Origin of the sequence: Novosphingobium sp. PP1Y, from assembly GCF_000253255.1 — a bacterium.
In the GTDB taxonomy this organism is placed as follows: Bacteria; Pseudomonadota; Alphaproteobacteria; order Sphingomonadales; family Sphingomonadaceae; genus Novosphingobium.
In genome coordinates this window covers 3,255,889-3,311,904 of sequence record NC_015580.1, presented here as the reverse complement: position 1 = coordinate 3,311,904, position 56,016 = coordinate 3,255,889, and the positions used below count along the sequence as shown (strand labels likewise).

The 56,016-nt window shown below is 61.6% G+C and carries 53 protein-coding genes and 4 pseudogenes (2 of these 57 cut by a window edge); 26 read left to right on the top strand and 31 right to left on the bottom strand.

Going from position 1 to position 56,016, the window contains the following annotated elements:
• Positions 1 to 69, bottom strand: a pseudogene (locus PP1Y_RS21635) (transposase); its annotated part reaches 123 nt to the left of the window's first position; the annotation flags it as partial.
• Between the two features lie 297 nt (positions 70 to 366).
• Entirely contained in the window at positions 367 to 1,581 is a 1,215-nt protein-coding gene (locus tag PP1Y_RS21630; protein WP_041559081.1) for an IS701 family transposase, read from the bottom strand.
• Positions 1,582 to 1,740: 159 nt separating this feature from the next.
• Here PP1Y_RS21630 and PP1Y_RS26670 point away from each other — a divergent pair.
• Positions 1,741 to 2,025: pseudogene (locus PP1Y_RS26670) on the top strand (helix-turn-helix domain-containing protein); the annotation flags it as partial.
• Between the two features lie 66 nt (positions 2,026 to 2,091).
• On the opposite strand, the gene istB reads toward PP1Y_RS26670, so the two are convergent.
• A complete protein-coding gene (istB, locus tag PP1Y_RS21620) occupies positions 2,092 to 2,961 on the bottom strand; it encodes an IS21-like element helper ATPase IstB (RefSeq protein WP_013832221.1) in 870 nt (289 codons plus the stop codon).
• A complete protein-coding gene (istA, locus tag PP1Y_RS21615; protein WP_013832220.1) occupies positions 2,958 to 4,463 on the bottom strand; it encodes an IS21 family transposase in 1,506 nt (501 codons plus the stop codon). The genes istB and istA overlap by 4 nt, the downstream gene beginning before the upstream one ends.
• Positions 4,464 to 4,632: 169 nt before the next feature.
• On the opposite strand from istA, the pseudogene PP1Y_RS21605 reads away from it, so the two are divergent.
• Positions 4,633 to 5,318 (top strand): annotated as a pseudogene (locus tag PP1Y_RS21605) (IS630 family transposase); the annotation flags it as partial.
• Here PP1Y_RS21605 and PP1Y_RS21600 read toward each other — a convergent pair.
• From PP1Y_RS21600 to PP1Y_RS21590, 3 genes are all read right to left on the bottom strand, one after another.
• The gene (locus PP1Y_RS21600) at positions 5,285 to 6,172 is read right to left on the bottom strand and encodes a MaoC/PaaZ C-terminal domain-containing protein (protein WP_013834107.1); all 888 of its coding nucleotides are present in this window, start codon (positions 6,170 to 6,172) and stop codon (positions 5,285 to 5,287) included. The pseudogene PP1Y_RS21605 and the gene PP1Y_RS21600 overlap by 34 nt on opposite strands.
• Before the next feature lie 103 nt (positions 6,173 to 6,275).
• The gene (locus tag PP1Y_RS21595) at positions 6,276 to 7,433 is read right to left on the bottom strand and encodes an acyl-CoA dehydrogenase family protein (RefSeq protein ID WP_013834106.1); all 1,158 of its coding nucleotides are present in this window, start codon (positions 7,431 to 7,433) and stop codon (positions 6,276 to 6,278) included.
• A 27-nt stretch (positions 7,434 to 7,460) separates the two neighbouring features.
• Positions 7,461 to 8,204, bottom strand: a complete 744-nt coding sequence (locus PP1Y_RS21590) for a helix-turn-helix domain-containing protein (RefSeq protein ID WP_013834105.1) — start codon at positions 8,202 to 8,204, stop codon at positions 7,461 to 7,463.
• Positions 8,205 to 8,312: 108 nt separating this feature from the next.
• Between PP1Y_RS21590 and PP1Y_RS21585 the strand changes: the two genes are divergently transcribed.
• The 6 genes from PP1Y_RS21585 to PP1Y_RS21560 are packed head-to-tail and all read left to right on the top strand — an operon-like array spanning position 8,313 to position 15,313.
• On the top strand, positions 8,313 to 9,221 hold the full coding sequence (locus PP1Y_RS21585) for an SDR family NAD(P)-dependent oxidoreductase (protein WP_013834104.1): 909 nt from the start codon (positions 8,313 to 8,315) through the stop codon (positions 9,219 to 9,221).
• Positions 9,222 to 9,250: 29 nt separating this feature from the next.
• Positions 9,251 to 10,426, top strand: a complete 1,176-nt coding sequence (locus PP1Y_RS21580) for an acyl-CoA dehydrogenase family protein (RefSeq protein ID WP_013834103.1) — start codon at positions 9,251 to 9,253, stop codon at positions 10,424 to 10,426.
• Positions 10,427 to 10,432: 6 nt separating this feature from the next.
• On the top strand, positions 10,433 to 11,632 hold the full coding sequence (locus PP1Y_RS21575) for a CoA transferase (protein WP_013834102.1): 1,200 nt from the start codon (positions 10,433 to 10,435) through the stop codon (positions 11,630 to 11,632).
• A complete protein-coding gene (locus PP1Y_RS21570) occupies positions 11,629 to 12,858 on the top strand; it encodes an acetyl-CoA C-acetyltransferase (protein ID WP_013834101.1) in 1,230 nt (409 codons plus the stop codon). Before PP1Y_RS21575 ends, PP1Y_RS21570 begins: the two co-directional genes overlap by 4 nt.
• The gene (locus tag PP1Y_RS21565) at positions 12,858 to 14,450 is read left to right on the top strand and encodes an acyl-CoA dehydrogenase family protein (RefSeq protein ID WP_013834100.1); all 1,593 of its coding nucleotides are present in this window, start codon (positions 12,858 to 12,860) and stop codon (positions 14,448 to 14,450) included. Before PP1Y_RS21570 ends, PP1Y_RS21565 begins: the two co-directional genes overlap by 1 nt.
• 11 nt (positions 14,451 to 14,461) lie before the next feature.
• Positions 14,462 to 15,313 carry a MaoC family dehydratase N-terminal domain-containing protein gene (locus PP1Y_RS21560; protein ID WP_013834099.1) on the top strand — a complete coding sequence of 284 codons (852 nt, stop codon included), beginning with the start codon at positions 14,462 to 14,464 and terminating at the stop codon, positions 15,311 to 15,313.
• Positions 15,314 to 15,352: 39 nt separating this feature from the next.
• Here PP1Y_RS21560 and PP1Y_RS21555 read toward each other — a convergent pair whose 3' ends face one another.
• From PP1Y_RS21555 to PP1Y_RS21530, 6 genes are all read right to left on the bottom strand, one after another.
• A complete protein-coding gene (locus PP1Y_RS21555; protein ID WP_013834098.1) occupies positions 15,353 to 16,396 on the bottom strand; it encodes a 2Fe-2S iron-sulfur cluster binding domain-containing protein in 1,044 nt (347 codons plus the stop codon).
• A gap of 124 nt (positions 16,397 to 16,520) precedes the next feature.
• Positions 16,521 to 17,591, bottom strand: a complete 1,071-nt coding sequence (locus PP1Y_RS21550) for an alkane 1-monooxygenase (protein WP_304412555.1) — start codon at positions 17,589 to 17,591, stop codon at positions 16,521 to 16,523.
• Positions 17,592 to 17,732: 141 nt separating this feature from the next.
• Positions 17,733 to 18,284 carry a 3-phenylpropionate/cinnamic acid dioxygenase subunit beta gene (locus tag PP1Y_RS21545; RefSeq protein WP_013834096.1) on the bottom strand — a complete coding sequence of 184 codons (552 nt, stop codon included), beginning with the start codon at positions 18,282 to 18,284 and terminating at the stop codon, positions 17,733 to 17,735.
• A 14-nt stretch (positions 18,285 to 18,298) separates the two neighbouring features.
• Positions 18,299 to 19,666 (bottom strand): aromatic ring-hydroxylating dioxygenase subunit alpha, encoded by a 1,368-nt coding sequence (locus PP1Y_RS21540; protein WP_013834095.1) that lies wholly within the window; start codon positions 19,664 to 19,666, stop codon positions 18,299 to 18,301.
• A gap of 25 nt (positions 19,667 to 19,691) precedes the next feature.
• Positions 19,692 to 20,219 carry an aromatic-ring-hydroxylating dioxygenase subunit beta gene (locus PP1Y_RS21535; RefSeq protein ID WP_013834094.1) on the bottom strand — a complete coding sequence of 176 codons (528 nt, stop codon included), beginning with the start codon at positions 20,217 to 20,219 and terminating at the stop codon, positions 19,692 to 19,694.
• Positions 20,212 to 21,558: an aromatic ring-hydroxylating dioxygenase subunit alpha gene (locus PP1Y_RS21530; RefSeq protein WP_013834093.1), complete on the bottom strand. Its 1,347-nt coding sequence runs from the start codon at positions 21,556 to 21,558 to the stop codon at positions 20,212 to 20,214. The genes PP1Y_RS21535 and PP1Y_RS21530 overlap by 8 nt, the downstream gene beginning before the upstream one ends.
• A gap of 217 nt (positions 21,559 to 21,775) precedes the next feature.
• Between PP1Y_RS21530 and PP1Y_RS21525 the strand changes: the two genes are divergently transcribed.
• From PP1Y_RS21525 to PP1Y_RS26525, 3 genes are all read left to right on the top strand, one after another.
• Positions 21,776 to 23,410 carry a sigma-54-dependent Fis family transcriptional regulator gene (locus PP1Y_RS21525; protein WP_013834092.1) on the top strand — a complete coding sequence of 545 codons (1,635 nt, stop codon included), beginning with the start codon at positions 21,776 to 21,778 and terminating at the stop codon, positions 23,408 to 23,410.
• Between the two features lie 87 nt (positions 23,411 to 23,497).
• Positions 23,498 to 24,214: an NAD(P)/FAD-dependent oxidoreductase gene (locus PP1Y_RS21520; RefSeq protein ID WP_255327355.1), complete on the top strand. Its 717-nt coding sequence runs from the start codon at positions 23,498 to 23,500 to the stop codon at positions 24,212 to 24,214.
• Positions 24,211 to 24,753: an oxidoreductase C-terminal domain-containing protein gene (locus PP1Y_RS26525; protein WP_013834090.1), complete on the top strand. Its 543-nt coding sequence runs from the start codon at positions 24,211 to 24,213 to the stop codon at positions 24,751 to 24,753. Before PP1Y_RS21520 ends, PP1Y_RS26525 begins: the two co-directional genes overlap by 4 nt.
• A 16-nt stretch (positions 24,754 to 24,769) precedes the next feature.
• Here the strand turns inward: PP1Y_RS26525 and PP1Y_RS21515 are convergent, their stop codons facing one another.
• Positions 24,770 to 25,555 carry a 1,6-dihydroxycyclohexa-2,4-diene-1-carboxylate dehydrogenase gene (locus PP1Y_RS21515; RefSeq protein ID WP_013834089.1) on the bottom strand — a complete coding sequence of 262 codons (786 nt, stop codon included), beginning with the start codon at positions 25,553 to 25,555 and terminating at the stop codon, positions 24,770 to 24,772.
• Between the two features lie 175 nt (positions 25,556 to 25,730).
• Here PP1Y_RS21515 and PP1Y_RS21510 point away from each other — a divergent pair, with 175 nt between their 5' ends.
• The 9 genes from PP1Y_RS21510 (at position 25,731) to PP1Y_RS21475 (ending at position 32,439) form a co-directional block, all read left to right on the top strand.
• Positions 25,731 to 26,732, top strand: coding sequence for a dihydrodipicolinate synthase family protein (locus tag PP1Y_RS21510; protein ID WP_013834088.1), 1,002 nt, complete (start codon positions 25,731 to 25,733; stop codon positions 26,730 to 26,732).
• Positions 26,733 to 26,742: 10 nt separating this feature from the next.
• Entirely contained in the window at positions 26,743 to 27,918 is a 1,176-nt protein-coding gene (locus PP1Y_RS21505; protein WP_013834087.1) for an aromatic ring-hydroxylating dioxygenase subunit alpha, read from the top strand.
• Positions 27,915 to 28,412 carry an aromatic-ring-hydroxylating dioxygenase subunit beta gene (locus tag PP1Y_RS21500; RefSeq protein ID WP_041559077.1) on the top strand — a complete coding sequence of 166 codons (498 nt, stop codon included), beginning with the start codon at positions 27,915 to 27,917 and terminating at the stop codon, positions 28,410 to 28,412. The genes PP1Y_RS21505 and PP1Y_RS21500 overlap by 4 nt, the downstream gene beginning before the upstream one ends.
• Before the next feature lie 66 nt (positions 28,413 to 28,478).
• Positions 28,479 to 29,117 carry an amidohydrolase family protein gene (locus PP1Y_RS26520; protein ID WP_013834085.1) on the top strand — a complete coding sequence of 213 codons (639 nt, stop codon included), beginning with the start codon at positions 28,479 to 28,481 and terminating at the stop codon, positions 29,115 to 29,117.
• On the top strand, positions 29,087 to 29,488 hold the full coding sequence (locus tag PP1Y_RS26515; protein ID WP_013834084.1) for an amidohydrolase family protein: 402 nt from the start codon (positions 29,087 to 29,089) through the stop codon (positions 29,486 to 29,488). Before PP1Y_RS26520 ends, PP1Y_RS26515 begins: the two co-directional genes overlap by 31 nt.
• A gap of 75 nt (positions 29,489 to 29,563) precedes the next feature.
• Positions 29,564 to 29,959 (top strand): RidA family protein, encoded by a 396-nt coding sequence (locus PP1Y_RS21490; protein WP_013834083.1) that lies wholly within the window; start codon positions 29,564 to 29,566, stop codon positions 29,957 to 29,959.
• A complete protein-coding gene (locus PP1Y_RS21485) occupies positions 29,952 to 30,629 on the top strand; it encodes an RraA family protein (protein WP_013834082.1) in 678 nt (225 codons plus the stop codon). Before PP1Y_RS21490 ends, PP1Y_RS21485 begins: the two co-directional genes overlap by 8 nt.
• A gap of 12 nt (positions 30,630 to 30,641) precedes the next feature.
• Positions 30,642 to 31,298 (top strand): RraA family protein, encoded by a 657-nt coding sequence (locus PP1Y_RS21480; protein WP_013834081.1) that lies wholly within the window; start codon positions 30,642 to 30,644, stop codon positions 31,296 to 31,298.
• A gap of 145 nt (positions 31,299 to 31,443) precedes the next feature.
• Positions 31,444 to 32,439 (top strand): fatty acid desaturase, encoded by a 996-nt coding sequence (locus tag PP1Y_RS21475; protein ID WP_232512493.1) that lies wholly within the window; start codon positions 31,444 to 31,446, stop codon positions 32,437 to 32,439.
• 114 nt (positions 32,440 to 32,553) lie between these two features.
• Here PP1Y_RS21475 and PP1Y_RS25505 read toward each other — a convergent pair.
• Positions 32,554 to 33,130, bottom strand: a pseudogene (locus PP1Y_RS25505) (transposase); the annotation flags it as partial.
• 109 nt (positions 33,131 to 33,239) lie between these two features.
• On the opposite strand from PP1Y_RS25505, the gene PP1Y_RS21470 reads away from it, so the two are divergent.
• A complete protein-coding gene (locus tag PP1Y_RS21470; protein WP_013834078.1) occupies positions 33,240 to 34,298 on the top strand; it encodes a cytochrome P450 in 1,059 nt (352 codons plus the stop codon).
• A gap of 29 nt (positions 34,299 to 34,327) precedes the next feature.
• Positions 34,328 to 34,654 (top strand): 2Fe-2S iron-sulfur cluster-binding protein, encoded by a 327-nt coding sequence (locus PP1Y_RS21465; protein WP_013834077.1) that lies wholly within the window; start codon positions 34,328 to 34,330, stop codon positions 34,652 to 34,654.
• 38 nt (positions 34,655 to 34,692) lie between these two features.
• Here PP1Y_RS21465 and PP1Y_RS21460 read toward each other — a convergent pair whose 3' ends face one another.
• The 10 genes from PP1Y_RS21460 to PP1Y_RS21415 form a co-directional block, all read right to left on the bottom strand.
• A complete protein-coding gene (locus PP1Y_RS21460) occupies positions 34,693 to 35,112 on the bottom strand; it encodes a BphX family protein (protein WP_013834076.1) in 420 nt (139 codons plus the stop codon).
• Between the two features lie 26 nt (positions 35,113 to 35,138).
• Positions 35,139 to 35,426 carry a DUF1330 domain-containing protein gene (locus tag PP1Y_RS21455; protein WP_013834075.1) on the bottom strand — a complete coding sequence of 96 codons (288 nt, stop codon included), beginning with the start codon at positions 35,424 to 35,426 and terminating at the stop codon, positions 35,139 to 35,141.
• 54 nt (positions 35,427 to 35,480) lie between these two features.
• Positions 35,481 to 36,803, bottom strand: a complete 1,323-nt coding sequence (locus tag PP1Y_RS21450; RefSeq protein WP_013834074.1) for an LLM class flavin-dependent oxidoreductase — start codon at positions 36,801 to 36,803, stop codon at positions 35,481 to 35,483.
• Positions 36,804 to 36,841: 38 nt separating this feature from the next.
• Entirely contained in the window at positions 36,842 to 37,909 is a 1,068-nt protein-coding gene (locus tag PP1Y_RS21445) for a tartrate dehydrogenase (protein WP_013834073.1), read from the bottom strand.
• 22 nt (positions 37,910 to 37,931) lie between these two features.
• The gene (locus PP1Y_RS21440; protein WP_013834072.1) at positions 37,932 to 38,945 is read right to left on the bottom strand and encodes a ketopantoate reductase family protein; all 1,014 of its coding nucleotides are present in this window, start codon (positions 38,943 to 38,945) and stop codon (positions 37,932 to 37,934) included.
• Between the two features lie 20 nt (positions 38,946 to 38,965).
• The gene (locus tag PP1Y_RS21435) at positions 38,966 to 39,928 is read right to left on the bottom strand and encodes a dihydrodipicolinate synthase family protein (protein WP_013834071.1); all 963 of its coding nucleotides are present in this window, start codon (positions 39,926 to 39,928) and stop codon (positions 38,966 to 38,968) included.
• A gap of 51 nt (positions 39,929 to 39,979) precedes the next feature.
• Positions 39,980 to 42,646: a pyruvate, phosphate dikinase gene (gene ppdK, locus PP1Y_RS21430; protein ID WP_013834070.1), complete on the bottom strand. Its 2,667-nt coding sequence runs from the start codon at positions 42,644 to 42,646 to the stop codon at positions 39,980 to 39,982.
• A 106-nt stretch (positions 42,647 to 42,752) separates the two neighbouring features.
• Positions 42,753 to 43,850, bottom strand: a complete 1,098-nt coding sequence (locus PP1Y_RS21425; protein ID WP_013834069.1) for an NAD(P)-dependent alcohol dehydrogenase — start codon at positions 43,848 to 43,850, stop codon at positions 42,753 to 42,755.
• Positions 43,851 to 43,886: 36 nt separating this feature from the next.
• Positions 43,887 to 44,411 carry an aromatic-ring-hydroxylating dioxygenase subunit beta gene (locus PP1Y_RS21420; protein WP_013834068.1) on the bottom strand — a complete coding sequence of 175 codons (525 nt, stop codon included), beginning with the start codon at positions 44,409 to 44,411 and terminating at the stop codon, positions 43,887 to 43,889.
• Between the two features lie 41 nt (positions 44,412 to 44,452).
• The gene (locus tag PP1Y_RS21415) at positions 44,453 to 45,817 is read right to left on the bottom strand and encodes an aromatic ring-hydroxylating dioxygenase subunit alpha (protein WP_013834067.1); all 1,365 of its coding nucleotides are present in this window, start codon (positions 45,815 to 45,817) and stop codon (positions 44,453 to 44,455) included.
• A 195-nt stretch (positions 45,818 to 46,012) separates the two neighbouring features.
• Between PP1Y_RS21415 and PP1Y_RS21410 the strand changes: the two genes are divergently transcribed.
• Positions 46,013 to 46,906 carry a DMT family transporter gene (locus PP1Y_RS21410; protein WP_232512491.1) on the top strand — a complete coding sequence of 298 codons (894 nt, stop codon included), beginning with the start codon at positions 46,013 to 46,015 and terminating at the stop codon, positions 46,904 to 46,906.
• A complete protein-coding gene (locus PP1Y_RS21405) occupies positions 46,903 to 48,816 on the top strand; it encodes an AMP-binding protein (RefSeq protein WP_013834065.1) in 1,914 nt (637 codons plus the stop codon). The genes PP1Y_RS21410 and PP1Y_RS21405 overlap by 4 nt, the downstream gene beginning before the upstream one ends.
• A gap of 549 nt (positions 48,817 to 49,365) precedes the next feature.
• On the opposite strand, the gene PP1Y_RS21395 is transcribed toward PP1Y_RS21405, so the two are convergent.
• From PP1Y_RS21395 to PP1Y_RS25880, 4 genes are all read right to left on the bottom strand, one after another.
• Entirely contained in the window at positions 49,366 to 49,629 is a 264-nt protein-coding gene (locus PP1Y_RS21395; protein ID WP_013834063.1) for a transposase, read from the bottom strand.
• Between the two features lie 626 nt (positions 49,630 to 50,255).
• Positions 50,256 to 50,756, bottom strand: a complete 501-nt coding sequence (locus PP1Y_RS25500) for a tyrosine-type recombinase/integrase (RefSeq protein WP_013834062.1) — start codon at positions 50,754 to 50,756, stop codon at positions 50,256 to 50,258.
• A gap of 348 nt (positions 50,757 to 51,104) precedes the next feature.
• The gene (locus PP1Y_RS26055; RefSeq protein WP_158511869.1) at positions 51,105 to 51,278 is read right to left on the bottom strand and encodes a hypothetical protein; all 174 of its coding nucleotides are present in this window, start codon (positions 51,276 to 51,278) and stop codon (positions 51,105 to 51,107) included.
• A gap of 733 nt (positions 51,279 to 52,011) precedes the next feature.
• Positions 52,012 to 52,224: a hypothetical protein gene (locus PP1Y_RS25880; protein WP_148275041.1), complete on the bottom strand. Its 213-nt coding sequence runs from the start codon at positions 52,222 to 52,224 to the stop codon at positions 52,012 to 52,014.
• Positions 52,225 to 52,362: 138 nt separating this feature from the next.
• Here PP1Y_RS25880 and PP1Y_RS21385 point away from each other — a divergent pair, with 138 nt between their 5' ends.
• On the top strand, positions 52,363 to 53,241 hold the full coding sequence (locus tag PP1Y_RS21385) for an OmpA family protein (RefSeq protein ID WP_013834060.1): 879 nt from the start codon (positions 52,363 to 52,365) through the stop codon (positions 53,239 to 53,241).
• Between the two features lie 203 nt (positions 53,242 to 53,444).
• Here the strand turns inward: PP1Y_RS21385 and rlmN are convergent, their stop codons facing one another.
• On the bottom strand, positions 53,445 to 54,713 hold the full coding sequence (gene rlmN / locus PP1Y_RS21380) for a 23S rRNA (adenine(2503)-C(2))-methyltransferase RlmN (protein ID WP_013834059.1): 1,269 nt from the start codon (positions 54,711 to 54,713) through the stop codon (positions 53,445 to 53,447).
• 271 nt (positions 54,714 to 54,984) lie between these two features.
• Between rlmN and PP1Y_RS21375 the strand changes: the two genes are divergently transcribed.
• On the top strand, positions 54,985 to 55,653 hold the full coding sequence (locus PP1Y_RS21375) for an outer membrane protein (RefSeq protein ID WP_007014739.1): 669 nt from the start codon (positions 54,985 to 54,987) through the stop codon (positions 55,651 to 55,653).
• A 64-nt stretch (positions 55,654 to 55,717) separates the two neighbouring features.
• On the opposite strand, the gene PP1Y_RS21370 is transcribed toward PP1Y_RS21375, so the two are convergent.
• Positions 55,718 to 56,016 carry the 3' portion of a hypothetical protein gene (locus PP1Y_RS21370; protein ID WP_041559074.1) on the bottom strand. It continues 211 nt past the right edge of the window, so the window shows 299 of its 510 coding nt (coding positions 212-510); its start codon lies off the right edge, out of view — the gene reads right to left on this strand; its stop codon occupies positions 55,718 to 55,720.

The following is a 56,016-nucleotide window of genomic DNA, read 5'->3' as shown; positions in this document are numbered from 1 at the left end:
CGGTGTACCTTCCTCACCCTGCTTGATCACGAACGCCTTCTGCGCGTCCGTAAACTTCGATGCCTTCATGCCACGCCTCCTTGCCCAGCCAAGGAAATCTGAGGCCGAAAACTCTAGCTCAAAACGATCCAGTTTTCAGGTGGCAGAGCAGTGCGGCTATGAACCGGAGTGATCGAAAAATGCTCTAGTACTACAGTTGCGGATGAAGCCGCTTTCTTCGGTGGCAGTGAGCTGCGACGAACTGGTGTATTCGCCGCCATCGGGACCATGCCCATATGAAGACGGGATGGCCTTGAGCAGCGAATATGAGCTTTGCGATGAGCCGCCGGATTTCCGGTGTTGTGAGCAAGCCCTGAAGTGGATGCGTCATGCTGCCCGTCGATCCGGACTCGTTTTGTCCCGTTTGCCTGGATTGCCGGGTTCGGGTTCGGTGTGGATCCAGGCGGCGCGGTGTTGATCGGCGGCGAGCTTGGCAAGAAATGCGGCGGCAGCCATGACCAGCGTCATGTGGCGATGCCAGCCATGCCAGGAGCGGGCCTCGCAATGATCGAGACCGAGATCATCCTTGGCGCGCAGGAAGCATTCCTCGATAGTCCAGCGCAGGCCCGCTGCTCCGGCCAGTTCCGCGAGCGAAACCCCTTCGCGCGCATGAGCGAAATAGTAGGCAATCTCGTCGGGGTTCTTGAGGCTGCGGCGAAAAAGCAGCCAGCGCTCGAAACCGTGTTGCGTTGTCCAGTTCAAGGGCAGGCGCGCCCAGTGATACAGCCGTGGCCCCTTGGCGCCTTCGCCCGCAGACAGAGCATGCCAGTCATCCGCTTCGAGTTCCCCTGCCAGATAAGCTGGATCGGTTTGGACGAGGCCCTCTTGCGTGAGGAACCGCAGATGCTGGTTGGAGCGCACCGCCAGGACATAGGGCTGGCCGCGATCCTCCAGCATGCGGCGCAACTTGTAATCCGCGCCATATAGCGCATCGGCAAGCACCCAGGCGCAGGAAATGCCGGCATCCAGTGCGGCCGCGATCATCTCCCTTGCCATGACCGGCTTGGTGGCGAAAGCAACGTCCTCGGGCACGCTCGCCTTCCGGCGGCGTTCGCTGTCCTCGGCCCAGACCTTGGGCAGATAGAGTCGGCGATCGACCAGAGCGTGGCCGTATCTACTGGCATAGCCCAGAAACACACCGACCTGGCTGTTCTCGATCCGCCCGGCTGTACCCGTATATTGCCGCGCCACCCCCACCGAATGCGCGCCCTTCTTCACAAACCCCGTCTCATCCACGACAAGCACGCCATCGTTGTCGCCAAGAGCAGCCATGACGTAATCCTGCACGCGCTCACGCAGCACATCCGCCGACCATGCGCTCCGGCCGAGCAGCGACTGGATCCGATAGGGCCGATCCAGTCCCGCCTCCTCCGCCAGCATCCATCCCGTCTTGCGCTCAGCACCCGAAAGGAGCCCATCGATGAAAGCTCCAGCTGAGGTCCGCGTCTCAGCCCGGCCCAACGCCGGGGCAAGGTGCGCCTTCAACTCGTCAAGCGCTGCCCGCCAATCAACCAGCGTCCCCGCCCACTCTGCCACCGCCATGATCCAAATCCTCCGCTGATCACGCGCAGAGAATCAGAATTTGATAACAAACGCAACTGTAGTACTAGAGCGGATTTCGAGCGTTGTGAATCGTAATGGGATTTCTCTTGGGTAGGATTTCTGATTCAGAGTGTCTGCCGGCAAAGGAGGCTGGCAGGCATGGGTCACCCGCTTTCGATGGATTTGCGCGTTCGGCTTTTAGCGGCAGTTGATGATGGCATGAGTTGCCGTGCGGCCGCCGACCGCTTTGGGGTTGCGCCCTCGACGGCGATCCGGTGGCAGGCGCAGCGCCGGGCGACCGGGAGCTTTGCGCCCAAGCCCCAGGGCGGGGACATGCGGTCTCGCCAGGTCGAGGAACGGGCGGCGGAGATTCTGGCGATCTGGGAGACCCGCAAGGACATCTCGCTTGAGGAACTGCGCGTGGCGCTGACCGAGATCGGTGTAGCGCGACAAACTGGATGAGGATTGCGCGTCAATCAGGATGAGAATGTGATTGTCGCGGCGCGTCGATCAGTGCCTGTTTTGATTGTCGCTGGCAAGGTCGTCGTTCTCATCCTGATTGTCGCGGATGGTCTCGAGGACCTTTGGCGTGGTGTAGGCGGCGGGGCGCCCGGCACCGGTGCGCCTGGCCTGTGCGGTGCGCCGCCGGTAACTTTCGACGTTCATCTCGAAGATGGTGGCATGGTGCACGAGCCTGTCCACGGCGGCGAGCGTCATCGCGGGATCGGGGAAGACCCTGTTCCATTCGCCGAAGGGCTGGTTGGCGGTGATCAGCAACGACCGTCGCTCGTAGCGTGCGCTGATCAGCTCGAAGAGCACCGACGTCTCGGCCTGATCGCGCGAGACGTAGGCGAAGTCGTCGAGAATGAGCAGGTGGTATTTGTCGAGCCTGGCCATGGCGGATTCAAGTGCGAGTTCGCGCCGCGCGACCTGCAGGCGTTGCACGAGGTCGGAAGTTCGGGTGAACAGAACCCTCCAGCCCCGTTCCACCAGTGCGAGGCCGATTGCCGCGGCAAGATGGGTTTTGCCGCCGCCGGGCGGACCGAACAGGATGAGGTTGGCGCCTTGCTCGAGCCAGCCATCGCCGGCGCACAGGGCCATGACCTGAGCCTTGGAGATCATCGGCACGGCATCGAAGGCGAAGCAGTCCAGGGTCTTGCCCGCGGGCAGATGGGCCTCTGCCAGATGACGCTCGATCCGGCGGCGATCTCGTTCGGCGAGTTCGTGTTCGGCGAGCGCGGCGAGGAACCTGCTGGCCGGCCACCCTTCCTTGTCCGCCTGGGCGGCAAAGTCCCCCCAGATGTGCTTGATGGTGGGCAGGCGCAGCTCGTTGAGCATGAGGCTGAGGCGCTGTGCATCGATCATGGGAGCTGCGTTCATGCGGCTTCTCCCTGTTCGATCAGTCCGTCGTAGATCGAGAGCGGCACCAGTTGGACCACGACTTCGGGCAGATCGGCAGGGTCCGGACTAAACCGGGCCCGCAAGGTTGTCAGGCACGGTGTTCGGCGCGCGGTCAGATCCTCGGTCAGGAGCGCGGCGAGCTCGGCCTCGCAGGCGCGTTCGTGGGCCATGGCCAGAAGTGCGACGGTAGTGCGGCATGCCTCCCGCTCGCCTTGAACTTCCAGCAAGTGGTCGAACATCAGGCGATAGGCATCTCGCGGGAACAGGCTGTCGCGATAGACCAGGCCCAGCAGCGCCATGGGTTTGCGGCGCAGGGAATGGATCACGTGGCGGTAATCGACGACGTGGCCGTGCTTCCCGTTCATGCCCGCGCGGCCGCGCGGCAGGGTCATGAGCCTCGTGCCGCCGATGAAGACGTCGAGGCGGTCATCATACAGGCGGACCCGCAAACGGTGCCCGATCAGGCGGGATGGGACCGTGTAGAACACCTTGCGCAGCGTGAAGCCGCCCGAGGACGTGACCGTCACGAGGATCTCCTCGTAGTCGGTGGTGCGCACGTCCGGCAGCGGCTGCAGGAACTTGCGTTCGGCATCGATCCCGGGGCCGTGCCGCCGGTTGCGCGCATTTACGACCTCGTCGATGAAGCGGCGATAGTCGGCAAGGTCGGCGAAGTCGCCGCTACCGCGCAGCAGCAGCGCATCCTTCACGGCAGCCTTGATATGGCCATGGGCACTCTCGATCGCGCCGTTCTCATGGGCAATGCCCCGGTTGTTCCTCGTGGGCTCCATTCCATAATGGGCACAGAGCGCGTCATAGCGCCTGGTCAGGTCGATCTTGGCATCGGCGTCCAGATTGCGGAAGGCGGCTGACAGGCTATCGGTGCGATGAAGCTTCGGCGCACCGCCTGCGGACCAGAGCGCGTTCTGCAGCCCTTCGGCCAAGGCAACGAAACTCTCGCCGCCCAGGATGACGTGTCCGTGCTCGAAGCCGCCGCAAGGCAGCCGGAAGTGATAGAGCAGGTGGTCCAGCGGCTGTCCGGCGATCGAAACTGCCAGATCGTCCATGCACGTAAAATCGGACAGGCCGAGCCGCCCCGCCTCGTGCACTTGCCGGAAAATGACTTCGCGATCTTGCCCGTTCATGGCGCGCCAGTCGCGAATGCGCCGCTCCAGGGTTCGCCGGGAGCCGAACACGGTCTCGGGATATCGGCGCCGCAGTTCCTCGAAGATCGCTATGGGCCGAAGGCCGGGAGCAGCCTCCAGCATCGGCACCACCACTTCATCGAAGATACCGGCAAGGGGATCGGGCCGGCGCCGGCTGCGCGGTGTTTGCCGCTGTGATGGCAACCGGGCGTCCTGCAAAACCCGATAGCCCGTCGCCGGGCTGAACCCGGCCTTCGCCGCCGCCAGAGCGACGGGGTTATTACGTCTGTTGGTCATGAAAAGTCTCACCTGATGATCGTTGATGTGTCGGCCGGCCACACGCCAGGTCCTCCTCCCCGGAAAACCCGATGCATAGCGGCCACCACGACCATCACAGGCACCCCGCAAAGAGCGCCTCCGGTGTGTCGGGACCGGCTACGGGCTACGCCCTCCGCCGATCCCGACACACCGGATTCTCATCTTGATTGTCGCGCTTTCTCACCCTGATCGTCGCGCGACAGAGATCGGGCTGATCGTCTCGGTTGCGGGGCTTCATCGCTTCTTCGCGCGCCGGGGCATGACGCGCAAAAAAAGACTGGCCACGCTATCGAGCAGGACCGTCCCGACATTCTGAAGCAGCGTCAGGACTGGTTCGATGGCCAGATCGACCTTGAGCCCGAACGCCTTGTGTTCATCGACGAGACATGGACCGCAACCAACATGACCCGCAGCCATGGTCGCTGCCCGAAGGGCGAGCGGTTGCGGATGGGCTTCCCCCACGGCCACCGCAAGACCACCACGCTGGTTGCGGGCCTGCGCATGTCCGGCATGGTCGCGCCGATGGTGCTGGACGGTCCGATCAATGGCGACTGGTTCGAGGCCTATGTCACCCATGTGCTGCTGCCCGAACTGCGCCCCGGGGACATCGTCATCATGGACAATCTGTCGAGCCACAAGCGCCCTTCGGTGCGCGAGCGGATCGAAGCAGCGGGAGCGAGCTTATGCTTCCTGCCGCCCTACAGTCCGGACTTCAATCCCATCGAAAAGGCCTTCGCCCGCCTCAAGGCCATGCTGCGAAAGGCTGAAGAGAGGACCGTCAGCGGCTTGTGGTCCCTGATCGGAAGGCTCGTACACATCTTCCTGCCTGACGAATGCGCAAACTACTTCAGTTCTTGCGGATATGATCCAGCATGATCGAAAATCGCTCTAATGGCGCATCGTCCGCGATCGATCACCATGACGTTCCGTTCTGCCGCGTATGCCCGGAAGGCACCGCAGTCCCAGATTTCAACTCTTATGGTTTCTCCCGGGAAGACGATATCACTGAAGCGCAAGCGGACGCTGGTCAATCTGGTTTCATCATAGTTGGCGAGCGACCGAAGCAAAGCATGGCAAACCAGTCCTGCCGTGCATAGCCCTTGCAATATTGGGCGCTTAAGCCCGGCGTCTGTCGCTGCTGCAGGATCTAGGTGAATTTGGTTGGTATCGCCGTTGAGACTGTAGAAGAACGCCTGTTCGGGGCGTGTCGCCAATTCGATCACATGATCGGGTGCACGCTCTGGCATGTCGATAGCGTCCTTGGGAGGGTTTTTCCCCCCGAACCCGCCTGCGCCGCGTATGAACGTGGTTCTTTCTAGCCGTGCAAAATTACGATTCATACCGTCATAGAGCTGGGTTTCAGTGACAAATAAGGCACCCTTACCAGGGCCCTTGTCGATCAGGTCGGTGATGCGGCTCCGGCTGATTACAATGCCTGCAGCCGGGATTGGCGCGAGCAGATCGAAACTTTGCTCGGCATGCAGGACGCTCGCGGGATCGACGCCTGTGGCTGGATCGGCGAGCCAGAAGCCAGGATGGGCCATGACCAACGCTATCGACGGCATGATCTTCAGCCTCGCCGCAGGATTGACGTAGGGGAGTTGTCGCGCATCAAGTGGATCTTGGCCCATGCCCACGGACAAGGCATAGAATGCGACGTCGCGCGCGTAGATTTCCTGCCTGCCATCAGGAATGGGGAAGGCCATCAACTTGGATACATCTAGCGGCATGGCATCCGATATCCTCGAAAAGAGGTATTCATCAAATTGAACGTCTTCAAAAGGCGGTCGGTTCTGTCAGCCCGCCAGGTGGCGACGAGGCGGTGTCGGCTCTTCAAAACGACTTTGGGAGGCCCAATGCGTGGGTCGCTACATGGCTGAGGATGAGATTGGTCGAGATTGGCGCGACTTGATAGAGGCGGGTCTCCCGAAATTTGCGTTCGATATCGTATTCCTCAGCAAAGCCGAACCCGCCGTGCGTTTGGAGGCACATGTCCGCCGCAAACCATGAAGCCTCCGAAGCGGCTAGTTTGGCCATGTTCGCTTCGGTTCCGCAGGATTGTCCCGTTTCGTACCTTGAGACGGCATGCTCGACCATAAGCGCCGCCGATGTTGCCTGCACGAAAGCGCGGGCGATGGGAAACTGTACCCCTTGGTTCTGGCCGATCGGACGGTTGAAAACGTGGCGCTGCTTGGCGTAGTCGCTGGCCCGATCAATGAAGAAACGCGCATCACCAACGCATTCCGACGCGATCAGAATTCGTTCTGCGTTCATCCCGTCGAGGATGTATCGAAAACCTTGACCCTCTACTCCGATAAGATTCTGGGCTGGGACACGCAGGTCATCAAAGAACAGTTCGGTCGTCGCATGATTGAGCATCGTGCGTATGGGGCTTACTGTAAGACCTCTTCCCAAGGCTTCGCGTAACTCCACAATCAGAACGCTCATGCCGTCAGACGAACGCGGAACCTGATCACGCGGCGTTGTACGGCACAACAGGACCATCAGATCAGAATGCTCGGCTCTGCTGATCCAGATCTTCTGGCCGTTGATCACGTAATCGTCGCCATCGCGGCGTGCTGTGGTTGTGATCCGGGTGGTGTCCGACCCGGCTCCTGCCTCGGTCACGGCAAAGGCCTGCAGACGCAGCGCGCCGCTGGCGATGCCCGGCAGGTAGCGCGCCTTCTGTTCCGTCGAACCGTGGCGCAGTAGCGTGCCCATGGTGTATAGCTGGGCATGGCACGCGCCACCATTGCAACCGGTGCGATGAATTTCCTCAAGAACAGCTGTCGCCGCGCCAAGCCCTAGCCCCGAGCCGCCGAATTCTTCAGGAATGAGGACAGACAGGAAACCCGCGTCGGTTAACGACTTGACGAAAGATGTGGGATAGCTTCGGTTCCGATCAAGTTCCATCCAATAGTGGGACGGAAAATCCGCGCAAAGTCTGCGGACTGCATTGCGGATTTCGTCAAAGCTAGGTTCTTCGTGCATAGCTGGATTCACCCTATCAAACTACTATTAGGGCATTTCGGCAGCTTTGATCGTTGCGGCGGTCCGGCGCAATCCGAGTCCGAGTTTGCGCATCTCAGCCACGTCACGCATTCCCGCGAAAACGGAGGCCGAAACGCAGTATGGTCCTAAGTCGGCGGCTAGAAAGCAGGCGACGGATGCAACACCGGCGAAGGCGAAGCCGTTATCGGTGGCAAAGCCATCCCGTCGGGACTGCTCTACCTGCGCGGCAAATTCGGTGAAGTCCAGCGGGCGCGCCCAGCGGCATTCAGCAAATCTTCGCCGCATCTCCGCCTTGTCGATATCTTGCTCTGCGGCAAGGGCTCTACCGATGGAGCCAGCACCTAAAGGCTGGCGTTGCCCCAATGCGAGAAGGATACGGGTGGGAGATTCATTTTCGCCCAGTGCAATCAATTTCACGCGTTCGGACCTGCTCACGTTCCAGAGGCCGACGGTAGCGTTGTGGTTCCTTGCAAACCAGGTCAACTGGGACTGAGCACGGGAAATGAACTGCGCTCGTCGATCTTCTACGAGGCCGCGGATGCCGCTCCAAGATTCGGCAAGCTCATAGCGTTTGCCTGTTTTCATTTCCACTGCTCCTTCCCAAAGAAGGGTCTTGAGCAAGTTCAGGCAACTCGAAGGACTGAGGCCGACGGATCGCGCGATCTGAGTCAAGGTTTGGGCCTCGCTCCGGTTCGAAAGCAGATGGAGAATTGCAATTGCATGAGATTCCGAGCGAACCGGAGCTACCAAATTCGGCTTTTATCTTTCAGATATATGCAATGCAATCTTTAATGTTGAATGAGGGGGGCATCTGATCGTAGGGTGGGTGCCTCGGGACGGAGGGGCTGCAAAATGGACATGCTTGCAGGCAAAGTGGTAGCCGTGACCGGCGCTGGTCGCGGGGTCGGTCGGGAAATCGCCCTACTTTGCGCACGTCATGGCGCATCGGTGGTGGTCAATGATCTGGGGGGGAGCGGCACTGGCGATGGCGCGGACGCGGAGCCTGCCAGGCGAACTGTCGAGGACATTCTTGCCGCGGGTGGGCGGGCCCATGCTAATCTTGCGAGCGTGGCCGATCCGCGCGGCGCAGCGTCGATCATCGAGGCTGCCGTGCAGCAGTTCGGTCGGATCGATGCCGTGATCAACAATGCCGGAATCCTGCGCGATGCAATTTGGCATCGGATGAGCCAAGAGGACTGGCGCGCGGTGATCGATGTCCACCTGCACGGCTCATTCAACGTGTCGAAGGCTGCGACGCCTTATTTCCGGGAGCAGCGGTCAGGCAGTTTCATCCACTTCACCTCGACATCGGGCCTGATCGGCAACATCGGTCAGGCGAACTACAGCGCGGCCAAGCTCGCGATAGTTGGCCTGTCGCAGTCCATCGCGCTCGACATGGCACGCGCCGGGGTGCGCTCCAATTGCATCGCGCCATTCGCATGGAGTCGGATGACGGGATCGATCCCCGTTGAAACGGAGGATCAGAAGCGGCGCGTCGAGCGACTCAAGTCGATGAGCGCGGACAAGGTCGCGCCGTTGGTGGTCTATCTCGCTTCCGACGCCTCGAAAGAAGTGACGAACCAAGTCTTCGCGGTGCGTAAGAACGAGATCTCGCTGTTTTGCAAGCCTCGTCCGCTCCGTTCGATGACGAAGCTGGAAGGATGGACGCCAGAGGCTATAGCCGCCGAGCTGATTCCCTCCTTTAGCCCCAGCTTTGCGCGCGCGGACGAAGTTTCGGCGCATGTATTCCCCTACGACCCCATCTGACGTCCGCTCTCGCGGCATTTAGGAACGCCATGAACAATCCCGGCATGGATGTCGAAGACTTCCAACAGTTCATCGAACAGTTGCAGCGTTTCGTGCGCGAACGGCTGGTCCCGGCGGAGCAGCAAGTGATCGAAGCCGATGCCCTGCCGCAAGACATCGTGCAGGACATGCGCGACATGGGCCTGTTCGGGCTGACGATCCCCGAGGAGTTCGGCGGCGCGGGGATGAACATCAGCCAGTATGCCCGCACGGTGCATGCCCTGTCCTATGCCATGCCGGCCTTCCGCTCGATCGTGTCGATGAATATCGGCATGGTCTGCTCGGCGCTGAAGAACGGAGGGACAGAAACGCAGAAGGCCGAATGGCTGCCGCGGCTCGCGGCGGGCGAGATTGCCGCATTCGGGCTGACCGAACCGGGATCGGGCTCCGATTCCGCTGGCATGCAGACCACGGCGGTGAAGACCGACCAGGGCTGGGTGCTCAATGGCACCAAGCGCTACATCACCAATTCGCCCTATGCCGGGGTGGCGGTGATCATGGCGCGCACCGCCAAGGAAGCCCTGCCCAAGAACGCGCACGTTTCCGCCTTCATCGTGCCGATGGACACGCCCGGCGTTTCGGTCGGCAAGATCGACAAGAAGATGGGGCAGGCGGGCAGTTCGATCGCCGATATCATTCTGGAAGACGTCCATCTGCCCGACGATGCCCTGCTGGGCGGCGAGACGGGCCGGGGCTTCGTCATCGCGATGAAGAGCCTCGACAACGGCCGCATATCGGTGGGCGCGGCTTCCGCGGCCTATGCCAAGCGGGCGCTCGATTCGGCGCTGCGCTATGCGACGGAGCGCAAGGCCTTTGGCGAGCCGATCGCCAATTTCCAGCTGATCCAGCAGATGCTCGCGGAAAGCGAGACGGAAATCTATGCCGCCGAATGCATGATGGCCGATGTCACCGCCCGCGCCGATTGCGGCGAGAACGTGCTGCGCAAGGCTGCCGCGTTCAAGGTCTTCGCCTCGGAAATGTGTGGCCGCGTGGTCGATCGCTGCGTGCAAGTCTATGGCGGGGCGGGCTATTTGGCGGAATACGATGCCGAACGCTTCTACCGCGATGCCCGCGTCTATCGCATCTACGAAGGCACCACGCAGATCCTTCAATTGCAGATCGCCAAACGTATGCTGCGTGAATTCCACGCCGGAACGTGGGAATGACCGAGCATGTACGATCTGCTGAACGGACTTTCGATCATCGAGGCGTCAAGCTTCGTCGCCTCGCCATCAGCCGGGCTCTATTGCGCGCAGATGGCGGCGGAGGTGATCCGGGTAGACCAGATCGGCGGCGGGCCGGATTTCCGCCGTTGGCCGGTCACGCAAGCCAACGATTCGCTCTATTGGGAAAACCTCAACCGAGCGAAGAAGTCAGTCGCGCTCGATCTCGGCAAGCCGGAAGGGCGCGAACTGCTTCAGCAACTGGTGCGTGCTACCGGCCAGTTCATCACTAATTTCCCCGCCAAAGGCTTCCTTGGGCATGACAGGCTGGCAGAAGGCTGTCCGGCCCTGATTACCGTGCGCGTCATGGGCCGGCCCGATGGTTCGCCGGCCCTCGATTACACGGTGAACAATGCCGTCGGCTATCCGATGATGACCGGGCCGGGGCCTGAGCCGGTGAACCACGTGCTTCCCGCCTGGGACTTGCTCGCCGGTGCCTATGCCGCCTTTGCGCTGATGGCGGCGATGCGCCGCCGCGATGCCAGGGGGCAGGGCTGCGAAGTGCGCATTCCCCTGTCCGATGTCGCCATCGGCACGGTCGCCAATCTCGGCGGCGTGGCCGAGATGGTCTATGAAGACGCCAACCGGCCGCGCACCGGCAATGCCGTCTATGGCCTGTTCGGGCGCGATTTCGTGACAGCCGACGGCCAGCGGACCATGATCGTGGTGGTCACGCCGCGCCAATGGTCGAACCTGATCAGCGTGCTCGGCATCGGCGAGGCCATCGCCGCCATAGAGGCGACGCGCGGCGTGTCCTTCGCCAGGGACGATGGCCTGCGCTTTGCCCACCGCGACGCCCTGTTCTCGCTGTTCGAGGCAGCGATTGCGGCGCGCGGCCATGCAGAACTGGCCGCGGCCTTCGATGCCGCGGGCGTGGTCCATTCCGCCTATCGCACCATGCTCGACGCGGTGAACGATCCGGCCATGGTGGCGGACAATCCGATCTTCGGTTCCGCTCCGAACCCCAGCCATCTGGTCTATCCCGCCGCAGGAGCCTTCGCCTCGGTTCCGCAGGTGGAGCGCACCGCCCCGCAGAGCGCCCCGCGCAATGGCCAGCACAGCGAAGAGGTGCTCAGCCAACGCCTCAACCTCTCCTCGGGCGAAATCGCCCGCCTCATCGACTCCGGAATCGTAGGAACCGCCGCATGACCCAGCTCCGCACCCAAAGTCTGCGAAGGGCCGCCATCGTCGCGCCCCTTCGCACCGCCGTCGGCAAGTTCGGCGGATCGCTGTCCTCGATGGGCGCAGGCGATCTCGGTGCCGTCATCATCAAGGCGCTGATCGAGCGAACCGGGATCGATCCCGCACGGGTCGATGATGTCGTTTTTGCCCAAGGCTATGGCAATGGCGAGGCCCCGGCGATCGGGCGCTGGTCGTGGCTGGCGGCGGGCTATCCGATCGAGGTTCCCGGCTACCAGCTTGACCGGCGCTGCGGCTCAGGGCTCCAGGCGGTGATCGACGCGGCGATGATGGTCCAGACCGGCGCCAGCGACGTGGTGCTGGCGGGCGGTGTCGAGTCCATGTCCAACGTCGAACATTACACGACCCAGATCCGCAAGGGCGTGAAGTCGGGCGGGTTGGAACTGCACGATCGGCTGACGCGCGGGCGGGTGATGAGCCAGCCGATTTCGCGCTTTGGCGTCATCACCGGCATGATCGAAACGGCAGAAAATTGCGCCAAGGATTATGGTATCACGCGCGAGGCTTGCGATGCCTATGCCGTTCGCAGCCACCAGCGCGCCACGGCAGCCTGGGCGAACGGCCTGTTCGCCGATGAACTGGTTCCCGTGCCCGTCCCGCAGCGCAAGGGCGATCCCGTGCTGTTCGCTCACGACGAGGGCTACCGTGCCGATGCCACGATGGAATCGCTCGGTGCGCTGCGTCCGCTCGAAGGCGGGGTGGTGACGGCGGGCAATGCCAGCCAGCAGAACGATGCCGGTGCCGCCTGCCTCGTCGTCGCCGAGGACAAGCTGGAGGAACTGGGACTCGAACCTATCGCCTGGTTCCATTCATGGGCCGCGGCAGGCTGCGAACCGAGCCGCATGGGCATCGGCCCGGTGCCGGCGGTCGAGCGGCTCTTCCGCCGCTCGGGCCTTGGCTGGAATGATCTCGGCGTGATCGAACTCAACGAGGCCTTCGCCCCGCAAGTGCTCGCCGTGCTCAAAGGCTGGGGCTGGTCGGACGACGACAGCCGGCACGAGATTCTCAACGTCAACGGTTCGGGCATCTCGCTCGGGCACCCGATTGGCGCGACGGGCGGGCGCATCCTCGCCAATCTGACGCGCGAGATGCAGCGGCGCGGAAGCCGCTATGGCCTCGAAACGATGTGCATCGGCGGCGGCCAGGGCCTCGCCGCGATTTTCGAGAGGGCGTGATGCCAAGCGCTTCACAATTTACCAAGGCTCTGGATGGCGCCCGCACCTTTCGTGCCACCGCGCTCGACAAGCTGCGCGCGCGGCTGGAAGCCAGCCCCATCGACGCCGAACAGCGCGCCGCGCACGGCTTTGCCTGGGTGGCGACCTCGGTCGCTGCGCTCGAGGCGGTGGCAGACTGGCTGGCGGCGGGTGGCGGGGCCAATCCGCTTGACGAGAAGATCGCCCGGCTGGCCTTTGCCGAAACCATCTCGCAGCTCATCGGCGGGCTTCCCATGGGTCAGAACGAGATCTTCCGCCCCGGTGACCTCGATCTGGGCGAAGCGGCCTTCGGCCTGCGCGAAGCCTCGCTAGAGGTAATCTATGGCGATCATGCCAAGGTCCGTGCCGAAGTGGCTCAGGCGCTGGCCGAAGGGCAGTGGCCCTCCGAGACTTTCCACGATGCGGATCTCGACGCGATCCGCGACCAGTATCGCAAGTTCACCGATGCCGAGATCATTCCCCATGCCCACAAGTGGCATCTGACGAACGAATTGGTCCCGGACGAGACCGTGCGGCACATGGCCGATCTCGGCACCTTCGGCGTATGCATTCCGGAAGAATTCGGCGGACTGGGGCTGGGCAAGCTGGTGATGTGCCTCGTCACCGAGGAGCTTTCTCGCGGGTGGATCGGCACGGGATCGCTCGGCACGCGATCGGAAATCGCGGGCGAACTGATCGTGCTTGGTGGTACCGATGCGCAAAAGGCGCACTGGCTGCCTCTGATCGCCAGCGGCGAGGTTCTGCCCACCGCCGTCTTCACCGAGCCCGATGTCGGCTCGGACCTTGGCTCGTTGCAGACCAGCGCCCGGCAGGATGCGAATGGCGAATGGGTCATCGATGGCGCCAAGACCTGGATCACCCATGCCAGCCGGTCAGATCTGATGACCATGCTCACCCGCACCCTGCCAGATGCCAGGGGCTATGCCGGCCTATCGATGCTGCTGGTGCCCAAGCCGCGCGGGACGGAAGGCGATCCGTTCCCGGCCGATGGCATGGCCGGCAGCGAGATCGAGGTGCTGGGCTATCGCGGCATGCGCGAATATGCGCTGTCGTTTGATGGCATGCGCGCGCCAGCCGATGCGCTGCTCGGCGGTGAGGAAGGGCAGGGCTTCAAGCAGTTGATGCGCACCTTCGAAGGCGCCCGCATTCAGACCGCCGCGCGCGCCGTGGGGGTGGCGCGCCGTGCCCTTGAGCTCGGGCTGGACTACGCGCTCACCCGCAAGCAGTTCGGCAAGGCGATCGTGAACTTCCCGCGCGTGGCGGACAAGCTGGCGATGAGCCTTGTCGATGTCCTCACGGCGCGCGAGCTGACCTATGCGGCGGCCCGCGCCAAAGACTCAGGCAAACGCTGCGATATCGAGGCAGGCATGGCCAAGCTGCTCGGCGCGCGCGCGGCCTGGTCGAACGCCGATGCCGCGCTGCAGATCCATGGCGGCAATGGCTATGCGCTCGAATTCGAGATCAGCCGGGTGCTGTGCGACGCGCGCATCCTCAACATCTTCGAAGGCGCGGCGGAAATCCAGGCGCAGGTCATCGCCAAGGGCATGGCATGAGGGCGCAACTGATGAGCGATTTCAGCTCATGGATCGGCCGCGAGGAACAGCGCAGCGACAGCATTGACGGCGGCCACCTGACCCGCTGGCTTGCCACGCTCGATCGCGCGGCCCCCGCCGATGGCAGCGTGCCGCAGGCTTTCCACTGGTGCCTGTGCCTGCCCGATGCGCCAACTGCGGCGCTGGGCCCCGATGGCCATCCCCGCCGCGATGACAGCCCGGAAAGCTTCCTGCCGCCGGTCGAACTGACGCGCCGCATGTGGGCGTCGAGTGCCGTGGAATTCCACGCGCCGCTCAAGGTGCGGGCCGCAGTGACCTGCACTTCGCGCATTTCCTCGATCAAGGCCAAGCAGGGCGGTTCGGGCTCGCTGGTCTTCGTCGAAGTGGCACATGAAATGCATGGGGAAAGCGGGCTGGCTGTCAGCGAGACCCAGTCGATCGTCTTCAAGGAAGCCGGCCCCGTCGGCAGCCCCCCGGTGCCCGCGCCGTCGGGCGAGGGGCGTTTCGATCCGTCCGATTGGCAGGCGCACCGGCTCATCGTGCCGTGCGAAGCGCTGCTGTTCCGCTTCTCGGCGCTGTCCTTCAACAGTCACCGCATCCACTACGATCTTGCCTACGCCACCGACCAGGAAGGCTATCGCGGCCTAGTGGTCCACGGCCCGCTGACAGCAACCCTGCTGCTCGATCTCGCCGCGCGCGAATTTGGCGACAACGCTATAAAGCGCTTCGCCTTCCGCGGCAATTCGCCCGGCATGTGCGGCGAGGATCTCCATCTTGTCCTGCGCCGCAGTGGCGACGAGGTGGAACTGGGTGCCTTCGCCGCAGACGGTCGCAACGTTTTGAGCGCGACCGGGACCCTGTAAACTGAAGCTTGGCGCAGGCATCAGCATCGAAACGTCTTTCTACTTGCAGCGTTGGCTTCGATCAAGGAACCGATCGGCCGTGATTGCATCTTTCCCGATCCCGGCATTCAAGAGGATTGCTTCCGCCGTATCGATCATCGCAGGCGGACCGCAAAGGTAGGCTTCGTGACTCTCTAGGTCCTCAATTGAGGTGAGAGCCTCCGTCACCAGTCCGCGTGCACCAGTCCATTCGCTGTTCGCCGGTTCTTCGGACAGCACCGGGGTAAATTCGAAGGGCGCGTTCCAAGCGGCACTCAGCTCTTCGATCTCAGCGAGGCAATAGAGGTTTTGCTGGCTCCTTGCCCCGTAGAGCAGCGTGACCGGGCGCGTACCGCCGAGCGCCATAGCTTGCTCCAGGATGGCCATGATAGGAGCCAGGCCACTGCCGCCGGCTAGGCATATCATCGGGGCCGAAGTCTGCTTGAGGCAGAACTGGCCATAGGGCGCCCGAAGTTGCAACTTTGTACCGATTCGATCGCCACCGAACAGCCAATCGGTGAATGCTCCCCCGGGAACATGGCGGATATGAAACCGTAGCAATTGGACCGCCCCTGCGCCGGGCGCGAATGCAAATGAATAGCTGCGCGGTCCTTCGATGCCGGGTGCGGTCAGATCGGCGTACTGCCCGGGCGAGAAGGGCAGAGGACGGTCGAGTTCGAGGGTAAGCCCGATGATGTCTTGACACAGCCGGGGCGCAGCAATGATCGTCCCGGTGTAATCTTCGACTGTGGACTGCATGGCCAAGGGTGCGTCGAGCGCAATGGTCAAGTCCGATCGAGGCATGGCCTGACAGGCCAGCCGGTATCCAGCGGCGAGTTCTTCACGTTCCAGTACGAGCGCGGAAGGGCTCAATTCCCCGATCTTGCCGTCCACCAGTTTGAACCGGCAAGTGCCGCATGAACCGACCTTGCAGTCGTGCGGCATGGCCAACCCCTCTGCCAGCATCGCTTCAAGCAGCGTCTTGCCCCGTGGGACCTCCAGTATTGCTGGTTCTCCGGCAATCCTGACCTTGCTTGATCGCTGCTTCTTGAGGAATGAGAACATTGAATGGGTGGCCTTGCTTGGACATGAAGAAATTGTGAAAAAGAAGCGGGATCCCCGTTAAAGGGATCCCGCCAAGGTTACATGGGGGCAATCGGAGAGGAAAACCCCCATGCGGGTGGAACCGTCAGTCGGTGGTGGCCCAGGCGGGCCAACCAGCCTGGGCGTTCGCCGCCATCGCTAATTTGCGCTCGCTTGGCGAAGCGAAATGCAGATCCCAGTCTTTCAACCGCGGCTGTGCGATGAACCGGTGCCAGACGGGCGGGACAAGGCCGCACAGGAAGCAAAGGAACAGCGAAGGCATCTGCGGCGCCTTCGGCTCGGGCTGAAGTTCGTAGAAGGGAATGTGGCCGTCGAGATGGTGGTTGATGTGGTTGGTAATTTCCACGCCGATCGGACGCACGATCATGCCAAGATGGTTCCAGGCGTGGTGTTTCGCGATGGGATCGCCTTCCACGCGCAGCAATCCGTAGTGCTGGAAATAATTGAAGCCTTCGACGAACATCTTGGCAAAGAACATTGCGCCAACAGTAGCGAATCCGGCGATCGGCCCTGCCGCCGCGGCAACCCCCAGGATGATCGCGCCGACCAGCACCAGCTGGAGCCACATGGCATTGCGCCAGCTCCACGGCGAATGTCCGAGACGCGACAGGATTTCGCCCTGCTTTTCCCAAGTGTCCTTGTACGAACCCCAGGTCGCCTGGAACACGAAGCTGTATATCGTTTGTCCGCGTAGCGGGGTGTCGCTGTCCTTCGCGGTGTCAAGATGGACGTGGTGGGTGACAATATGAGCAACATCACGGTTGGGATCGCCGTAAAAGGCGCTCAGGCCCTTGGCCACGGCCCGTGGAAACCAATGGCGGCGATGCATCAGCTCGTGCGCCACTGGCAGGGTCGGGACAGCCGACAGCCAGGCCAGGCTGGCGATCGAACCGATCAATTGCCATGCCGAACCATCGGTTCCCCAGATCGGGTTGGTTCCGGTCGCCACCGAATTCGCGAACGCCAGATAGAGTGCAACCATCAAAGGGAATTGCAAGTAAATCGCGATATCGGCAACCAGTGCAATCCCGCGCGAGCGCGCCTTGTGATCGCTCGGCAGGACGATATCCAGTAGCATCAGCACCGCGAAGGTGGCGATGCCAAGCCAGACGAACGGGCCGCCGAGGATGAAACCCGCAACGCCGGTGAGGGTCATGGCGGGGACCAGAAAATAGCGCAGAGCATCCATTGCTTCTCTCCGATTTTGGGCACCTGCTCGCGGATGCGGGGAGCGTCCGATTGTCTTTTGATTGAACGGCGCGACAGACGGGTCCACCCGATGTCGCGCCGGGAATTACTAGAGGTAGATGTTCAGGTTCTTGCTGAGCATCACGTTGTGCTTGAGGATGATCCGGCGCTTGACCAGCTGATAGGCACCGCCAGTCTCGCGCCAGATGTCGATCCGGCTGCCGATCAGCGAATCCTCGTCACGTTCGTTGCGGTTGCGATAGGCGTAGAAGTTCGAGAACACCCGGAACTCATCCGCCTTGTCGGTGTGTTCCACTTCGACATTGGTGACGATGTGGGTGTAGCGCGTGGCCGGATCTTCCGACCATGCCGTGCCCGTTTCCAGGCGCGTGAGGCGTTTTTTGATCTCGTCGAGGCTGTCGTTGTAATAGGCCATCCGTGTCAGGTCGGTGACCTGATCGGTCGTATCGCGGCGATAGCGGGTCTCGATCCCCGGCATGTGATAATGCAGGTCGTCAGCGAGCATTGCTACCCAGCCGACATAGTCTTCATCGTCCAGGCAGCGCGCTTCGCGATAAAGCGTCTGGGTCAGCGCATGGGTCAATTCCAGCGAAGCGGTTGCGCCAGTGCGGGGGCGTTCGAGAGTGGTGGTCTGGTTCATTGTCAAATATCCTCTCAAAGCGCGAACAGGCCGGGAAGGTCGCGCGTTTCGGCCACCCCGGTCAGGCGGGGTTCGGGCCGCGGCGGCGTCGCGCCGAGATCGGTGGCCTCCATCATGTCCAGCCACCGCTGGTAGAAGCCGCGCTGGTTGGCGTCGTTATACTGGCCGCGATAGACGATCCCGGGCAGAGTATCGTGTTCGATTTGGCGCCCGATGCCGCAGCGATAGTGCAGCCTTTCGTGGCGGGTGACGACGCCCCGGTTGACCGTGGTGCAGTTTTCCCAGTTTTCGCCATCGTCCATCTCGAATGTACCGCCGGGGCCGAAGGTCTGCATCACGCCCTTGGTCACTTCGTCCTTGATGTCGTCTGGCATCGCCTTGTTGACAATCACCCAGGTCTTGAGCTCGAACTGCATCGGACCCTTGGGCTGCCATTGCCGGAAGGTGGAAATGCCCGGCAGGAACGAGACGTTCGGGAAGATCGAGGCCGAGGCCACCGAGCCGCAGATCTGCGAGCGCATGGTGCCTAGCCGATCGGCCATCTTCGGGCGCATCTTCTCGTAATATTCCATCACCTTGGGGCGGCCGAGCAGGAACAGGTCGCCCACGCCCTCGGTGCCGAATTCCCAGCCGTGCCCATTGACGCTGGCATGGTAGGAATTTTCCATGTCGATCGGTGGGAAGGGCTGGCCGTTGTTCATCGACCGGCAGCCCGAATCGTGGGTCCAGCCGGCGTGGTAGGCATCGCCGATGAAGTTCTCGACCCCGAACTTCCAGTTGGCGCTGATCACCGACTTGATGCAGCCGCCGACCAGTTCGGTGCCGCCTTCCTCGTTGTCGAGCAGCATGTCGAGATACCAGCGGAAATCGCCGAGCCAGGCGTCGAGGCTGGGTCCGTCCTCGGCAAAGGTGGCGAACACCAGCCCCTTGTAGCTGCCGACCCGGGCGACCTGCCTCAGTCCGTTCTTCTTGCGGTCGATGTCGCCTTCGTCGTAGCAGTATTCCTCGTGCATGCCCTGCAGTTCGCCGGCTGTGTTGAAGGCCCAGCCGTGATAATTGCAGACGAACCGGCGAGTGTTGCCGGCATCCGCGAAGCAGACCTTGTTGCCGCGATGCGGGCAGGAATTGAGGTAGACCTTGATCGAGCCGTCAGGTTGGCGGGTGACGATCACCGCGTCCTCACCCATGTGCGTGGTCAGGAAATCGCCGGCCTTGGGCAGCTGGCTTTCATGGGCGACGAACAGCCACGAACGCGCGAAGATGCGGTACAGTTCTTCCTCGTAGATGTCGGTGTCGCTGAAGATGCGGCGGTCGAGCCAGCCTTCCTTGAGGTCCATGTAACGCGAAAATTCCGGCTCACGGCCGATCCGTTCCAAACGCATGGTTATCGTCTCCCGTTGTATTGATCTAGAAAAATACGTTGACGTTGCTGTCGGGCAGCACCGAATGGTCGAGCGCGATTTCGCGCGCAGCGAGAAACCAGCTTTCGCCACCCTTGCGCCAGCGATCCGTGCGTCCGGCGGTGAGCAACCGGGTCTGCCCGTCGATCCGGTTGCGGTGGATCACCACCACCGAATGGACCACCGCTTCGTTCGGCTCGTCCGAGGGAATAACCTCGACGTTCGAGACCACCCGGCGCACGAAGTTCGGCGGATCCTCCGCCCAGACGAAGCCGGAGCGCAGGCGGTCGATTCGCAGCTTCAGCCGGGCGAGATTGTCGTTGAAGACATTCCCGGCGCCGACCGCGATCGGGGCGGAACGATCGGCCCGGAAGCGACGGCTCTTGAGCGCCATGTGGTAGGACACGTCCTCGCACAGCAGCTCCAGCCACTCCTCGAAGCGCTCGTCGTCGAGCAGCCGCGCCTCATGGAAGAGGCGCTGGGTAAGGGCGGTTACCGTGTCATGCAGGGCGGGTTCGGAGCGTACGTCAAGCATCGACGGCCTCCCGCGATGCAAGCGAATTGAGATTGTAGGCGGGAACGTCGCTCCAGCTCGAGGCCTGCATGTGTTCTTGCCAGCGGCGGTAGAAGTAGCGCTGGTTGTGTTCGCTCACCAGGCCGGCGGCAATGTCGCCCGGAAAGCCATCGCGCGCGCCGGAGCGGCCAAGGGCCATGTTGGTGTAAACGTCCATCTGCGCTGTCCGCCAGCCGCGTGATTGTTCTGTGCAGGCGGCCAGATTGTCCCCATCGTCGTTGTCGAAAAGGCCGGCCAGCCCAAAGGTCAGGCACTGGTTGTCGAGGATGGTGGCCTTGACTTCCTCGGGCATGTCGTTTTCGACCATTGCCCAGGTCCATTGTTCGATCTGCCCCGGTCCCTTGGGATGGTAGACGCGGAACCAGTTGAGGCCGGGCAGGAACTGGAGGTTGGGAAAGATCGTGATGTTGATCTGAGAGCCCCACAGCTGTTCGCCACGGGTCTTGCCGAGCCGCTCGATCGCGGTCGGCCGGTTGGCCTCCAGATAGTCGAGCATCGGCTTCGGATCGGGGTAGAAAGCATAGCCGGATACTCCGTCGAGCGAGGTCAACGCCATGTGGCCGTTGAGCCCGGCTACCGACAGCCCGCCTTCGAGGTTGGCGCTGGAATTGCCGACACTGAGGCCGGACAGGTCCATCGACTGCACCGCCATCATCGCCCCGGCATGGGCCCAGCCCAGATGATAGCCATCGCCGCAGACATTTTCGACTGGCAGCTTCCAGTTGGTGTTCAACACCATCTTCTGGGTTTCGCCGACCAGCGAGGTGCCGCCGGGCAGAGCATCGAGCCAGACGTCGAGATAGAATTTGGCATCGCCGAGATAGTCTTCGAGCGACGGCGCGGCGGGATCGAAATTGCCGAAGATCAGCCCTTTGTATTCGGCGACCTGCGCCACCGGCACGAGCCCGAATTTGCTGCGGTCGAGTTCGCCAAAATAGGCCTCGTTTTCAAGCGGGACCCCCGCCAGCGCACCATCCGGGGCGAACGACCAGCCGTGGTAGTTGCAGGTGAAGGACCGGGCATTGCCGCGATCGGCGCGGCAGATGCGGTTGCCGCGGTGAGTGCAGGTGTTGAGGAAGGCCTTTACCGAGCCGTCCTTCTGCCGGATGACGATGACGTCGTCTTCGCCCATGTAGGTGCGGAAGAAGTCATTGGGTTGCGGGATCTGGCTGGTGTGGGCAAGGAACAGCCAGCATCGGCCAAAGACGCGCTCAAGCTCCTGGCGGTAGATCGGCTCGCTGGAATAGATCGAGCGTGATTGGCGTCCTGTGCTCGTATCGACCAGATCTGCAACATCCATATTGCCCTTCTCCTCTCCTCCGTTGGACCTCCCGGCTTGGAGCGGGCGGTTCCACGTAGCCATGGATAAAGCAAAGATCATGCCAAGGTGAAAAATGGCGCAAACATGCTCGATAAGGGGGATCGGCTCACGCTCGATTGCTTGCAGGGATTGTCATTTTCGTCAATTGTTCAGAAAATCGTGGTGCAGGATTGACATTTTGGTAAAAGGGATGGCGATGAAACAGCTTCCCGGCTACGCCGACCTTACCAAACGCTTGCGCTTTTCGCCCGAGCAGGGCCGCATCTGGCGCGACAGCGAACGATGCGTGCTTTTGAGCCAATCGGCGCTGACCACGCTGCGCAGCCAGCTGGTGGCGCAACTCGGACTGGCGCGGGCGCGACGCCTGTTCTGGGACATGGGCTTTGCGGAAGGCGCGAGGTGCGCGGTCGAGGCGAAGGAACTGCGCCCCGATCGCGGGTTTCTCGAAGCCTTTGCGGTTGGGCCCCAGGCCCATGCGCTGACCGGGTTTGGCTGGACCGAGATCGAGACCTTGGACAGCGATTCGGCGAGCGGCCATTTCCACGGCAGCTTTGTCGTCCACGATTCGATCGAGGCCGCGGTCCATCTGGCAACGGATGGCGTCAGCGCCGATCCGGTCTGCTGGTTGCAAACCGGCTTTGCGAGCGGCTTTGCCAGTTCCTTCGCGGGCCAGCCGATCGTCATGCGGGAGATCGAATGCCAGGGGATGGGAGACGGCGCCTGTCTGCTGCACGCCAGGCCGGAAGCGGAATGGCCCGAACTCGACGACGTCGAGAAATCGGTGCCGCCGCTGATGTTGGCGAACTCGCAGGCCGATCGGCACGAATTCGTCCCCGGCGTTTCAGCCGGGTATCACGCCGTCCGGAACATGATCGAACGCGCCGCCGGGACCGATGCCAGCCTACTGTTCCTGGGCGAGACCGGCGTCGGCAAGGAAGTGTTCGCCAAGATGGCGCATCGCGCCAGTCTCCGCAAGGATGCGCCGTTCGTGGCCCTCAACTGTGCCGCCATACCTGAAGGGCTGATCGAGGCGGAACTGTTTGGCGTGGCGAAGGGTGCCTACACGGGCGCGGTGGCAAGCCGCCCGGGACGGTTCGAGCTGGCGCATGGCGGCACACTGTTCCTTGATGAAATCTCGATGCTGTCCCCGCTGGCCCAGAGCAAGGTTCTGCGGGTCATTCAGGAGGGCGAATTCGAGAGAGTCGGCGATACCAGGACCACGAGGGTCGATGTGAGGTTGCTCGCGGCGTCCAACATCGACCTGGAAACGGCAATGGAAGCAGGCCATTTCCGCGCTGATCTATTCTTCCGGCTCGCTACCTTGCCGATCCAAGTTCCTCCCTTGCGTCAGCGCCGCGAGGACATTCCCGGCTTGATGGAACATTTCCGCGCGAAGTACGCCCGGCGCCATCAGCGTGAGGTCGCCGGCTTCACGGCGAGATCGATCAATGCCCTGCTGATGCACGAATATCCAGGCAATGTCAGGGAACTCGAACGAATGGTTGAACGCGCGGTGTTGCTGGTGAACGATGGCGAGGCGATCGACCTTCGGCACCTGTTCCTCGGCTCGGATCGCATGCGCATCAGGGCCGGCCTGGCCTTGACCAACGATGGACGGGTGTCGGGCGCCGAGGTCGGTAAAGAACAGGATCAGTCGATCAGTCACTTGGTCGGACTGTTGCGGCAGAAAGGGGTAGGGCTGAAAGCCGTTGAGAGCATGATCGTCGAAGCCGCGCTGGAAGCTGCGCGGGGCAATGTCGCGCAGGCAGCTCGAGACCTGGGCCTGACCCGGCGGCAGCTTGCATCGCGCCTGGAAAAGATCGGACGGTAGCGAGAGCCTTGGCATCCATCACTTGAAATGGATTGTATAATGTGCAACGAAAACCGCTGATTTGGGGATGCGGCGAGCAGCCCGGACGTGGCAAACAGAAAGTGGGGAGAGAACCTAGTGCGCTCGATTGCGATTGTTGGTGCGAATCTGGCGGGCGGGCGCGCAGTCGAAGCCCTGCGGCAGGCAGGGTTCGACGGGCGGATCACCTTGATCGGCGAAGAACCCTGGCGTCCCTATGAACGTCCGCCGCTGTCCAAGGAAGTGCTGTGGGACCCGGCCAACGTCCCGGACAATTTCTTCCTCCAGGACGAGGCCTGGTACGACGACAACCGTATCGACATGCGCCTGGGCACCCGCGCCGAAGCGATCGACCTTGCGGGCGGCGGGGTGCGTCTGCCGGGCGGCGAATTGGTTCAGGCGGACCGGATTCTGCTCGCCACGGGCGGCCACGCCCGCAAGCTCAACCTTGCCGGGTCCGATTGCGCCAACGTCCATTATCTGCGTACGCGCGACGATGCGACCCGCATGGCCCTCGACCTGCGCGAAGGGGCCAGCATCGTGATTGTCGGGATGGGCGTGATCGGCGCCGAAGTCGCCGCCAGTGCGGTAAAACTCGGCTGCAAGGTCACCGTCGTCGAGCCGATGCCGGTGCCGATGGAGCGAGCGCTCGGCCGGCGCTTTGGGCAATGGCTGGGCGAGGAACATCGCAAGCGGGGAGTAGCGACCCATTTCAACTGCGGCGTGACCGGCTTCAGGTTTGCCGGCACCGTGTCAGCGCGGTCGAGGCGGACGATGGCACCGTGATTCCGTGCGATGCCGTGATCGTGGGGGTGGGGATCGTGCCGGCCACTTCGCTGGCCCGCGATGCCGGGATCGGGGTCAACAACGGGATCATCGTCGACCGTCGCTGCCAGACCAGCAACCCGGCGGTTTTCGCGGCGGGCGACGTGGCCGAGCAGGACGGGTTTTTCGGCGGACGGTTCCGGCAGGAAACCTACCAGAACGCGGCGGACCAGGCGCAGGCGGCTGCTCTGGCGATGCTGGGGCAGGAGGTCTCCTACTGCAAGCCGATGTGGTACTGGAGCGACCAGTTCGATCTCAACATCCAGTTCTGCGGGCAGATTCCGGTGGATGCCGAGGTGGCGATCCGCGGCGAGATGGACAGCAACGCCTTCGTCGCCTTCTTCCTGGCCGGCCAGGCGATCGAAGGTGTGCTGACAGTCAACCGCGCGCCCGACATGGGGGTGGGAAAACGGCTCGTTGAACGCCGGGCCCGCGCCAGCGCTGCGAGCCTGGCCGACGCAGGTGTGTCCTTGCGGGATCTGCTCAAGCAGGCGAGCTGATTAGCCCGCGGCGCGGTCAGCCGATGCCGCCCCCGGCGACGAAAAGTGTCTGGCCTGTGACGTAGGACGCATCGTCGGAGGCGAAAAAGCAGATCGCCGCGGCCAGTTCCTCGGGCTCGCCAAAGCGGGCCATCGGCGTATCGCGCAGCGTCTGTTCGATCACCTGGCTGAAGCCCAGGCGATCCGCTTCGGTGGGCGCAGCCGGATTGCGGGGGGTGACCCTGGTCACGTTGACCCCGCCCGGCGCGACGCAGTTGACGCGGATGCCGCTGGCTTCGAGCTCAAGTGAGAGGGCTGCGGTCAGCGCGGCGACCCCGCCCTTTGCGGCGGCATAGGGGACCCGGTTGACGCCGCGTGTCGCAACCGAGCCGATGTTGACGATCGCCCCGCGCCCTGCCGCCAGCATGTGGGGCAGAACCGCGTGGCAGCACCACAGGGTCGGCCACAGCGACCGGTTGATTTCCGCGGTGATTTCCTGCGGGGTGTAGTCCCAGTAAGGCTTGGCCCAGATCGTGCCGCCGACGTTGTGGACAGCGACGTCGATTCGCCCGAAGCGATCAATGACCGTCTGATACAGCTCGACAGCGCCTTCGCAATGTTCCAGGTCCACCGCGACTGCCAGGGCATTGCTGCCTTCCGCCTTGAGCTGTGCAGCCGAAGCCTCGGCCGCCTCCGCTGCGCGGTCGGCGATCACGACGCTGGCGCCTTCCCCGGCCAGGCGCCTCGCGGTCGCCAGGCCAATCCCTTGCGCGCCCCCCGTGACCACCGCCACCTTGTCATGGAATCGATTCAGCAAAGTCACGTCCACATCCTCCCTTCGTTCGTCCCGGCGAAACGAGACCTGTTCGATCTTCGGCAAATCCTGCCATTAGCGGCAAGAGCCCGATATTAGGACTTGAAGTGACATAAGGAAAAGCATTACACAATGGGGAACGTCCCGCTTTAGGCGGGCTATATCCAATGGGAGAGCATGAGCCATGGCAAAGACTTTGTTGAGCGCCACCGATGTCAAGGGCGCTTGGGCAATCATTCCGACCCCGTCCAAGGATAACGCGTCAGACTGGCGTGCGACCAAAACCGTCGATCTCGATGAAACCGCTCGCGTGGTCAACGGGCTGATCGATGCCGGAATCGACGGCATCCTGAGCATGGGAACGCTGGGCGAAGCCGCGACCATGACCCATGACGAAAAGCTGGACTTCATGCGTGCACTGATCGACGCGGCGGCCGGTCGGGTTCCGGTCTTCGTCGGCACGACCTGCATCAACACCCGCGATACGGTGGCGCTGACGCGGGAAGCGCTCGCGCTCGGTGCCGACGGCACGATGCTTGGCGTGCCGATGTGGTGCGCGCCCAGCCTCGACGTCGCTGTCCAATTCTACAAGGATGTTGCCGAGGCCGTGCCGGAAATGAACATCGCGATCTATGCGAACCCGGAAGCCTTCAAATTCGATTTCCCGCGTGCGTTCTGGGCCCAGGTGGCTGAAATTCCTCAGGTCGTGACCGCCAAATATATCGGCGTCGCCAACCTCTTGCCCGACCTGGCCGCGATCCGCGGTCGGATCAAGCTGCTGCCGATCGACTTCGACTATTATGGCGCGGCGCGGATGGATGATTCGGTCGACGCTTTCTGGTCGAGCGGAGCGGTCTGCCACCCGCTGGTGACGACCACCCTGCGCGACCTGGTCGCCCAGGCCCGCGCAACCGGCGACTGGAGCGCGGCCAAGGCGTTCATGGGCCGCCTCGGCCCGACCGCAGCCCCCTTGTTCCCGAACGGCAGCTTCAAGGAATTCTCGACCTACAACATTGCGCTTGAAAAGGCGCGGATGGACGCCGGTGGCTGGATGAAGGCCGGACCTGTGCGTCCGCCCTACCATCTCTGTCCGGAGCCCTATCTGGCGGGCGCGCGCAAGTCCGGTCAGATGTGGGCCGAACTGGGCAAAGCGCTCGAAGCCGAAGCATTGGGCGCTGCTGCCTAGGAGGATTGCGATGACCGAAATTGACTTGACCTGGCCCAAGAACTTCAACGAGGTTCCAAAGGCGGCGTTCACCCGCAAGGACATCTACGCGGAAGAGATGAAGCGCATCTTTTTCGGGCAGGAATGGCACCCGGTCGCGCATGAAAGCGAATTGCCCAATCCAGGCGATTTCAAGACCTTCCGCTTGGCCGGCGTTCCGCTGCTGATCGCCCGCGACAGGGAAGGCGTGGTGCGGGTGTTTTACAACGCCTGTTCGCATCGCGGCAACCAGCTCGAAACCGCGGTGATGGGGAACAAGACCGAATTCGAATGCCCCTATCACCGCTGGCTGTTCGATGCGAAGGGCGATCTGGTCGGTTGCCCCAACCATCGCGATTTTCTGCCCGGCTTCGACAAGTCCGACTATCCCCTGGCGCAGCCCCGGTTCGACAGTTTCTATGGCCTGATTTTCGTGACCCTTTCGGCGGAAACTGAAACGTTGACGGAGTTCCTCGGCGATTCGCAGAACACCTTGCGCGAACTCCTCGGCGGGGACGGCAGGCTCAAGCTGCTGGGCTATCAGAAGGTGCGCTACGACAGCAACTGGAAGTCCTATACCGACAATGATGGCTATCATGCGCCATTGCTCCACCAGGCATTCAAGATGCTCAACTGGCAAGGCGGCAAGGGACGCCAGTTCGCCGCGACGAAACATGGCCACGTCTGTTTCGAATCGGCGCTTTCGGTGGTCAGTGGTCCGACGGTGCTGAAGGACGAATCGCTGATCGCCTTCAAGGGGCAGGACCCTGCGGTCGGCTCGCGCATTGTTATGCTTTTCCCGACCTTCGTCTCGACCAAGCATCTCGATGTGATCAACCTGCGCTTCGCGACACCCATCGACGAAGAGACGGTGGAAGTTCACTACGCCTATTTCGCGCACCAAGACGACGATGAGGACATGGTCCTTCATCGTCTGCGGCAAAGCTCCAACTTGCTGGGACCCTGCGGCCTGATCAGCATGGAAGACGCATCGATCTTCCATCGCATCCATATTGGCAACCACACGCCTGGGAATGCGATTTTCCAGAAGGGCGTGCACGACCAGTCGAAGCTGGAGTCGGAGTTCCTCCAGAACGACGAGAGCGGCAATCTTCCCCGCTGGGAATATTACCGGTCGGTAATGGGTTTCGAGAGGGCCGAGGCATGACACAGACCGACACTGCGCTCGAGGCCGCGCTCGACGCTCTTCTGCTGGCGGACTCCAGCGCGCTTGACGGCAAGGACATGGAGGGCTGGCTCGCCAACTATGCCGAGGAAGACGCGGCCTCCTATATCTGCCGTGCGGCCGAAAATTCGGAAAATGGTCTCGCCCTGGGTTTCATGTACGACGATTGCCGATCCCGGCTCGAGGATCGCGTCACTTTCGTGAACGATATCTGGGTCGGTACGTTCCAGGACTATCGCACCCGTCACTTCGTCCAGCGCGTCGCGTATCAACGCGTCGATGCCTCTACTATTTCGATGCGATCGAATTTCTCGGTCTTCATGACGCCCACCGATAGCGGCATCACCCAGGTTCTGGCTGCGGGTCAATATCTGGATACCATCCGTTTGGAAAAAGCCGGTGCGTTGAAGCTGCTGTCCAGACGGGCCGAGCTCGATACGTCCGTTCTGCCCCGGTATCTGGTATATCCGATTTGATATCGGCTGCTGAACATTGCTGAAAGCGCCAGCCGGGGCCGGACTTCTCTGAAAGATCGCAAAGCAATGATAATCGACGCTCATGCTCACCTTGTCGCGCCTGCGGCGCTCTACGCGCACAGGAGCAATCTTGTGGTTTCAGGGGGGCAATATGGTAGCAGCTATCGTGCGCAGGTGTCCGATCGTCTGCTGGAAGAAAGCGCGGACCAGAACGTCAGGATCATGGATGCGGTGGGGACCGACCTGCAGTTGCTTTCCCCTCGACCTTTCCTGACCTTGAATGGAACTGCCCGGTGGAATGACATCGTCGACTGGACAAGTGACACAAACGACATGATTGCCCGGACAGTTCGGATGCATCCGAATCGCTTCCGGGGAGTGGGAGCCTTGCCGCAGCAAGTCGATCGGCCGGTCACCTCGTTATTCGAAGAAATCGAGCGAGTGGTGGATGAGCTTGGTTTCGTGGGCGTCTTGCTGAACCCTGACCCCAGTGAGGGGATGAACGGATCGCCTCCGCTCGGCGATCCCTATTGGTACCCGCTGTACGAGAAATTGTGTGAGTTGGATCTTCCTGCCCATATCCATTCGGGACAATGCTGCAACGGGCGCGAGACCTATGATGAGCATTTCATTGCGGAAGAGGGACTGGCGATTACCTCATATACCGGGCCGACGTGTTCGACCGGTTCCCCGACCTCAAGTTGATGATTAGCCATGGCGGCGGTCCCATTCCCTACCAGATCGGACGGTGGCGCTCGCATCGGGAAATGGCCCGTGCTCAGGGGCGTATCGCTGCCGATGCACCCCAATTTGATGAAATTCTACGAAAGTTCTGGTTTGATACGGTGCTTCATAACCCAGATTCGCTCGCGCTTCTGTTCAAGACCGTGGGACACGACCGATGCTGTTTCGGAACGGAAAGACCCGGATCAGGAGACGGCATCAATCCTGTTTCAGGGCGCCACTACGACGATCTCAAGCCGGTGATCGAGGCGCTTCCTTCACTTGACCAGGCTGCGCTAAACGGTGTTTTCGAAGGCAATGCCCGTCGATTGTTTTCGCGTCTCGACGTTTGATTACGTGCTTGGCGACGATGCAGATTTTCCGCGACTTCGGGTAATTCGACAGGTCGCTCTCAAGGATTGGGGATCGTGACACGACGCAGCATCGAAGTTGAAGGCCTTCACCATTCCGGCAATCCGATCCCTGCCGCGAGCCGGGTAGACCGTCTTGTCGTGACAGGTGGGGTCTACGGTTTGGATCCGGCAACCGGTGAAGTGGCGGCAGACGCTGTCGATCAAGTCCGCCTGACCTTCTGGCACCTGGGCCGTATCTTGGCAGCAGCCGGCGCGCGTTTCGACGATGTTGCCAAACTGACCTTCTACGTGAAGACGAAAGAGCTTAGGCCGGCAATCAACGAATTGTGGCTCACGCACTTTCCCGATCCCTCGTCGCGGCCAGCCCGGCATATGCTGGTTTACGGTGACCTCCCGGGCAACATGCTGGTGCAGTGCGAAGCCATAGCGATGGTGCCGAACGATGCCTGAAGACATCTCACCTACGGCTTATGCGGCAGCTGCCCAGCGTGTCGCCGCCTTTGACACTTGCACCATTTCAGACGCGCTCGACAAACTCGGTCTCCGCGGGGCCGTCCCGGGTCTCGTCCGGTTGACCGCAAAGAGGCAGCGCATTTCCGGCAGGGTTGTGACCGTGAAACTCGGACCGGCTATCGAAGGACTGCCCAAACGGCACCTGGGTGCCTCTGCCATCATGGCGGCACAACCGGGTGAGATCGTGGTCGTCGAGCATCGCGGAAGGACCGATGCCTCTGGCTGGGGCGGCTTGCTAAGCCGGGGAGCGGCTCGGAACGGCGTTGCCGGCGTGATCGTCGACGGTGCCTGTCGCGATCTGGATGAAAGCAGCGAGCTTGGTTTTCCGGTCTTCGGCCGCGCAGTTGTTCCGCTTACAGCGCGCGGTCGGGTCGCCGAGCATGACTGGGGCTGCCCCGTTACAATCGGCAGCATTGTGGTCAACCCGGGGGACTGGGTTGTGGCGGATGGAAGCGGCGTCGTGTTCTTCAAACAGCAACACCTGGACGAAGTGCTCACGGAGGCGGAGCGCATCCATTGCCGTGAAACAGCCATGATCGCTGCGCTTGAGCAAGGCGCTCCAATTGATCAGGTGATGGGCGCGAACTACGAAGACATGTTGAAATAGGCAGGGAAAGCGATGAACGAGGAAACACTCGTTAGGCGGTTGAATGCAGTGGGTGTAACCGCCTTGTCCGATGCGCTGGATCGTCTGGCGATCAGCGGCCAGGCGATTGGAATCCTGCCGGTAGCACGGGGGATGAAGTTTGCGGGACCAGCCTTCACGGTACAGATGCTTCCGGTCGGACTGACTCACGGAATAGTCGGAGACTATATCGACGACGTGCCCGAAGGGGCAGTGGTCGCAATCGACAACGGCGGTAAATTGGATCAGACCGTCTGGGGCGATATTTTGACCCGCGTGGCGCACAAGAAAGGTGTCGCAGGCACGGTGATCGATGGTGTCTGCCGAGACAGCGATTGCTGTGTTTCGCTGAAATACCCTGTATTTTCCCGCAGCGTCACAATGCGGACTGCCAAAGATAGATCCACCGCGCATGCTTATGGTGTGCCGATCCAACTTGTAGAGGTGCGGATCGAGCCCGGCGATTGGCTGGTGGGGGATTCCGATGGGGTCGTCGCGATTCCGGCGGGCCGGGTTGAGGAAGTCGTCGCGATCGCCGAAGAAGTAGAAGCCGCCGAAAGGGCAATTCTCGCCGCCGTTGATGCGGGAATGCGCCTGGACGAAGCCCGGCGCGCCGGTGGGTATCACGCGCTTCAGTCGCGTGCGGTTTGATGCCTCCGAACGGGCGTCATTCCAGACCGAGTGGCGACCGCCGTTCCGGTCGCGGCAAATGGCATTATGGGATAATATTTGCACATTATGCAAAGATGGGATATGAGTCGATCAACTAGAAACCGGCCTGATTCGTAAAGGCCGTGTGCGGGAAGTCAAAGGGCAGCTGCTAAGGCAGCAACCCCGGCACGGACAAATCCGCAGAGAGGGATTGCCAGTGGCTACGAGCGTTTTTCCGACGAGCAAAGACGAATATTTCGAGCAATTGCGGCAGCCGCCGTTGCTCGCATGGCCAACTGCGATCCTGTTTGTCGTGTCGATGCTGGGGATCGGCACCGTCTGGTACCTGGCGCTGACAGAGCAAATCGCGCTTTGGCAAGGCGCAATCGCCAACGGACTTCTCACTTACCTGCTGTTCAGCGTCATTCACGATTCGTCGCATTGTTCGCTGTCGCGCGTCGGCTGGCTGAACGAATCGATTGGGGCGATCGGCCTGTTCTTTCTCTTTCCCTATGCGCCGATGGTGCTGTTGCGGTGGGTTCACAACAAGCATCACAGTTTTGCCAATGGTCCGATGGATCCGGATCTGTTCGAACACGAATCGCCATGGTGGCAGGTGCCATTCCGCTGGACGTTCTTCGATGGTGCCTACATCCATTATTTCATCAAATACGGGCAGTCCGTGCGCAAGCGGCACGGCATGCAGCTGGTGGTCTATTACTCCTTCCTGGTGGCGCTGTTCGCCGGAGCGCTCTACCTCGGCTTCGGGCTGGAGCTGTTCATGCTGTGGTTTGTCCCATCGCGGATCTCCTTGTTCATGATCGCGGTCGTGTTCGTCATTCTGCCGCATTATCCTGCCGTGGTAGCCCAGGATGAAGATCCGTACATGGCGACGACGATGCGGTTCGGGTTCGAATGGCTGCTGACCCCGCTGCTGGTCTATCAGAACTATCACCTGATCCATCACCTCTATCCGGAGATTCCCTTCTACCGGATGCACAAGGCCTATTATCTGCGCTACGATGAGATCAACGCGCAGGACATTCCGCGGCAGACTGCATTTGGGCTGGCACCGGAAAATATCGAATCGCACCGGGCTTTCCGGCGGATGAAGGATGCGATAGCGGTTCCTGCCGAGTAGGAACGGTCCTAGCACTACTTTGGCAGAAGTATGCGGGGAGGTCTGTTGACGCTGCATCCGCAGTGTGGGCAATCATCGGGTGGTGAGCGTGACAGGCGGTCAAGGATCGCCTGGCGCACTGCTGGCAGGCTGGGCTGAGGAGGCGGGCCGAGGATTCTTTTTTCCGCCCCGCCTGAGCGAGCCTTCGGGATTGCAAAAATGCATAGGCCATCATCGACATCAGGGCATGGCGGTGAAGTCCGGCCCAGGATCGGCCCTCGAAGTGATCGATGCCGAGTTCTTCCTTGAGTTGCTGATGGGCCTGTTCGCAGATCCAGCGCGCCTTGATCGCGCCAGTGAGAGCTTTCATCGGGGTGTCTGCGGGCAGATTGGAGAGGTAATATTTCCGCTCGCCATTCGAGCGATGCTCCCCCGCCAGCCAGGCTTCCTCGCCCGGCATGTGCTGAGCTCCGGCGGAGCCGATCCGCTGCGGCGCGCCATCGGCAATGCGCACGCGCATGGCAGCAAAGCGGGCCGTCAGGCGTCCCTTCGTTCCCTTGCGCCAACTGACCTTTCGCCACTGCGCACCCTCGAGCATGGCATGTGCCGCCATGGATTTGACGTCCGGGACATGACGAACCCGTGGGCGGCCACGCCCCGCGACTGGGAAGATCAGTTGCACGTTGGTGGGATAGACCTTCTGGTGCCGGGGCGACAAGATCGAAGCCTTCTTCGAGCGGCTGCGGCGCGAGGATCCGGTTCATTACTGCGCCGAAAGCTCCTACGGACCCTACTGGTCGATCACCCGATACGACGACATCATGGCGGTCGACACCAACCACAAGGTCTATTCCTCCGAAGCAAAGCTTGGCGGAATCGCAATCCAGGACATGCATAGCGACCAGAGCAATCTCGAACTCGAGATGTTCATCGCGATGGACCAGCCCAAACACGATGCCCAGCGCAAGGCGGTGACGTCGGCGGTGGCGCCATCCAACCTCCTGCTGCTCGAACCGGTGATTCGCGAGCGCGCCGGCGCGATTCTCGATGCGCTGCCGGTTGGCGAGGAGATCGACTGGGTAAAATGCGTCTCGGTCGAACTGACGACCATGACGCTCGCGACCCTGTTCGACTTTCCTTGGGACGAGCGGGCGCGCCTGACCCGCTGGTCGGACGTCACGACCGCCATTCCGGGAGCGGGAATTGTCGATTCCTTCGAACAGCGCCGCGAAGAGCTGATCGAGTGCGCGATGTATTTCAAGGGGCTGTGGGACCAGCGCATCGATCAGCCGGGGGGGAACGACCTGATTTCGATGATGGCCAATTCGCCCGCCACGCGAGACATGCCGTTCCTCGAATTCCTGGGCAATCTGTTACTCTTGATCGTCGGCGGTAACGATACCACCCGCAATTCTATCAGTGGCGGCGTACTTGCGCTGAACAAGCACCCCGACCAGTATGAAAAGCTAAGGCGCGATCCCGCCCTGATCGGCAGCATTGTGCCGGAAATCATCCGCTGGCAGACCCCGCTCACCCACATGCGTCGAACCGCGCTTGAGGATAGCGAGATCGGCGGCAAGCGCATCGCCAAAGGTGACAAGGTGGTGATGTGGTACCTCTCGGGCAATCGCGACGAAACGGCGATCGACCGGCCGGAAGAGTTCATCATCGACCGCAAGAACCCGCGCCAGCACCTTTCGTTCGGCTATGGCATTCATCGCTGCATGGGCAACCGCCTGGCCGAACTGCAATTGCGGATCATCTGGGAGGAAATTCAGAAGCGCTTTGACTTCGTTGAGGTGGTAGGTGAGCCCGAGCGCCTCCTGTCGAATCTCGTTCGCGGCATCACCCGCCTGCCGGTCAAGCTTCACGCGCATTGATTTGCACACCAAGGAAAAGCTGCGCCTCCATGATCAAGGTCACCTTTGTCGCTCACGATGGCCACAGGTTCCCCGTCGAAATCGGCGAGGGCCTGACGGCGCGCGAGGCGGCGCTGTTCAACGACGTTCCCGGCATCGACGGCGATTGCGGCGGCCAGTGCGCGTGTGCCACATGCCATGTCCAGGTCGATCCCGCTTGGATCGAGAGGGTTGGACGGCTCGCCGATGACAGCATGGAAGCCGATCTGCTCCAGTTTGCAGAGGGGACTACAGCGGAAAGCAGGTTGGCTTGCCAGATCAGGCTCGATGCCGGGCTTGACGGACTTGTCCTCCATGTTCCCGAACAGCAATACTGAGCCCGGGCTGACGGTTCTCCAACCGGTGATCTAGCTCCTCAGCCTTGTTGCGCCTTTTCCCGGTGCGCCGCGGTCCAGGCGTACCAGGCTCCGAGTACAATCACAGCATGAGCCGCCAGCGTTGTGAAGACGACCCATTCCGCCTCGCCGCTGCATAACAGGCTGTAGATGTCCCAGGCCGCGCCGACCGCTTCGGTGAGCACGATCACCGGGACCAGCGCGATGTATTTCCACGGCTGCCGCGCGCCCCACAGGGCGACAACACCGATCGCGGCCAGCTGTATCCCGACGATCAGCCAGGCATCGAGCAGCAGATCGAACACCGGCTGGCCCTGGCCCAGATCGATTCCCGGATAGATCAGGGGCAGGGCCCCTGCATAGACCGGCGGCCAGAGCAGGACCAGATTGCACAGGTACCAGATTCCGCTGGCGATGAAGAAGATGCGCAGGCTTTGCATGGTTCGATCTCCAAAGGCTGCGCCGGTCAGTCGGCGACCGCGAAAATGTCGGACGTTGCGCCGGCGATCCGTGCAACCTTGAACGGCGCATAGTCGGGGCAGGCCATGAACGCTTGGACATCCGCCATCGCGGGGAAGCGGATGATCACCGTATAGTGCGGCGCCGCGCCTTCGCCTTCGAAGCGTTCGAACTGGTTGGAGCGGCAGATTAGTTCGCCGCCGAACCGCGCAACCATCGGCGGAACATTGGCTTGGTAGTCCGCAACCCAGCCATCGTCGTGCGAGGTGACGGAAGCGATGAAATAGGCGGCCATGGTTGTTCCCTCCGTGTCGTTAGCGGTCTGGTCTGCGGCTTTCGGTTCGCCGCGTCAAAAGAATCGATTGCCGGGGCGCGGCAACCCGAAATGATCGCGCAGGGTCGTGCCTTGGTAGTCCTTGCGGAAAATGCCCCGGCGCTGCAATTCGGGCACGACCCGATCGACGAAATCGTCGAGCCCCTCCGGCAGATAGGGGAACATCACGACGAACCCGTCCGAACCGCGCTCCTCCAGCCATTGCTCCATCTCGTCGGCGATCGAAGCCGGAGTGCCGACGAAGGCGAGCCCGGCATAGCTGCCGGCTTTCGCGGCGAGCTGGCGGATCGTGAGGTTGTACTGCCGGGCTTGCGTGACCAGCATTTCACGAGAAGTCTTGCTGGCGTTGGTATCGGGTATCTCGGGGAGGGGGCCATCGGGGTCGAACCCCGAAACATCGTGATCGAGCATGCCGCACAGCGAGTGAATCCCGCTTTCATAGTGAACCAGGCTGTCCAGGTGAGCGCGCTTGGCCTTGGCCTGCTCGACCGTGTCACCGACAACGACGAGCGCGGCGGGCAGGATCTTGAGATGATCGGGATTGCGTCCGATCGCGATCATCCGCCCTTTCACATCGGAATAAAAGCTCTTGGCGGCGGCAAAATTCGATCCGGCGGCAAAGACGACTTCGGCGGTTTCGGCGGCAAGTTGGCGTCCAGGATCCGAGGCCCCGGCCTGGAAGATGACCGGCCAGCCTTGCGGAGGGCGGGCAATGTTGAGCGGCCCGCGAACGGAGAAATGCGGGCCCTTGTGATCGAGGACGTGCATCCGTGCGGGATCGAAATAGATGCCGCTTTCCGCATCGCAGACGAAGGCGTCTTCCGCGAAGCTGTCCCACAGGCCAGTCACGACGTCGTAGAATTCGCGGGCGCGCCCGTAGCGGCCGGAATGATCGGGCTGCACCTCGAACCCGAAATTCTTGGCGCTCTCGGGGTTGGACGTGGTGACGACGTTCCAGCCGGCCCGCCCGCCGCTGAGGTGATCGAGCGAGGCAAAGCGGCGCGCGACGTGAAAGGGTTCGTCGAAGGTGGTGGAGGCAGTGGCGACCAGCCCGATCCGTTCGGTGGCGCCAGCCAGCGCCGACAGCAGGGTGAAGGGTTCGAACGAGGTGACGGTGTGGCTGCGCCGCAGCGCCTCGACCGGCATGTTCAGGACCCCGAGATGATCAGCCATGAAAAAGGCGTCGAACTTGCCTGCTTCCAGCTTGCGCGCGAATTGCCGGATCGCGGCGAAGTTGAAATTCGCATCCGGGATTGCCCCGGGGTAGCGCCAGGCGCCGGTATGGATGCTGACCGGCCGCATGAACGCGCCGAGGTGAAGCTGACGTTGCAGGCTCATGCGTTTTGTTCCTTCAGGCTCGCGAAGACTGCCGGGGATCACCTTCCCTGCAGCTTTTCCAATATTTGGCGGGTCAGGACCGCTGTACTGCCGTTGCCGCCCAGATCGGGGGTCAGGACTGCTTGCGGATCGCGCAGGACCGCTTCGATCGCGGCCAGCACCATCGCTGCGGCTTCCGCTTCTCCCAGATGGTCGAGCATCATCGCCCCCGACCAGATCTGTCCGATCGGATTGGCAATGCCCTGGCCGGCAATGTCCGGAGCCGATCCGTGCACCGGTTCGAACATCGACGGATAGCGCCGCGACGGATTGAGATTGGCCGACGGCGCGACCGCTATCGTCCCGGTTACGCCGGGACCGAGATCGGACAGGATGTCGCCGAACAGATTGGATCCGACCACCACGTCGAACCGTTCGGGTGACATCACGAAGCGGGCGGCCAGAATGTCGATATGGTACTGGTCGGTGGCGATCCCGGGATATTCCGCGCCGATCGCCGCGAAACGCTCGTCCCAGAACGGCATCGAATGGTAGAGCCCGTTCGACTTGGTGGCCGAGGTGACATGCGGCCGGCCAAGCTTGCGCGCGAAATCGAAGGCGTAACGCAGGATCCGGTCGGTGCCGCGGCGGGTGAATACTGCCTGCTGGATGACGATTTCATCCTCGCCGGTGCCGGTGCGGCCGCCGATCTGGGAATATTCGCCTTCCGAATTTTCCCGCACCACCCAGAAGTCGATATCGCCGGTGCTCTTGTCGCGCAGCGGCGAGCGAATGCCGGGCAGCAACCGCACCGGTCGGAGATTGACATATTGATCGAATTCGCGCCGGATCGGCAGCAGCAGGCCCCACAGCGAGACGTGATCGGGCACCCCCGGGTAACCGACCGCGCCAAGGAAGATTGCGTCATGATCGGCAAGCCGGGTGAGCCCGTCATCGGGCATCATTTTCCCGGTGGCGAGATAGGTTTCGCAGCTCCAGTCGAAGTCGCGAAACTCGAGCGCGAAGCCGCATCGCTGCGCGACCGCCGACAAGACCTGCACCCCGGCGGGCAGAACCTCGCGGCCGATGCCGTCGCCGGGAATATTGGCTATGGTATAGCGGTTCAAGCGGGCTTCCCGTGCCGAAAGGTCAAAGGTAGGTGTTCAGGGTCTTGAGGACCCGGTAAGCCCCCAGGAATGTCGGCGCATCGACGCCGAGGCGTTCGGCGGCCTCGGCGAGCGGTCCCAGAATTTCGTCGACCTCCATGCGCCGTCCTGCCACCAGGTCATCGTGCATCGAGGTCCGCACCGGGCGATTCTCCGGCTTGAACCGGCCGACCATGGCCATCACCCCGGCGAGCGCTTCGTCGAAGCTTTCTCCGTTGATCTCGACGAGCCGTGAGACGGGCGCGAAGAAATTTTGCGGTTCGTACCCCAGCGCATTGTAGATCGCCAGCAGGTCCTTGACGATCAGGACATACTGGGCCGCGCCTTCGCGTACCGCCACACCGTCGATGAAATCGAGCTCTTTGATGCCGCCCAGGGTGCTGGCGCTCCACGATGAAGCACTTCCGACCTGGACCAGTTTTTCCCAATGGACATGGGTGATGTCGGCAGTCGAGCGGGACCCCATCCCGGCTGAGTCGAGCGCCTCGGCCATGGTCCGGGTGCGATCGCTTTCCCCGCCTCCCAGTTCACCAAAATAGGCGGTTACCGGGACGGCCATGTGGTTGAGCGCGCGGCCGGGTTCGAGCAGGGTTGCGCCGTCCATGATCGACCCGCCGATCACCTTGTCCTTGCCGAACGCGGCCTGCAGCCGGCCTTCCTTGCCAACCCCGTTCTGCAAGGTGAGGGCGCAGGCTGTCCGGTCAACCAGCACTGTCGCATCGGCCAGCGCCTGATCGGTGCCCTTCGCCTTGGTCAGCAAGATGTAATAGTCGATCGCGTCCTCGACCTCAGCCGGGGTCTCGACCGCGAACAGGTTGTCGCGCTGCACGAACTGTGCACGCACCCCTTCGATTTGCAGACCGCCCTGACGGATTGCCTCGACATGGGGTTTGCGCGCAATCAGCGTTACCTTGTGTCCGCCGCGGGCCAGGAAGCCGCCGACAACGGAACCAAGACCGCCTGCGCCGTGGATGCAGAAATGCAATTGTTTCGTCATTGCCGATGTCCCGCGTTCGATCAGGCGATGCCGAGCTCGATGAGCTTGGCTCTGATCTCTTCCTTCTTCTGCGGGGTCACGTCGGCAACCGGCGGCAGGATCGGGCCGGCCTTGAGGCCGATCGCCTCATACCACGCCTTGATGTTCGCCAGTGCCGAAGCATAGGTCGCGGTGCGCGCAATATCCCAGACAAACTGGTCATGGTAATATTCGCGGACATCGTGCAGGCCTTCCCACTTGGTGCGGGCCTCTTCCCATTTGCCCTGGTTGGCGAGGTTGATATAGTCGCGCGCGAGGTGGCGCTTTTTGCCATAGAGCATGAACGACAGTTCGCCCCAGCACACCGTCCCGCCCAGCCGGAGGTCTTCGAGGAAGAAATATTCGAACGGCTCCATGGTGTTGAAGCCTTCGGGCATCAGGCTGCGGATCTTGATCGTCTCGGCGCGGTTAAGCGCACCCTGCTTGACCCCGATCACGGTCTCGAGATCGGCCAGGCGGCGCATCAGGTTCCAGCTCAGCACCGTGCCCGAAACCGGCGTGCGGTAGAGGCAGACCGCCATGTTGCTGCGATCGGTCAGATACTTGAACCAGGCGAAAATCTCGTCGTCAGTGCGAAGCTGGACGACGGGATTGATGACCTCGGCGCCGTTGAAACCCAGCTTCTCGACGAACTGCATCTTTTCGAGCGCGAGGTGGACCGACGGGTCGAGGATGATCGTCCACAGGTCGAGCCGCCCGGCGTTGGCATCGGCGACGATCTCGTGAAAGCGCATCCATTCGGACGGAGTGACGTTCCAGCATTCGGCAATGAAGCCGCCGACAACCAGGCCATCAAGGCCCATTTCGACGTATTTGTCGATGTTGTAGCGGATCCCGTCGATATCAAACTTGTGGTCGGCGGTCATCGGGGTGATCGGGCACTGGTAGAACCCCCGGACTGTCTCGGTGGCCCACTTCTTGGCGTCTTTGCGATCGTAGTCCATGTTAGTATTCCTTCACCCTTTGTCTGGTTGACTTGTTGGCAATGTGCCGAGCTAGGTTGCGGCCAGCGCCGATTGGGCAGCGGCAAGGCGCGCGATCGGAACGCGGAACGGAGAGGCGCTGACATAATCGAGGCCGACCCGGTCGCAGAAAGCGATCGAGGCCGGATCGCCACCGTGTTCACCGCAGATCCCCAGCTTGATGTCGGCGCGCGTCTCACGGCCCAGCCGGGCGGCCATCTCAATCAGCTTGCCGACCCCGTCGACATCGATGCTGACGAACGGATCCTTGGCATAGATGCCCTTGTCTATGTAGCTGCCAAGAAACCGTCCGGCATCGTCCCGGCTGATGCCCAGCGTGGTCTGGGTAAGATCGTTGGTGCCGAACGAGAAAAACTCGCCAACCTTAGCGATTTCGTCCGCCACCAGCGCGGCGCGGGGCAATTCGATCATGGTCCCGACGGTGAATTCAACCGTCAATGCCTGCTCCGCGAAGACCGCTTCCGACACCCGGATCACAGTCTGCTTGAGCATGTCGAGTTCGCGGGCCGTGCCGACAAGGGGGATCATGATTTCCGGCACGACCGGTTGGCCGGTCTCCCGGCTCACCGCGCAGGCCGCTTCGAAGATTGCGCGGGCCTGCATCTCGTAGATTTCCGGATAGACCACGCCCAGGCGGCAGCCGCGGTGGCCGAGCATCGGATTGGACTCGGCTAATTCCTCGGCCCGGCGTCTGAGCTGATCCACGCCGATGCCGACGGCGGCGGACAGCTCGGTGAATTCCGATTCGGAATGGGGAAGAAACTCATGGAGTGGGGGATCGAGCAGCCGCACCGTGACGGGAAGCCCCTGCATGATCTCGAAAATCCGGGCGAAATCGCTACGCTGTTCGGGCAACAACCGATCGAGCGCGACGAGCCGCTCAGCCACATTCGCGGCCAGGATCATCTGGCGCATGAAGTTGATGCGTTCGCCGTCGAAAAACATGTGTTCGGTGCGGCACAGACCGATGCCTTCCGCTCCGAACTGGCGGGCGACTTCGCAATCGACCGGGGTTTCGGCATTGGTGCGCACATTCATGCGGCGATGCCGATCGGCCCAGGCCATCACCGTCGCAAATTCGCGGTCAAGCTCAGGCATCACGGTTGGCAGGGCGCCCTGGAAAATCTCGCCGGTGCTGCCATCGATAGTGATCAGGTCACCTTCGGCGATGTGCACGCCACCAATCTCCGCTGATCGCGCCTGGTAATCGATCGACAGGCTGGACGCCCCCGAGACGCAAGGGCGCCCCATGCCCCGCGCGACGACCGCCGCATGGCTGGTCATGCCGCCCTTGGCAGTCAGAATTCCGCGAGCGACATGCATGCCATGGATGTCGTCCGGCGAAGTTTCCTGCCGGACCAGGATGACGTTTTCCCCCAGTTCGGCGCGCACCGCAGCCGTATCGGCGTCGAACACGACCGCGCCCGATGCAGCCCCCGGCGAAGCCGGAAGCCCCGATCCCAGCAGGGTCCGTGGCGCGTCGGGATCGAGCGTGGGATGCAGAAGCTGATCGAGCGAGGCCGGATCGATCCGCCTGATCGCCGCTTCCTCGGCGATCAGGCCTTCCTCGACCATATCGACGGCGATCTTCAGCGCGGCTTTGGCCGTGCGCTTTCCGGAGCGGGTCTGCAGGATATAGAGCTTGCCGCGCTCGACCGTGAATTCGATGTCCTGCATGTCCTGATAGTGCAGCTCGAGCAGCTCGAACAGGCGGGCGAGCTCCGTGAAGACCGCGGGCAGCGCCTCTTCCATCGACGGCAGCTTGGCACCGGCGGCCGTGCGGGCTGCGAGCGTCAGATATTGCGGCGTCCGGATCCCGGCGACCACATCCTCGCCCTGGGCGTTGACCAGCCATTCTCCGTAATAGGCCTTGTCCCCGGTTGCCGGATTGCGGGTGAAGGCGACGCCCGTCGCGCTGGTTTCGCCGAGATTGCCGAATACCATCGCCTGGACGTTGACCGCCGTTCCCCATTCGCCAGGGATGCCGTTGAGGCGGCGATAGACCTTGGCGCGATCGGATTCCCAGGATTCGAATACAGCAGCGATTGCGGAAGCAAGCTGCTCGTCGACGTCCTGCGGAAAGGGAGCGCCGCGTTCGGCCTCGACGATGCCGAAGAACTCGCCGATCAAGTCACGAAGATCGGTGGCGCTCAGGTCCACGTCCTGCGAGACGCCGCGATCTTCCTTGGCCTTTTCCAGCGCGTCCTCGAACCGCGCGTGATCGATCCCGAGCACAACGCTTGCGTACATCTGGACGAAGCGGCGATAGCTGTCCCAGGCAAACCGCTCGTCGCCAGACGAAGCAGCCAAGCCACGCACCGTTTGGTCGTTGAGGCCCAGGTTGAGGATCGTGTCCATCATGCCCGGCATCGAGACCCGGGCGCCGGAACGAACCGATACCAGCAAGGGATCGTGCCGATCGCCGAACCTCTTGCCCACCGTGCGCTCGATATGGGTCAGCGCCGACCTGACTTCGCCATCGAGGCGCGCGGACTGGCTGTGGCGATCGCGCAGGAAATGAAGGCATTCTTCGGTTGTGATGGTGAAGCCGGGTGGGACAGGCAACCCGATCCGCGCCATCTCGCCGAGATTGGCGCCTTTGCCGCCCACTACCGCCTTGTCGCGGGCGCGCGAGTCATCATGGGCAATGCCGGGGCCGAACGTGTAGACGGTTTTCATTTGCTGCTAGTTTCCCCGCGGAATGTGCCGCTCTTGCCAAACATGTCCCCGGGCATGCCGCGCCTTGCCGCCACACGGGCGGCAAGGCGGCTGGCGAACACGGTCCTTACATCCGGAGGATGGCCTTGATCGCGCTGCCGGTTTTTTCGGTGTCTTCGACAGCCTGGTTGATCTGATCGAAATCGTAGAACGAGCAGAGCTTCTCGAATGGGAACAGGCCGGCCTTCTGCATCGCGATCAGCTGCGGAATGAACACCTGCGGCGTGCTGGAGCCTTCCACTACCCCGCGCAGCTTGCGGCCGAACAGGATGTTGTTCATATCAAGCGAAAATTCGGTGCCCATTTTGGCGCCGCCCACGACTGCGGTTTCCCCCATGTTGTGGGTGCTTTCGACCGCCGAACGCAGCACTTGCGGGATCGCGGTCGTATCCATCGCATAGTCGGTGCCGCCGCCGGTCATCGCAACAATCGCTTCCTGGGCATTGGTGGTCGAAGCGTCGATGACATCCGTTGCGCCGAGTTCGCGGGCGACTTCGAGCCGAGCCGGATTGCGATCGACCGCGATGATCTTGAGACAGCCCGACGACTTGGCGGCCATCAGCGCGCTGAGACCGACCGAGCCTACGCCGAAGATTGCGATCGACGAACCCGGAGCCGGTTGCAGCGAATTGAGGATTGCTCCCGCGCCGGTCTGAATGCCGCAGCCCAGCGGGCCGAGCAATTCGATCTGCGCGTCGTCGGCAACCTTGACGCAATTGTTCTCGCTCGCAATCGAATAGGTCGCGAACGAGGACTGGCCGAAGAAGCAGGCGTTCACGTCCTCGCCGTTGCGCGTGATCGGGGTCGATCCGTCGAGCCTGCGGCCCATGAAATTGAGCGGAAATAGGCTGGGGCAATAGGCCTGATGCCCCTTGAGGCATGACGGGCAGGTGCCGCAGTAGCTGAACGACAGGACCACCTTGTCACCTGGCTTGACTGTGGAAACCCCGCGTCCGACCTTTTCGATGACGCCCGCGCCCTCGTGGCCGAGCACGGCCGGCAGCGGGGTCGGATAGTACTGGTCGCGGACAGTCAGGTCGGTATGGCACATGCCCGCCGCGGCAACCTTTACCAGCACCTCACCATCGCGGGGGTCTTCGATCGATACGTTATCGAGGACGAAGTCCCCGCCTTGGCGTTCGATGATCGCGGCGTAGGCTTCCATGCATTTTCTCCCGGTTTTGCGCCAAATCGCGCGTTATCAGCAAAAGAAATAGAGATTCTTGTCTTGCGTGACTCTCGCATCGAGGATCAGTTTGCGCCGGAAGACCTTGAAACCATTGCCGTCCCGGCGCAGCTTGTCCTCGCGCCCCAACGTATGGACCGTGACCTCGGTCTGGCGGCGGTTGCGGTAGACAAGGATGTTCGACAGGACGTCCAGTTCACCGTTGCCGGCTTCGAAAGCTTCGACATTCGAAACGAAGTACCGGATCTTGGATGGCGGATCCTCCATCCAGACCTGGCCTGAATAAAGCCGTTCGACGCGCTGCTTGAGCTCTCCGAAATCGTCGTTGTAAATTGCCGCATCGTCCGGCGTCGGGTCCGGGCGCCGGTCCCTTGCGAAGCGCTGTTCGTAGATCGGCATCCAGTAATGGATGTCTTCGGCGACCATTCCGTGCAGCCATTCCCGGTACTGCCCGGTCTGCAAAAGTCTGACCTCGGCGCGATAATGCGCCTCGACGGCATAGTGCACATCCGGCGTCACCAGTACTTGTTCGGACGACATGTTCTCTCCGTAATTCTCGATATTTTCATCGGCGTTTGCGGTCACTCGGCGGCGTCGAGCTTTTCAGTCCAGAAATTGCGGTTCGGGAAGACCGAATCCCAAGTGTCGTCGTTTGCTTTCACGCTCGCCCAATCCGGGGCATCGATCATTTCCTTCCAGAACCGGTAGAAGCCCCGGTAGGAGGTTTCGCCGATGAAGCTGATTCCGACGATACCGGGATAGACCGGATGCGGTCCTTCGTAGCCGGCCCCCATCGTGGAGTTCATTCTGCCATCGCGCGTGATCACGCCACGGTTCATGTAGGTTGCCGAAGACATGTTTTCGCCGTCATCGCTTTCCAGCGTTCCGGCGGTGCCGAAGGTGCGGATCGCTTCGCGCTGGATCATGCTCTTGGTAGCTGGATCGGCATCACGCGGCACCATGGTATAGGTCCATACCTCGATTTCATGCGGTCCGCGCGGATGCCAAATCTTGAAGGTGTTGGTCCCGTAGAGGAACGAGCAGTTGGGGAAGATCGAGCAGTTCCAATGCCCCATATAGAGCCGTTCGCGCTCCGGGCCGAACTTGCGGCGCACTTCGCCGCGCGTATCCTCGAGATATTTGGTCCAGCCCTCGCGCTTGACGTGGATTGCGGCCGCTGCGTTGTCGATCACCCCGAAGCCGTGGCCATGACGGGTCGTGAACTGCAGCCCAAGATCGTCGAAGGGAATGTCCGCGCGATTGCCCGAAAGGCCTGCCAGCTCGCCGCCGATCTGGCCGAGCGCGGCGGCATGTGTCCAGCCGACGTGATAACCGTCGCCGATGAAGTTCTCGGTCGGTACCTTCCAGTTGCACTGGAGCAGGCTCTTCATCGGCGGGCCAAGCAATTCCAGTCCGCCGCCGGCGCCCTCCCAGATGGTATCGAGATAGAAGCGGAACTCACCCAGATAGTCCTCAAGGCTGGGCGCTTCGGGATCGTGGCAACCGAAAATGAAACCCTTATATGTTTCGACCCGAACGGATTTTGCCGCCAACGCATCCTTGTCGAGGCTGTTGTGGTAGCAACGCGACTCGAGCGGGACATCGACAAGCGATCCATCCTGTCCGAACACCCAGCCATGATAGTTGCAGACGAACGCCTTGGCATTTCCGCTGTCGGCGTGACAGATCTGGTTGCCGCGATGGCTGCAAGAGTTGATGAAGGCGCGGAACGTCCCGTCGCTTTGATGCGAGAGGATGACCTTGTCTTCGGCCATGTAGGTCGTGATGAAGTCGCCCGGTTTGGGCACAAGCGATTTGTGGCCGAGCATCAGCCATGCACGGGAAAAAATCCGCTCAATTTCAAGATCGTAGACATCCTTGTCCCAGAAAACCTGGCGGGACTGGCTGGAATTGACCGTGTCTACGAGTGTGGTGTCGCCGCTCATGGCTCTCTCCGGTTTTCACGACCTGCGATTGTCTTCGGCAGATTCGTGCACTAAGGGCAATGCGATGCACGATATGCAAAAAGCCGATACTACGCAAGTGGGATTGAGACAGCCGGACCGCTCGTTCTGATGGGTGCTGCCAACTGTCCTCCAGGCTGGCGGCGTGCCCCTCGTTACCTGTGGAATTCACCATTCTTGCTGCTTTCGCTCGCTTCGCTGTTCTGGGCCTTGAACCCCATCGTCGGCCGGGCGGCGCGCGACTTGCTTTCTCCCCTGTCGCTGGCCTTTTGGCGTTGGGTGGTTGCGTTGCTGTTCGTTCTGCCATTTGCCTGGCGGCACATCGTGGCCGATCGTCGGGTCCTGCGCGAGTCCTGGCGCCTGCTCGCGGTGTTGGGCGTGTTCGGCGTGGGGGTGTTCGCCTTCATCGTTTACTGGAGCCTGCAACTCACCACAGCCACCAACAGCCTTCTGCTGCAATCGACCATGCCGGTCATGACTCTGGTCATGCCCAGCATCCTCTTTGGGGAGCGGATCAGGCCTCTATTGGTTGCCAGTGCGACGCTGTCCTTTGCCGGAGTCGTCTGGATCGTGACCAGAGGGCAGCCTTTCGCGTTGCATCTTGGCGGGCTCAACCATGGCGACTTGCTCGCCCTGACCGGGGTCTTCCTTTACTCGGCCTATGCGACGTTCTTGCGCAAGGTGCCCGCCATACACCACATCACTCTGCTCGCGGTGCTGTTCGCGGTCGGCATGGGAACGCTGGCTGTACCTTACCTGGTCAGCCTGGCCGATAGCGGGGTCGCCACGCCACAAATTGAAGTGATTGGCGCAGTGCTCTATGTCGGCATCTTTCCCTCGCTGATTGCCTATGCGTTCTTCAACCGCGCGGTAGTCCTGATCGGTTCAGTAAGAGCCGGCGTCTACATGAACCTGCCTACAGTGTTTGGTGTTTTTCTGGCGGTGCTGCTGCTGGGGGAGAGACTCGAAACCTATCACATGGTCGGAGCGGCCGTTGTGGTGGCCGCGATATTCGTTTCGCGCAGAGCAGCAGCGGGGCAGATAGAAAACAGGGGAGAGCGGGTATCATGATTGATGAGACCGGGACCGTGGCTTATGGAGGCGCGGTGCGGTGCGCTGCGGACCGCCCCGACCAATTCTGGCTCGAGGCCGCAAAGGCGATCGACTGGATCGCAAACCCGCCGCGCGCGCACGATCAAGGAAAGGGCTGGTTTCCCGAAGGCATCCTGAACACATGCCACAATTGCCTCGACCGGCATGTCCAGGCCGGACGCGGCGATGCGCTGGCGCTTGCCTATGACAGCCCGGTAACCGGAATCATCCGCCATTACACCTACCGCGAACTGCTGTACGAAACCGAACGTACGGCGGCGATGCTGGCGAGCCTCGGCGCGGAAAAGGGGGATCGGGTAATCCTCTACATGCCGATGATCCCCGAGACGGTTTTCGCGATGCTGGCTTGCGCGCGGCTCGGTGTGATCCATTCCGTTGTGTTCGGCGGGTTCGCCCCACCCGAACTGGCCAAGCGGATCGACGATGCCACCCCCAAACTGGTGCTCACCGCTTCGTGCGGAATCGAGGGCAGCCGCACCATTGCCTACAAGCCGTTGGTCGACGAAGCGCTGGTTCTTGCCGCCCACTCGGTCGAGCATGTCGTCCTGGTCCAGCGCGAACAGCTAACCGCGGACTTGATGCCCGTCCGAGACATTGACTGGCACGATCTGCGGCGGAGGACCGCCGATATGCCGGTGCCTCCATGCGTTCCTCTCGCCTCCGGCGATCCGCTCTACATCCTCTACACTTCGGGCACCACAGGAACTCCCAAGGGTGTGGTGCGCGACAATGGCGGACATGCCGTGGCCCTGTCGTGGTCGATGGCCAACATCTATGGCATCGGGGCAGGGGACACGTTCTGGGCTGCCTCGGACGTCGGTTGGGTGGTGGGGCATAGCTACATCGTCTATGCCCCGCTGCTGGTTGGGGCCACGACCGTCCTGTTCGAAGGCAAGCCTGTCGGCACACCCGATCCCGGCACGTTCTGGCGGACCATAGCGCGCCATAATGTCAAGAGTTTCTTCACCGCGCCGACCGCGATTCGGGCGATCCGCAAGGAGGATCCCGATGCCCGGTACCTGAAGGAGATCGGCGTCGGCGCGTGCCGTGCCGTGTTTCTGGCCGGCGAACGCGCCGACCCGGAAACGATTGCCTGGCTGGAGCGGGAAAGCGGTTTGCCGGTGATCGATCATTGGTGGCAGACCGAGCTTGGCTGGCCGGCCATCGTTTCGTGCTTCGCGATGGGGGATCTGCGCCGCAAGCCTGGCAGCGCTGGCTTTCCGGTGCCAGGATATCAGTTCGCCATCCTCGACGACGAAGGATTTGCTCTGCCCGACAAGGCAAGCGGCAATGTTGTGATCAAGACCCCGCTGCCGCCCGGCACTTTCCGTTCGCTGTGGAACAACAACGCCACGTTTGTCCGAAATTTCGAGACGTTCCCTGGGTACTACGAAACCGGTGATGCAGGCTTTCGCGACAGTGAGGGCTTCATGCACATCATGGGACGAACCGACGACATCATCAACATAGCCGGTCATCGGCTGTCGACCGGACAGATGGAAGAGATCGTGTCGCGGCAACCAGGTGTCGCTGAATGCGCCGTCGTCGGTGCGGACGATAACCTCAAAGGTATGGTACCGATTGCTTTCGTCACCCCGCAGATTGGTTATGCGGCAGACAAGAGCATAGCCGAGCGCGCTGTCCTTGCCGTGCGTAGCGAGCTTGGTGCGATCGCGGCGATGAAGGCGGTGCTGGTCGTTGAGCAATTGCCCAAGACCCGTTCTGGCAAGATCTTGCGTAGCCTGCTCCGCAAGATCGTGAACCGCGAACCCTTTGATATCCCCGCGACAATTGACGAGCCAGAAACGCCGGCCAAGATTGCGGCGGTTTATCGGGAAGAATTGGGACTTAACAACCATCATCTATAAAATCCCGGTATGTGATTGACCTGTATTGATATTCTTCGACCTTTTAAGGTTTTAATCCGACAAGGCCATCGTCAGCGGGCGATTACAGGAGTTCCAGCCAAGGTCAGGTTCAGGTAAAAAATGTTCTGGAAGATGGCAGGGGGATTTGATGATACGACCGGTTTTGATGCATTTGCGGGCCATTATTCGTCGAGATCGAACGCCAGATACGCTTTCCTTGCAGTGGCGGTCGTCACCCCTAGCTTGATGGCTGCCGTTATCACCGACAGCTGCCTCATCGGCGTCGATTCCAAACGCTTCTAGGGCTGATCTGTGATTTGTGATCGCTGGCGGTTTGTCCCTTGAGGGTTCCAAACGGTCTGTCCGCACTCGCCGGCCGAAGGGCTGGTGGTGCTGTATCGGGCCTCACAAGGCCGGACGTTGCATTGACTCGAAGCGAGGTTGGAAGCCCATGTGGCAACCTTCGCAGTTCGTCCGTCCCTGCGTTCCCTCGCGGGCACCGCCATCGGGTCAGCTCGAGAGCGTCACCACTGGGCATACTACCTTATCTCAGGCCTCGAACGAGTTTCCGTCGCGCAGCATGGCATCCATGATCATTGCGAGGCGCGGCGCGAGCGCGACACGCGCCTTCCACGGGCCGCGACGTTTGGCGATCTTGAGAGCCCAGCTTTTGAGCGCGAAGCTCTGTTTTGTGCGGGTCAGGATCGTGTTGGCCGCCTCGTAGACCAGCTTGCTGACCGTTCCGTCACCTTGTTTGGTGATCCTCCCGGTCCAGCCGAGGTCGCCAGATTGATGGTGACGCCGAAGATGCACCGGCCGTCAGTGATTGTTTGAAGCGGTTTGCTTTATAGACAGCGGCCGCGAACGCAGCCGATGTCTGCACGCCCAAGGCATCGAGAACCATCGTCCAGAGCCTCTTCGCGACAGGCGGTTGAACCGGTCGTAGCTCGTCGTCGATGCCCTTGGTCCGAGGGCAGATGTACCAGCAGTAGCCAGACTTCAGAACATGCAGGATGCCCTAGATCACACGACGATCATTCACCCGCCGCGCTCCGGCCTGGTTTCTCGGGAGTTGAGGCTAGATCGCCAGCCAGGGTTCATCCGACAGCCAGAACAAAGAGCGCGACATCAAAAGGGCCCTCCGTCAATCATGGGAACCCTTCGAATCAACCTGCCGACGCAATTTCAAGAGGCTGATTGGGTTTTGGCCCGAGTGAGAGCCAGCCAAAGCTCGACGTCACTGATTCTCTAATCGCAAATCGCGACGAGGGGGGCGATCGAGAGCTACCTAGAAAGCTACCTAGCCGTGGACGTGGCGATCTTTGACCCTGAAGCAGGCTTCTAAATACCTGAAAAAAATTGTGCAGGCACTTGGGCTCGAACCAAGGACCTGCTGATTGAAAGGTAGATTTGGGTCGAACTGCCGTGCTGGCGACAAATCAGGGACCATACGAGCAGCAGATCGGCCTGACGCAGGCCAACATCGTTTCGTCGCAACGTAGCGAGTTTGGGGGTAGTGCTGGGGGTATTTTAAGGGCCAATGGAAAAATAGCGCCTAATAACCAGACGGTTATAAATATCTGATGGTTCCCTCCTCCGCTACCATTGATTTTAAAGCATTTTTGCAGATTTAAGACAAGATCGCCCGGGCAGTTGGGCGTTTGGTTGGGAGAAATCGTTCTCCCTTCGAGCTTTCGGATGGCCGCTTCGCTCAGTGCGGGATCGCGGTGCATGTAGTGGGCGCCGTGGATGCTCCCGACCTCCTTCATGCTGTGGCCGGTGATCGCTGCGATCTCGGGAACCGTGGCGCCGGCGATGGCCAGGCGGGTCACTGCGGTGCCGCGCAGGTCGTGGAAGGTGACGTCCGTTACGCCTGCCTTGATGCACGCCTTTCGCCATGAGGCGCGGAAGCCCGATTCGGTCCAGGCGGTGCCGTGCACGGTCGCGAGGATGGTTTCCGCCAGATCCTTGTTCTCCTGCGCGTATCGATCCTATTCGGCCTTCAGCGCTACCTTCAGAGGTCCGCTCGTCGGGATCACGATCGGCACCTTCGTCTTGCGCTGGCGCAGGCGGATGGTCTCGCCGTCGTGGGCCGCTCATTTCACAAGCGGAGATTCTGTTCCGGGGTCCATCGCCGACGGAGCTGAACCCCTCCGAGAACTTCCGCATGCGCATAGTTCCCGGGATGACTGTCGGTCATATTCCTCACTCTTGCATAAGTGTGAGGAACGGAAGCGTCCGTGGTTTTCCGGGGCTCTCCGGTGGAGCCTGCTATGCCGGTTGCCGGATCAGTGCATCTGAGTGAGTTTGATTTTTGGAGCAGGTTCGGCGCACAGGGCTGTCCCGATGGCCTGATTGCTTTCCGCATGCTTGTGCCAGCGCACAGCTGTTTCGATGTCCAGCGACGAGCGACGACCGCGATGGCCGCGCAAGAGCCCCTTGAAGCTTCGCAAAATTCCCATGCTCAATCCTCCTGCTATATGGCAGACCTGTCGTTAGCGTGGTTAATACCGTATTATTCATGCTCTATCAAAGGTCATATATCGCAGTTTCATCCCGCGATCGGACGAGGTTCCTGTAAGGCAAGTAAAGATTGATGGGGGACGCCAAGGTGACCTTCAGAATCCGGCTTGCAATGACTTGTCAGGAGGGGCGTAAACGATGGTACGATAACTGGCCTAAAAAGGGACAGTTATTCACAGTCATGAGTAAATACGGCTTTCAGTACCTGAATGTCGTAATTTTACAATTTGGCATGACGCTTCTTGAAGTAAATGTCCGGTGCGACCCGATGGGCTATCCAGAAATGGTTTAACCCTATCAGACTGATGGCAGCCAATTCCGATTGGCTGCCATTTTTTTCTGGATCGCCGGTCGGCACACGGTACCCGCTTGGAACCGCTGGATATATGTCTACCGGCAACTGGGAACTGGCCTCGGGCTGAGCGCTGTTGGGAAGTCATGCCGCACGCAAGCAGGCCGGTCGCTAGGGTAAGTCATCTCCATCCAGGGGCGGCTTGCCCAACGGCTTGAGCCGGGTGTCTTGGGACCCTGTTGAACTCAATTGATCCGGGAACTGGCGCAGGTTCAAAGAAAAACGATTGAAGATAGATGCTTAAACGAAGGTGCCAAGCTCTCGTCAGCCAATGGCCAGCCAAGGGCCGGAACTTTCGACTTGAGAAAAGTCCCGCGATATCAGTTGCGAATCGGATGGCGAGCCGCGACTTCAAGCCATGACTCGCCGGTTCTGTCATGGTAAATTAACCATGGCATGATCGTGGGTTTGTTTAGTGCGATCCGGCTCGACTCGTCGCACATCGCGGTCGAATTAACTGCGCAACCGGCGCTACTGCCATGCACGTTCATCTGCCAGAAAGGACGACCTGAACACGCACGAATGCCGTTCATGTGCTGCAGTCCTGTAGCACACCTTACTAAACCGGGGTGAACAGATTTCCGACAGCCGGAGATGCAATCACGGGGCCCGGCATGATTGAGTGCCGCAAACAAGCAGGGCCGGCTGATACAAATTGAAGGAGTAACGTAATGAGTGTCGTTTCGAAAAGTCCGAGGGCCATGTTGATGTTGGCCATGCTTAGCCTGCCGGCGACCGGCAGCTTCGCGCAGTCGCAGGATCCCTCGCAGGGCGATGTTCTGACGACTACCTATGACACCGGTGCTGCAGACACTTCGCAGATGACCGCAGGACCCGAGGTAGAGGGATTCATCTCGGCGCGCAGCGGCGACAAGATGCAGGTGACTTCTGCCGATGGCACCAAGACGGTCATCGTGATCAACGATGCCACCGTGATCAAGGCCACTGGCGGTTTCCTGGGCCTTGACAAGGATAAACTGGCAGCGACTTCGCTCGTCAATGGCCTGCCGGTCAGCGTGGAAACGCTGCAGTCGGGCTATGGTCTCGTGGCCAGCAAGATCGACCTGAAGAGCAAGGATCTCAAGACCGCGGCGATGATCCACAACGGCACCGACCAGCGCTTTGCCGAGCAGACTGCCGCTACCGACGCGCTGCGCAGCCGCATGGGTGACATCGACAAGTACAACATCAAGGGCACGACCAATGTGAACTTCGACACGGGCAAGTGGGCGCTTTCGCCGCAGGCGAAGGACGCACTGTGCGCCACGGCCGCCCAGGCCGAGGGCATGGATAATGCGCTGCTGCTGGTCGTGGGATACACGGACTCGACCGGTAACGAGGATTACAATCAGGTTCTCAGCGAGAAGCGCGCTGGCCGGGTCGTGAACTACCTGCAGCAGGCCTGCCACTGGAAGCCCTATCGCATGCTCACGCCCACCGGCATGTCGGAAGCCGATCCGCTGGCGAGCAACGACACTGTCGAGGGTAAGGCCCAGAACCGCCGCGTTGAGGTGAATATTCTGGTCAGCAAGGGCCTCGACGGTCTTTGAGATACGCGGGGTGGGCCTGGCCCACCCCGTTTCCATTCCGGGGCAAGTCCTCGCGGTTGGACGGTTCCGGGTTCTGCCAGCTTTAGGCCATGTAGCCGCGCCATTCGCTGAGATAGCCTTGGGCGCAGTCCGTCGCCGGGCCCATGCCTCACTGACTTTGCCAGTCCTGTTCTCCGATCCCGCCCGATCACAGGCGGCCCGCTTTAGCCGAGCGCCTGTTCCTTTTCGGCATAGAGGCGTTCCAGCTCGGCGCGGCTCTTCTTTTCCGCAGCAGTCTTGAGCTGGCCGCAAGCGGCATCGATGTCGCGGCCGCGCGGGGTGCGCACCGGCGCGGAGATGCCCGCCTCGAAGACGATGTTCGAGAATGACCGGATGCGTTCGGGTGTCGAGCACTCATAGGGAGCGCCCGGCCAGGGGTTGAACGGGATCAGGTTGACCTTGGCCGGCAGCCTGTAGTGCTTGAGCAGGCGGACCAGTTCGCGCGCGTCGTCGTCGCTGTCGTTCTTGTCCTTGAGCATGACGTACTCGAAGGTGATGCGCCGGGCGTTGGATGCGCCGGGATAGTCGGCGCAGGCCTGCAGCAATTCCTCGATGCCGAACTTCTTGTTGATCGGCACGATCTCATCGCGCACCTCCTTGGTCACGGCATGGAGCGAGACGGCGAGGTTTACGCCGATCTCCTCGCCGCAGAGCGCCATTTTCGGCACCACGCCCGAGGTCGACAGGGTGATGCGGCGCTTGGACAGGGCGAGGCCGTCACCGTCCATGACGAGCTTGAGCGCGTCGCGCACGTTGTCGAAATTGTAGAGCGGCTCGCCCATACCCATCATCACGATATTGGTGAGCAGGCGCCCGTCAGCCGAGTAGGTGCCTTCGTCCTCTTCCTCGTCGAGACCGGCCATCGTGGCGAGGCGGGTGTCGTTCGCGCCCTTGGGCCATTCGCCCAGTGAATCGCGCGCCAGCATGACTTGGCCGACGATCTCGCCGACAGTGAGGTTGCGCACGAGCCGCATGGTTCCGGTGTGGCAGAAGCGGCAGTTCAGGGTGCAGCCGACCTGCGAGGACACGCACAGCGTACCGCGGTCCGCGTCGGGAATGAAGACCATCTCGAAGTCGTGCCCGTCGGCGGTGCGCAGCAGCCACTTGCGCGTGCCGTCGCTGGAGTGCTGGGCCTCGACGATGTCGGGGCGGCCGATGACGAAACGCTCGGCCAGCCAGGGGCGCATGGTCTTGGCGATGTCGGTCATCGCCTCGAACTCGGTCACGCCGCGATGGTAGAGCCAGTGGAACACCTGCTTGGCGCGCAGCTTCGCGGCCTTGGCGTCCAGACCCGCCTGCTCGAACAGTTCGGCGATGCGCTTCTTGGGCAGGCCGATGAGATCGACACGGCCATCCTCGCGCGGGGTGACGTCACGCGGGACGGGCACGGGGTCTATGTGCCCCGGGATCGGCATGAGTTTCGTGTTTGACATGATTGGCGGCCATATAGTGCAAGGCGCGCCATTTCGGAAGGGTGCAGGATTCCGAGACATTCATGAAGCGCATGCAGGCGCCTGCGAACGCCGAATGTTCGCATTCGGTTCCCGCCGTCCGGCGCTTTGAAGAGGCATCTCGTCGATGTGGCGTTGCCAAGAAACATCAATGATTTCGTTGTCTTACGTTCATGAAACTCCTCTCGGCCCCTGGGCATTCCATCGGTCCAGGCAGGCGCAACCTGCCGTTGAAGAAGAATTGGAGTTACACATGAAGAAGATCCTTGTTTGTCTCGCCGCCGGCAGTGCCATCGCATCGGTTCCGGCCATGGCGCAGGACGTCGGTCCGGCCGAGCCCTTCGAGGGTTTCCACGTCGAAGGGCTCGCAGGCTATGACGTGAGCAAGGCCGGCAGCAGCATCGACGACGATTCCTCCATCGACAACGACCAGTCGATCGACGGCTTTCTCTATGGCGTGGGCGCCGGTTACGACTTCAAGATGGGCAACGTGGTTGTCGGTCCCGAAGCCGAAGTGACCTGGTCGACCGCCAAGACCAAGTTCGACAACGGCGACTTCGAAGGCTTCGGCATCGGCAACGTGAAGACCAACCGCGACCTCTACCTCGGTGCGCGCCTGGGCTACGTGGTGTCGCCCTCGACCATGGTCTATGCCAAGGGCGGCTACACCAACGCCAAGTTCGACGTTCGCAACGGCGACGGCACGGTCGTGACCAACCGCGATATCGATGCGGACGGCTGGCGTATCGGTGCGGGCATCGAGCAGGCGGTCAGCAACAACGTCTTCGCCAAGCTCGAGTACCGCTATTCGAACTACGAGAAGGGTGAGCTGGACTACACCGGCGACATCCCCGACGGTCAGCGTTTCGACCTCGACCTCGATCGTCACCAGGTCGTTGCGGGCGTCGGCGTCCGCTTCTGATCCTGCCCCGGGTTTGGAGAGAGGAGGGCGGGGGCGTCATGCTCCCGCCCTTTTTCCTGCCGGATCAGCGCAGCTGCGCGCAGCCGATCAGGGCTGCATCCATGGCAGAGGCGGCGCCGGCGAGCGGCCAGCTGTTGCCGAAGCGTCCGCCTTGGGCCCCTTGCGCACTGACGGACATCTTCGTGGCGGACCGCATCGCGGCTATGATCGCGGCATTGTCATTTTCGTCGCGCGGCCAGGCATCGCCGCCGCCGCCGATGAGGGCATAGCGCTTACCCCCGATACTCAGCGAAATGCGCGGGTTTTGCGCCATCTTGCGTGACAGCCGGAAGTGCAGCTGGTTGCGCGCGCCGCGGCGGGGCC

What these genes read in the sequence shown, in the direction of transcription:
- PP1Y_RS21630 (WP_041559081.1), bottom strand. Translation starts at nt 1,581, where the DNA reads ATGGCGGTGGCAGAGTGGGCGGGGACGCTGGTTGATTGGCGGGCAGCG.
- istB (WP_013832221.1), bottom strand. Translation starts at nt 2,961, where the DNA reads ATGAACGCAGCTCCCATGATCGATGCACAGCGCCTCAGCCTCATGCTC.
- PP1Y_RS21600 (WP_013834107.1), bottom strand. Translation starts at nt 6,172, where the DNA reads ATGCCGCTAGATGTATCCAAGTTGATGGCCTTCCCCATTCCTGATGGC.
- PP1Y_RS21595 (WP_013834106.1), bottom strand. Translation starts at nt 7,433, where the DNA reads ATGCACGAAGAACCTAGCTTTGACGAAATCCGCAATGCAGTCCGCAGA.
- PP1Y_RS21585 (WP_013834104.1), top strand. Translation starts at nt 8,313, where the DNA reads ATGCTTGCAGGCAAAGTGGTAGCCGTGACCGGCGCTGGTCGCGGGGTC.
- PP1Y_RS21580 (WP_013834103.1), top strand. Translation starts at nt 9,251, where the DNA reads ATGAACAATCCCGGCATGGATGTCGAAGACTTCCAACAGTTCATCGAA.
- PP1Y_RS21575 (WP_013834102.1), top strand. Translation starts at nt 10,433, where the DNA reads ATGTACGATCTGCTGAACGGACTTTCGATCATCGAGGCGTCAAGCTTC.
- PP1Y_RS21570 (WP_013834101.1), top strand. Translation starts at nt 11,629, where the DNA reads ATGACCCAGCTCCGCACCCAAAGTCTGCGAAGGGCCGCCATCGTCGCG.
- PP1Y_RS21565 (WP_013834100.1), top strand. Translation starts at nt 12,858, where the DNA reads ATGCCAAGCGCTTCACAATTTACCAAGGCTCTGGATGGCGCCCGCACC.
- PP1Y_RS21560 (WP_013834099.1), top strand. Translation starts at nt 14,462, where the DNA reads ATGAGCGATTTCAGCTCATGGATCGGCCGCGAGGAACAGCGCAGCGAC.
- PP1Y_RS21555 (WP_013834098.1), bottom strand. Translation starts at nt 16,396, where the DNA reads ATGTTCTCATTCCTCAAGAAGCAGCGATCAAGCAAGGTCAGGATTGCC.
- PP1Y_RS21550 (WP_304412555.1), bottom strand. Translation starts at nt 17,591, where the DNA reads ATGACCCTCACCGGCGTTGCGGGTTTCATCCTCGGCGGCCCGTTCGTC.
- PP1Y_RS21545 (WP_013834096.1), bottom strand. Translation starts at nt 18,284, where the DNA reads ATGAACCAGACCACCACTCTCGAACGCCCCCGCACTGGCGCAACCGCT.
- PP1Y_RS21540 (WP_013834095.1), bottom strand. Translation starts at nt 19,666, where the DNA reads ATGCGTTTGGAACGGATCGGCCGTGAGCCGGAATTTTCGCGTTACATG.
- PP1Y_RS21535 (WP_013834094.1), bottom strand. Translation starts at nt 20,219, where the DNA reads ATGCTTGACGTACGCTCCGAACCCGCCCTGCATGACACGGTAACCGCC.
- PP1Y_RS21530 (WP_013834093.1), bottom strand. Translation starts at nt 21,558, where the DNA reads ATGGATGTTGCAGATCTGGTCGATACGAGCACAGGACGCCAATCACGC.
- PP1Y_RS21525 (WP_013834092.1), top strand. Translation starts at nt 21,776, where the DNA reads ATGAAACAGCTTCCCGGCTACGCCGACCTTACCAAACGCTTGCGCTTT.
- PP1Y_RS21510 (WP_013834088.1), top strand. Translation starts at nt 25,731, where the DNA reads ATGGCAAAGACTTTGTTGAGCGCCACCGATGTCAAGGGCGCTTGGGCA.
- PP1Y_RS21505 (WP_013834087.1), top strand. Translation starts at nt 26,743, where the DNA reads ATGACCGAAATTGACTTGACCTGGCCCAAGAACTTCAACGAGGTTCCA.
- PP1Y_RS21500 (WP_041559077.1), top strand. Translation starts at nt 27,915, where the DNA reads ATGACACAGACCGACACTGCGCTCGAGGCCGCGCTCGACGCTCTTCTG.
- PP1Y_RS26520 (WP_013834085.1), top strand. Translation starts at nt 28,479, where the DNA reads ATGATAATCGACGCTCATGCTCACCTTGTCGCGCCTGCGGCGCTCTAC.
- PP1Y_RS21485 (WP_013834082.1), top strand. Translation starts at nt 29,952, where the DNA reads ATGCCTGAAGACATCTCACCTACGGCTTATGCGGCAGCTGCCCAGCGT.
- PP1Y_RS21480 (WP_013834081.1), top strand. Translation starts at nt 30,642, where the DNA reads ATGAACGAGGAAACACTCGTTAGGCGGTTGAATGCAGTGGGTGTAACC.
- PP1Y_RS21470 (WP_013834078.1), top strand. Translation starts at nt 33,240, where the DNA reads ATGGCGGTCGACACCAACCACAAGGTCTATTCCTCCGAAGCAAAGCTT.
- PP1Y_RS21465 (WP_013834077.1), top strand. Translation starts at nt 34,328, where the DNA reads ATGATCAAGGTCACCTTTGTCGCTCACGATGGCCACAGGTTCCCCGTC.
- PP1Y_RS21460 (WP_013834076.1), bottom strand. Translation starts at nt 35,112, where the DNA reads ATGCAAAGCCTGCGCATCTTCTTCATCGCCAGCGGAATCTGGTACCTG.
- PP1Y_RS21455 (WP_013834075.1), bottom strand. Translation starts at nt 35,426, where the DNA reads ATGGCCGCCTATTTCATCGCTTCCGTCACCTCGCACGACGATGGCTGG.
- PP1Y_RS21450 (WP_013834074.1), bottom strand. Translation starts at nt 36,803, where the DNA reads ATGAGCCTGCAACGTCAGCTTCACCTCGGCGCGTTCATGCGGCCGGTC.
- PP1Y_RS21440 (WP_013834072.1), bottom strand. Translation starts at nt 38,945, where the DNA reads ATGACGAAACAATTGCATTTCTGCATCCACGGCGCAGGCGGTCTTGGT.
- PP1Y_RS21435 (WP_013834071.1), bottom strand. Translation starts at nt 39,928, where the DNA reads ATGGACTACGATCGCAAAGACGCCAAGAAGTGGGCCACCGAGACAGTC.
- ppdK (WP_013834070.1), bottom strand. Translation starts at nt 42,646, where the DNA reads ATGAAAACCGTCTACACGTTCGGCCCCGGCATTGCCCATGATGACTCG.
- PP1Y_RS21425 (WP_013834069.1), bottom strand. Translation starts at nt 43,850, where the DNA reads ATGGAAGCCTACGCCGCGATCATCGAACGCCAAGGCGGGGACTTCGTC.
- PP1Y_RS21420 (WP_013834068.1), bottom strand. Translation starts at nt 44,411, where the DNA reads ATGTCGTCCGAACAAGTACTGGTGACGCCGGATGTGCACTATGCCGTC.
- PP1Y_RS21415 (WP_013834067.1), bottom strand. Translation starts at nt 45,817, where the DNA reads ATGAGCGGCGACACCACACTCGTAGACACGGTCAATTCCAGCCAGTCC.
- PP1Y_RS21405 (WP_013834065.1), top strand. Translation starts at nt 46,903, where the DNA reads ATGATTGATGAGACCGGGACCGTGGCTTATGGAGGCGCGGTGCGGTGC.
- PP1Y_RS26055 (WP_158511869.1), bottom strand. Translation starts at nt 51,278, where the DNA reads ATGGGAATTTTGCGAAGCTTCAAGGGGCTCTTGCGCGGCCATCGCGGT.
- PP1Y_RS25880 (WP_148275041.1), bottom strand. Translation starts at nt 52,224, where the DNA reads ATGAACGGCATTCGTGCGTGTTCAGGTCGTCCTTTCTGGCAGATGAAC.
- PP1Y_RS21385 (WP_013834060.1), top strand. Translation starts at nt 52,363, where the DNA reads ATGAGTGTCGTTTCGAAAAGTCCGAGGGCCATGTTGATGTTGGCCATG.
- rlmN (WP_013834059.1), bottom strand. Translation starts at nt 54,713, where the DNA reads ATGTCAAACACGAAACTCATGCCGATCCCGGGGCACATAGACCCCGTG.
- PP1Y_RS21375 (WP_007014739.1), top strand. Translation starts at nt 54,985, where the DNA reads ATGAAGAAGATCCTTGTTTGTCTCGCCGCCGGCAGTGCCATCGCATCG.